We start from the raw sequence: 41,515 nt of genomic DNA, 5'->3' as shown, positions 1-41,515 counted from the left end.
CGAGCGGCTGGCGAAGAAATGGGCCCCGCGGCCTCGCAAACCCAAAACTACGATCTGAGTGACGCCAGCGACCGCGGCCTACGCCGGATGGTTACCAACGACCTAACGTCACCGGATTTTAATTTTGCCTTCAAGCAACCTCCTTTGAGCGAGATTGACTATTCACAACTCTATCCGAGCAAATCAATCCGGATGCCTCTTGTTTCATTGTTCGCCGACTTATCGGGCTACACAAAATTCATCGATGAGGCAGTGTCCAAAGGAAGTATTCAGGATGCCGTACGCGCGCTATTTGTCATACGCCAAGAGTTTCAAAACGTGGCAGAAGCCGACTTTGGCGGTCGCAAAGTTCGGTTCATCGGTGACTGTATCCATGCTTTGGTTGCAGAAGGCAGCGGCAAATCAACTGACGAAGCTAAGAGTGTCGCCACAGCCACACAGTGCGCAGCGGGATTTCATGCTTCCTTCGACCTTTGCAAATCCATGCTTGAGGGGATCGAAAGCCTAGAGCTTGCCGTAGGTCTAGAGCTCGGCCCGACTCCGATCTCCAGGATTGGTATTCGCGGGGAGCGATCCGTACGAGTTGCATCATCAAAAGCAACGTCTGAGTCGGAGAAAATGCAGCGAGAGTGTAACGGGGGCGGTGTAAAGATCGGACCAGACGCACTTCGCGTCGCCCCCAAGGGCCTGATCGATGTCCTCGGTGATCAGGGGTACGCGAGAGACATCGACTACGACGATGTTTCCGCAAGTATTCTTGCGACGCCGACTGAATTGTCTCAACCGTTGTACGCCCGCGCTCACGTACCCGCAGAGCCGAGCCAACCGCGCGCGCATCTCGCGAAGAAATGAACTCTCTTAGGCTGCTACTGAAACACACGCCTTCGTGGGTCCAACTAGTAAATGATAGACAAGTATCGGCTCAGGTATCCTGTGCTCCCCCAAAGGCCAGCGGGCTGATCGCAGGACACTACTTTTTGAAGCTCTCTCTCTTGCGAGGAGGTGGCGTGAGCGTGGCTGAGGACAAAGAGGTCAGCAGTTTCCCTAAATCCTGCCCAGAGAGGCACATAAATCCTGACGCCACTTTTTGTATCTCCTACGGATCAACTGAACCGCTTATTGAGGCACATGGGGCGATAGCATGGTGGGAATACCTACGTATGTTCCTCCTTCATCAGGCATATGCCCAGAAGTACGGAGTGTGGCCTCTTGAAGGAGGCCTTTCTCACGGAGACGCAGCGCGGATTCAGGAAAAAATGGAAGAGTTGGCTGCACCATTGGGTTGGAAGGAAGAAATCCTAGTCGGCATGTTTCGCAGTAAGGGCTGGCTGGCCAACAGCTTGCCCAAGGCGTCTCCGCGCTTGGACCGATTGCTCAATTCTAGAACTCCGTGCCCGAGAGGTTGTACGCATCAGGCTGACAGCGACCGTTCGATTGTTTGCCGTCCTGCAGATACCGATCTTGAGGCAACAGATGGGAAGCCGATCCTCAGGGCAGAGTGTCCAAACAGATCCGCACTAGAGCGCATTGCTTTGCTGGAGCACAGGCGTCGCAAAGCGCAGTACGACTTTATCCAAGATATTTGCAAGGATGCGCCGAAGTGTTGCGGGACGATGAAATACTGCCCACTGGCGAATTCGAGTTCGTGACCGGTACCCGTTACCGCCGCCCCAACCTTGCCAACCGAGCCAGTTGCGCCAGCATTTGAGACCCGGCCCCCGGTGACCCAGTGCCGCTTGCCTGACCTGTCTGTCCCATGCCTTGCCGCACTGGCATCTGCTGTAACCCGAAGAACTGCCGCGCTCTAAGGGCGGTATATTCCGCCCCACTTGCCCCGCCGATCAAGTAGCGATTGTACGCCTGCTGGCTGCCCATGGCGGCGCGGGCAAAGCTATATCCGCCACCGAGGCCGCCGGAGAGCGCTGGCATCATGATGTTGCCGGAGATCGCGCGGACGATGAAGGGCGTGGCAATGATGAAGCCCTTGGCCATGAGGACCATCATGAAGAAGGGGATGAGCGCGCCTATGTTTGAAGCCCCTTCCGGGTCGCCGAGTTCGCCGATGAGCGCGGAGGAGACGCCCGTGATTGTCGCGAACACGCCGGCCACGACGATGGGGTAGAGCGCGAAGGAAACCAGCGCCGACAGCCAGCGCGCAAAATAGTCTTTGGTCACTTCGAAGAGGGTCAGGAATATCATCACCGGTGCGATCCCGATCAGAAGCGCGATCATCAGGCGGGAGGCAACGAGGATGAAGGCGGCCAGCCCGCCGAGGATCGAGAGCAGAAGCACACCGACGATGTCGAGCATGGCACCGGCCATCCAGTTCAGCTCGGACCCGGCAGCGTTCAGATAGTCGCCCAGTTCAGCGATCAGGCGGTCGAATTCTTCGGCGAAAGTTCCAGAAGGCCCCGGGGTGCCGCCACCAACCGAAGCAACCAGCGCGCCGGCGATGCTGTCGATCCCGGCCAGGATGGCGGAGGACAGCGCGTTGAACTGCATCCAGTTGGTTGCAAATATTCCGATCAACCCGATCTTGACCGCGAGCCAGAAGGCCGTGCGCCCGTCCATCGCCTTGTACTGGTAGATCATGTTCAGGAAGACGAGGATCACCACGAGCGTTGTTCCCAGGACGAGAAGCGTGCCGACCGTTGCCGCGACCGACCCGAACTGGGTTTCTGCGGCGGTGTCGAGGTAGCCTTGGGAGGTTTCAACGAAGTAGGTGACGACGCTCATAACGGGGCTGCCTTACCGATTGCCCGCGGCTTCGCAGATGGCCTTGGCGGCAGGGCGGGCAGCGTTTGCGCGGCGGTTGTAGGCGTCCGAGGCTTGCAGCATCTCCCATCGTTCGTCACTCGCGTACCTTTCCCGAAACACCGCTTCGGCAGCGTCCCAAGACGGGAACTGGATTTCGCAGGCGCAGCTGCCGGTCTCGACAATCCGCTCGAGGTTTTGGGCGCGGTAGATGTCTTGAACCAACACGCGCTGATAGGCTTGGCGCAGGGGGATTTCCTGCATCCACATGGGTTCAGCGGGCCGGTCTGGACAGACGTCGAAACTGCGCTCGAGGGTCGGCACCAGATTGCGCTCAGCGAAGGCGGGTGCCGACGTTAGGCCCATGACCAGCGCAGTCAGTACGAGGGTACAGCCCGCCTGCCTCATGCCGCGGCTCTGGCGGGTGTGGTCTCGCGCTTCAGGAAGACAGTGTGTCCCACGTTGGCGAATTCCGAGGAGCTGATCGACACGACCTCCCAGCCTTCTGCACCTTTGGCATTCAGGCTGGCCTGCATGTCAGCGAGACTAGTCTTACGGGTCATGGGGAAACTGAGGATTTCATATTCAAGGGTCTTCATTGGGAAGCTCCGATCTGATTTGCGCCGGGGAGGTAGAATTCGGTGATGCCGCGCCTGCCGTCATGACGCCCGGCCTGGATGATCACGTCGATGGAGTTCTCGATGTACTGGATCATGTCAGCATAGGTCATCGGGATCTCGGTCTTGAGCGCTGCGATCGCGAGCCGCTGCACGGCGAGTTGCGGGGTTTCGGCGTGAAGCGTGGTCATGGACCCACCATGGCCGGTGTTGATCGCTTCGAGGAAGGTCATGGCCTCCTTGCCGCGCACCTCGCCCAGGATGATCCGGTCGGGGCGCATGCGCAGCGTGGCGGTGAGAAGCACATCGGCGGTCTGGAATTCCGCGTCGCGATTGGCGATGAGGGTTACAGCATTTGGTTGGGTCGGCAGAAGCTCGGCGGCTTCCTCAATGGTGACGATGCGTTCCTCTGATGGCACATGAGAGAGGATTTTCCGTGCGGCGACGGTCTTGCCGGTGGAGGTGCCACCCGAGACGATCATGTTAAGCTTGTTGTCGACGCAGAAGGTCAGGGCATCGTCGATCACACCCGCGGCCACGACCTCGCGCAGCTCCCGGGTTTTCTCGAGGCGGAGTTCTTCCAGTTTGCGCTCCTTGCCATAGAGGAAATCAAGCGCAATCCCGTCAAGCGGCAGGCTTGAAAAGAACCGAAGGCTGATCGACATGGCCGAGAGCACGGCAGGCGGGGTGATGACCTGTGCGCGGATCGGACGGCCCTTGTAGGTGATCGAGACCGAGACGATGGGGCGGTCCTTGCTCATCGTGGTGTTGGCAGAGGAGGCGATCTGGTTGCCGAGGTCTTTGACTTCTGTCGCGGTCAGCGTCTGGTCCAGTTTTCTCATGAAGTGATCGCCCTGGAACTCGCCCCAGCAGGTTCCGTCTGGGTTGATGCAAATCTCGATGACATCGTCACGGGCGGCAGCGTCGATCCGGTCGAGGGAGGTCTGGAGATAGCTCAGCGACATGGGCTCAGAATATCTCCAGATCGCGGTCGACCATCACCGTGACGCGCGCGCCCTGGTCGACATAGATGACGGGGCCGATGGAGAGATAGTCGCCAATCACGCTGTCCGTGGCATCCGCTAGATCATCGCCCACGTCTTCGAGCACGTCCGCGGCTGTTTCGTCCTGGACATGTGCGGCGGCGGCGCTTGGTGCGGCGGAGATCAGTGAAATCAGCGCTGCCGAGCCAAAGCGCTCATCAAAGCGCGTATCGACAAAGCCAGTCACACCTGAACGCCCCAACTCATCACCCCCGAAGGAGCTGATCTGGATCGTCTGGTTGTCGGGCAGGATGATCCGGTCCCAGGCGATGGTGACCCGGCGCTGCGCGATATCGACGCCCGAACGATAGCGCCCGATCAGGCGGGACCCACGCGGGATCAGAAGGCGGGAGCCATCGAAACTGAACACGTCTTCGGAAACAACGGCCCGGGTCTGGCCGGGCAGAGAGCTGTCGAGGGCGGTTTCCATGACGGCCTGGATCATCGTGCCCTGGATGATCGTGTTGGAGGGGTTGGCGATGACCTCAGCTTGCGTCACCGAAGTAGGTAGCGCGCCATTCAGCACGAAATCCGTCACCTCGCCGAAGGTGCGTTCGGTCAGTGCCGTTTCATTCGCACCGGATGTGCCACCAAAGGCGATAGTGGGCGAGGCGATGCGGCGTTCCTGAAACGCACGCTCTTCGGCCGCGCGGCGTTCGAGTTCCGCGAGCCGTCTTGCTTCCTCCTCGCGGCGGAGCCGTTCTTCTTCGCGCGCTCGCAACTCGTCCTCGGTGGGCCCGATGGGTGCGGGGGCAGGGCGGTTGGCCTCAAGCTGCGCGAGTTCGAGGTCCATGCGGAGTTGCTCCAACTCGCGGTCGCGCGCTGTGAGCTCATCGCGAAACTGCTGCTGCGCGGCTTCCGAGGCGGACTGCAGGGCGGCGATTTGCGCTGTCAGCGCATCAATGGCTTCGGCGGCTGCGGTATCTTCTTCAACCACCGGCTCGGGCGCGTTGCGCAATTCCTCGATCTGGGCCTGCAGGGCTGCGAGCTGTGCGAGAAGTTCTGCATTTGGTTCGGCCGGTTCCGGCGCGACCAGAACCACCTCAGGCTCGGGTGGGGGCAGGGTTTCGATGGCGCCGAAGCCGTCGCCTTCGTTCTGGAACACGTCCGGCGTGGCCGTGGGCAGGGCCTCCTCTTCCTCGGGTTGGGACATGAGATAGAGCAAGGCACCGCCCGCGCCGATCACAAGGACGACGACCAAAGCGAGCAGCGGTGAGCGCCGTGGGGTAGGGGGCGAGCTCGCGCCCTTGCCTTGCTCGAGAGCAGCGAGGCGTTTCTCGAGGTCCACGTTTCCGGTGTCGCTCATGATCCGACTCCCGCAGGCGGTGTGGCCTCGATACAGACCACCTCGTCACCGATCCGCAGCACCCATTGCCGGGTCACACCCGATACCCGGATCACGCCATCCTCGGTGGCTTGCGTGTTGACCGTCCGTTCCCGGCCATTGGCGTAGCGGAAGATCGCGGGCACCGGCGCATTCCGTGGGAATTCGAAATACGTAAACGTCCCGTCATCCCAGACGCGGGTTGGGGTGAACTCGGTCCGCGCGCTGGCACCGTAATTGTAGTTCGGCGCTTGGGCCGCGATGGCACGTGTGGGCCGCGTATTGTCTTCGGGGTAGCGGAACTGGACCACGTAAAAGGTCGGACTGCGGGTCTCCTGGACGTTGAAGTAATAACTGCGCCTGTTCGTGTAGACGGTCACATTGGTATGCACCCCGCGCGCCACCGGCTTGATTGCGAAGGCCTGCCCGCCCGGCACGCCATCGATCTCGAAGCCTTCCGTGTCGCCTGCGATGATCGAGCGGATGCTTTCTCCCTCGCCGAACTCGACGGTGGTCACATGGGTCAGCGAGACATTAAGACGATAGACCTGGCCTTCTTGGTAGGTGGCCAAGCGGACGCGACTGTCATTGGGGCCACCGCGCGGGATGGCTTCGGCGGAGGCAAGGCCGGGCAACAGGGCAATGACATAAACAAGCGATCTTGTGAAAAACAACGTCAGTTCTCCAATCTGTCGGAGCGGACGGAATATTCGAGGACCGTGAAGCCGAAGGGGTTGGTCCAGACCTCATCGATGGAGCGGCGGGTCTCGGGGCGGAACTCGAAGAGCAGCGTGGCAGTGAAGAGGCCTGTCTGAACGCCATTAATAGAAGTCAGGCGCTTGCGCAGGCGGACCGTGGCGCGGTTGGTTCCGATCCGGTTGATGCTGAGGATCTCCACGTCGAGCCGGGCATTGGGGCCATAGACGGTCGGCGGGTAATTCTCGTTGGCGCTGTTCCAGATTTGGCGCAGCCCGCTCTCGGCGGCCCCGTCCGAGCGGCGCAGAACGCTGCGTATGCGCAGATCGTTGTCGAGCTGGTTATAGACCTCCCGATCGGTCACATAGCGGAAGACTTCCGCCTCGATGATCGCTTGGTTGGCGGTCACCGAGGAGGCGCCCACCGAGGCTTCGGGGAGTGCAAAGCCGGTGGCGGGATCATAGGGCACGACCACAGGCGGCGGATCGACATCAAGGATGGCAACAGCCGCCGCGCTCAGGCATCCGAGGATGCCGAAGATGAGGCCCATGAGCCCAAGACGTTGCCAGAGCCGTTCGCGGCGCAGGGCACCGTAGACAAGTTCTTCCTCGATGATTTCTTGTTCGCTCGCCACCATTCATGCCCCACGATTACTCGGCCCGAAGGTCCGGCAAGGTGAAATCCATGAAGCGCTGTTCTTCGGCGATTGTGGCGGCATCGATCACACCGCCTGTGCCGTCACCCACGGTTTGCACGGCCTCAAGCTGCCACATGGCTACGAGGGCAATTGCCAGCTCCGCCGTCACCCGCGTGTTGAGGTCGATGCTTTCCTTCAGTTCGTCCATGTCATCGATCAGCCCGACCAGCCTGTCGACGCGTTCCAGCGATTGGCCTGCGTCTTCATAGCTGTTCTGGGCAGCGGCCGAGACGAGTGCGCCGGTCGTGGCCTGGGTTGCGACACGGTTCGCGCCCGGATTGCCGCTGGTGGCCATTTCCGAGAGGGTGTCGTCGTCAAAGCCGAGATCGGCCAGCACCCGGTCCATCTGGGTTTCAATCTCGCCCGCTCCGGAACCGGACAGACCGGAGAAATCGCCCGTCTTGATGGCCTCAATCGTCGCAAGGATGTCGCCGAACTCCTGATCGAGCAGGCCGTTCAGCTCGTCCTCCATCTCGGTGCGGATAATCTCGGGAAGTTCGGCAAGGCGGGTAAGTGCTTCATAGGTTCTTTGCAGCTCCGCGAGTTGGTCCGTGAGTGTGGCAAGCTGTTCGCGGAGCTGCGTCAGCTGCTCGTTTTGCAGAATCTCGTCTTCGATCATCTGCCGAAGCTGCTGGATGTTTTGCGTGATGTTCTGGGTGTCGACGACGGGTACGCCCTGCGCCATGGCAGGGGACAGGGTGCCGAAATGCAGGCAAGCCCCAAGCGTTGTGGCCAAGGCCGTTCTCAGAAACATCCGTCCCATCATTCAATCTCCCTGATCGTGAATTCCATGAATGCGCCCTCGGCCATGCGGGCGCTGGCCTGCGCCAATTCTTCTGCGCTCAGGACACGGGTCCGCGCCGCCTGAAGCCGGATGCGGGCGGCGACGAGGCGTACGAGTTCGGCGCGGGCATAGGTGTTGAGCGCGATGCTTTCCTGAACATCTTCCGTTTCGGAAATCCGCTCGACGATGTCTTGGATGCGCAACGCTGCCTGTCGGATCGCGGCGGGCGCGTTGTTGCCATAGAAAGCCGCGCCGTGCCCGGTGATCGAGAGGTTCGCATTGGCGAGAAGCGCCGGATCGATCGTGCCGAGCGCTTCGATCCCACCGATGCGGCTTAGGTAGAGATTGTAGCGTTCGGGGATGACCTGGACGTAGTGCTGGGTTTCGGCGAAGGGTGGAACGCCGCCATATTCGAACACGCGACCGGGTCCGGCGTTGTAGGCCGCGAGCGCGTTGATGATATTGCCGTCGAAGGTGTTCAGTTGCGTTGCGAGATAGCGCGCGCCGCCATGCACCTGCAGGTAAGGGCTGTCGTAGTATTCCGGGTTGATGCCGAGATCGCTGGCCGTACCGGGCATGATCTGGGTGAGGCCAAAAGCGCCGACCGGCGAGCGGGCGCCGATGGTGAAGCGGCTTTCCTGCCAGATGAGCGCCTGTAGGAGTGCGCGCCATTGGACCGGGGAGAGGCCCGCGCGGCCCACGCCGGCGAAGCCGCTGGTTTCCTGGGCGACGCGGATGATGAGCTGCTCGATGGTCTCGGACGCATCCCCGAACATCTGTGCGCCGCCGGGATTGGGGTCGATGTCGGCATTGCCGTAGACCGCTTCGACGGAACGGGCTGGATCGCCGCTTCCGTTTTCCAGCCCTGAAATCATCGCGGGCAGGCCCTGACCGCCGAAGCTGGTTTGGGCATCGAGGATGCGTTGAAGTATGGCCAATTGCTCGCGTTCGATCTCGGCAACGAGTTCGCGCACGGACAGCTTGTCCGCCTGGATCGCAAGGTCGGTCTCGCGATCTCCGGTCTCGACGATATCGCGCGCGGTCAGCCCGCTGTCATTGGTCGGCACGCCTTGGGAAAGGGCGATGCCGGGCAGCAGGCAAAGCACGAAGATATGGGGCAGTTTAGACTTCAATGTCGCCCTCCGGCGCGCCAAGGGGCATGAAGGTGCAATCAGGTGCTGTGGGTGCCGTCGAGGCCAGGAAGGTGAAGCAATTGGCCTGCGGCTCCTGGTACTGGGCGCAGGAGGCCAGCGCACCGAGCGCCGTCACAGCTAGAAGAATACGGATCATGAAAGCCTCCAAAAGTCTGGGCGGTCGCGGTAGTCGGCACCGACGAGCGCTTCGCCTTTTTCCATGCCGCCGAGGATGGTGAGATTGGCTCCGAGGGCGCTGAGATCGGCATCGACGACGATGGAGCCCTGGTCGTCACGGATGAGGGCGAGACGGCTGTCGCTGCCGGTGTTGAGCAGTACGTCCAGCTCCTTCTCATAAAGGTTCAGCATCGCGTAGTCGGACGCATGGGCGCGGATGTTCGGAAGCAGGATCTGCGTCGGTACCGCCTCGACGATGGTCTTGCCGGTCCGAGTGCGCTCGAGCTGGCTGGCGTATTGCGTCATCATCACCGCGACGGTGTTCTGCTTGCGTGCGGTCACCAGCCAGTTCGAGAGCCGCTCGGCAAAATACGCATTGTCCAGCGCCTTCCAGGCCTCATCGATCACGATGATCGTGGGGCGGCGGTCCTCGATCTCGCGCTCGACCCGGCGGAAGAGATAGGAGAGGACCGCCATGCGTTCTTTCTCGGCCTCGCTGTCGAGAATGTCAGTGAGATCGAAGCCCACGACATCGCCTTCGAGCGAGAAGGTGTCTTCCAACGTCTGGCCGAATATCCAGCCGTAGCGGCCTTCTTCCGTCCATTCGAGCAGGCGCTGGTGAAGATCGCCGCCATCATCGGTGGACACAAAGAGCGATGCAAAATCCCGCCAGTTCCGCAGGGCCGGATTGGAGGCCTGCGCGTTCTGACGCACGACCTCCTGGATGCGGTTGGTCTGTGCCGGCGTCAGCGGCTTGTCTGCGCGATAGAGCAGGGTGGCGAGCCAGTCCGAGAGCCAGGCCGTGCCGCGGGCATCGGTTTCGGTCCAGAGTGGGTTGAGGCCGGTGGCCTGTCCCGCTTTCAAAGACGCATAGCGCCCGCCATTGGCGCGGACCGCCATCTCCATACCGAGACGGTAGTCGAAGACGAAGATCCGCGCCCTCGCCCTGTGGGCTTGCGTCATGAGAAAGGCGGACAGCACCGATTTGCCCGAGCCGGGCCGTCCCATGATCAGGGTATGCCCGCTGGTCGGTTCTTTGTCGGGCGATCCCCGCTCGTGATAGGAAAACCGGTAGGCGCTCTTCTCGGGCGTGGGCAGATAGGTGATGACTTTGCCCCAGGGGGTTTTCGCAGCCGGTTTGCCGAGCTGGGTCCGATGAAACGCCGCGAAATCCGCGAAGTTGCGATTGGTGATGGCACTGGCGCGCACGCGCTTGGGCTGATTGCCGGGATGTTGACTGAGGTAATGCGCCTTGGCCGCGACCCGCTCACCGATCATCTTCACGCCCTCGGCGGCGGCGGCGTTCACGATCTCGGCGCTGAGCGTCTGCAGCTCATCGATTGTATCGCAGAAGATCGTCACGATCATGTGGTGCTCGCCAAAGCTCTGGCGCTTGGCCTCGAGATCATCTGCGGCGATGTCGAGTGCTTCCATCAGCGAGAGCGCCGCATCTTGGCTGGCCTGCATCTGACGCTTTTGCCGCTTGATGCGGCCCGCCATGAGGTTCGAATTGATCGGCGTGAAGGAATGCGTGACGATCATGTCGACCGGCAGGTTGAGCATGTCGAACATGGTGCAGGAGGTGCCTTCGGAGTATTCCCCGATGGTGAAGCTCTTCCCAAAACGATGCCCGGCGACGCCCTCCGAGAGCTCGAAATGGTCTCCGTGAAACGTCACACGGGTATTGGCGACGTTGAAGGACAGGAAGCCGTAGGTGTTTGCCGGGTAGAGCGGCAGCTCGGTGCCTGTGTTCAACGCCCCCAGAAAACCAATCAACTCGCCCGACTTGGCCGAGAGCACATGCGGGTTCAGCTCCGCAAGGCCAGAGAGAAACACGTTCACTGCTTCGCCCAGGCGGTGCAGGCGCTTCTCGGTTGCTTGTTTGAGACGATCCGGGGCGCTGCGGTTCAGGAACGGCAGGACGCTTTTGGGAGGTGGGCGATGGATGACCGTGAGCGTCAGGGTCTTGTCGCGCAGCCCGCTGCTCTTGAGTTTCTTGCGCCAGAGACGGTCAACTTCTCCTGCAAAACTGTCCTCGCGCATGGGCTCGAGGTCCGGTGTGATCGCCTTCGATACCTTATGGACGTAGTAGCTGAACTCCGGTCCCAGCTGCGCGATAATCCGGGCAAAGAGCGCGGTAACCTTGTCGAGATAGGCATCATCCGTCGTGTAGCTGTTGACCCCATCGAGCCGGATGCACTGGAAAAGCTCGTTGACCCGCGTACGCACGGTGCGGTCATCGACCAGACTGACGTAAGGCAGCATATGCGCGAGGCGGGTTTCGCGGGCATACCAGTTCGGCGTCATTGTGCGGAGATCGAGGCCTTCATCCCCGGCTGTATTAGGGCGCATAGCTGTCCCCGCCATGGATGGAGCGGTTCCGCGTTGGCGGCGTTTCCTGCAGCGCCGTCATCATCACGTCGATGAAGCGCGGATCCCAATCGGCGGCCTTCCAAAGCAAAGGATAGAGCAGGGCGGCCACGCCCAGCACCGCGATGTGCTGCACCCAGACGAACAAGAGCACCGAGCCGAAGAGCCAGACCATCGCATACATGATGGGCAGGCCCAGAAGCTTGGGCGGGCGTACGAGGCCGAGAAAGAGGGGCGAGCGCTCAGCCACCGGCAAAGACCGCGGCAACGATGGTGGGAGCGGCGGCGACACCGGCGATGCCGACAAGCACCCAGAGGGCCTGGCGCAGGTCGATGATGTTGAAGAACCAGCTCAGGAAGACGCCCAGCACGGCCAGCGTCGCGATGACAACGCCAAGCGGACCGGTCAGCGCATCGACAATGCCCTGCAACAAGCTCTGGATCGGGGAGAGATCGATGCTTTGAGCAAGCGCAGGCTCTGCGACGAGCAGGAAGAGCGCGAGCGACGCAATAAACAGGTTAGAAATCCAACTTGTTTGGAAAAAGCGGTATCGCCAATGCACTGCCGCGCTTCGCGCTCTCGTGACATTGCCGATGAGTGTTTTGAGGAATGATTTCCAAAAAGGTTGGGACATCATGAATTTGATCCTTCCAATCGGGCCACGACGGCCATGACACGGGCCACGTGGTTCTGGGTTTCTCTGTAGGGGGGAATGCCGCCGTACTGGCGGACCGCATCCGGTCCGGCGTTGTAGGCTGCGAGCGCGAGCCGCGGATCGCCGAATGCCTCCAGCATCATCGCGAGGTAGCGGGCGGACCCGTCGAGGTTCTGAAGGGGATCACGCGGGTCGACGCCGAGGTCGCGCGCCGTCGCTGGCATCAATTGACCAAGGCCAATGGCGCCTGCACTCGAGACCGCATCCTGCCGGTAGGCGCTCTCCACCTCGATATTGGCCCGGTAGAGGGTTAGCCAATCGCGAACCGAGAGCTCCGCGCCGCGTAGCCCGGGATGCCTGGCATAGCGAAAGGCGGTGGCCTCGATGGCCGTGAGGATATCGGCGCGGGGTAGGGGCGCAGGCTGTGAGAGGGCTGCCAATTGGATGTCGTCTGGCTCACCATCCCGTTCGCCAAAGATTGCCAGATCATCGGCCGCTGAACCTTGTCCAATGCCGTCATTGTAATTGCGGGCAAAGCTGTCCTGGGAGCGGGATGGGGTCAGAGAGCCGTCGCTCTCCATGACCAGCACCATCTGTGCGGAGGCGGGACCCGCGAGATACCAGAAAAGAAGAAGGCTACTTGCTGCCGCCCTTGTCGGTTGCAGCCAGCTTGTGCGTCGTTCGCTGGCCTTCCTCGAGCGGGACATCGGCATGGGAGAAACCGATCCCAATAAGGAAGGACACCACGCCCGTGATGGTCTTGAACTCGCGAATCTTGATGTCGTTATAGGTCGTTCGGGTACGGGCCGTGACCAGCAGCTTCTCCACGCCTTCGTCAGAGACGACACGCATGATCCAGACCCCGTAATAACTCGGGCCCTTCTTGTGTGCCGACTCCTGGCACAGGATTTCAGCGCTATAGCCGCTTTCCACGAGTTCGCGGAAACGTGCTTCCGTAACCACATTTGGTGCTTCGATGTCCCAGTTCATGGCCCGGCTCACGCTTTCTTCAAACGCGCAACGCCCGGGCATTCCCACTTGAAGCCCAGAGTTACGATAGTATACTATTAACCGCAAGATATAATGCGGCAGATACGGCTGTATCTCGGTTACTCAAACTCTAGGCACGGCCATTGGCGTCTATCAAGGAAAATAGGGGTTTCAGAAACCTGCGGTTGAGCCGATGGGTGGGCATGCAGTCTGTGGCCTTCCTGATGCTCGCACCAGTGGCAAGCCAAGCAGAATCCTGTCTCGCTCCGGTCCGGCCCTTCATGCCAAGCGATTCGCAAGCGGCCAGGGATTATGCCGACATCATCCGGCGGGACTTTGAGGTCTACATCACCGACATTCAGGACTACTTCCGCTGCCTCGAGCAGGAGCGTGCACGCGCTTTCGAGGAAGCCCGCGAAGTCAGTCAGGACTACGGTCGGTTTCTGGAACTGGTGGGGGATTGATGGGCGATTGGGCGTGCACCAGACTTGCAGCCCTTGGAAACCAGACGCCGATAACACCCTCAAATATCTACTTTTTAGATAACAGATTTCATCCGCTAGCGACGTCACAAAAGGTATGTGACGCGTGGCGAAAACAATCAGAACAAATGGCCAGTTGGCGCTCGTCCGTGCGTTGGTTGATGCACGTCAGAATGCGGGTCTCAGCCAGCAGCAGTTGGCGGCCAAGCTCAAACGCCACCAGTCATTTGTGGCGCGTCTCGAAAGCGGCGAGCGTCGTATCGACGTCGTGGAGTTCACGGTTCTGGCGAGGGTCATTGGCTTTGACAAAAATGAAGTCCTGGCGATCGTCGAAGCCGCCACGGAGCCCGACCACAAGATTTGAAAGCAAAGAAATTTTTGGACGCGCCGCTTCGTGCGTCCCCATGTGAAGTGAGCTCCTCAAGGAAGAGCAGTTAGCCAACATCTAACATTTGCGGCCTGCGGCGCGAGTAAGCGCCTTACGACACCATGCCGCAAATTCAGCGCCACAGTGCAGAAAGTCAGTAAACAGTGAACGATGATAAAGGTGAGGGCGTCGCGATCGCCAATCTGATCGGGACCGATGGGTACAGCATTGTTGGGTGGGTGTATCGCTGGACCACAGGCGCGCATGCGGTGATGTGGGACGTCGGCGGGCCTCAGCCGGTATTGGAAACCCGGCCAGATCTGAGTACGGAACAGAAACTAGAAATTAACTTCGACGCGCTCACGCGGATCGGACGAGGCGGCGGCGGGTAGGCTTCTCAGGTAGTCGCCAGCTCATATTGATGGAGAAGGTCAGCCAGCATACCGGATATTGGAGCTGATGGCAGCGAAGGTCTCGAAGGGGGCCAAGAGTGACGGATGCTGCAGAATGCACCAAGATCTGATAACCTTGAAGCAGCGGCCATTCGAAGACGCTCTTAGCGGTGGTCCAGTGATGAATGGTGGTGATGTTGTCAGAAATTCAATCGCTTGAGAGGGTTCGTGTGCGATTCACATTCTGATCGTGCGATTTCGTGTCCCGTCGCACTCTTTCGCAATCTGCGGTCGTAAGCCGGTCTCGCCAAAAAGCTTGGCCCGCCAGCGAACGGATTGGCTTCTCCTTCGCGCTCGCTCCTAACGTGTCTACGTAAACGGCAAGCCGTGGGGTGGATTGGGCGCGACCAGGTGCGGACTTGCCCAAGCACAGGGACACTTAGCCCGCGTCGATGAGCACGGGCCTTCCATCTTCGCGCCACTCCGGCAGTCCCCCGTCGAGCCGGCGGGCGTTGAGACCATACCGGCGCAAGGTGGCGACGGCCTGATGGGCATAGACGCAGTAGGGGCCGCGGCAATAGGCGACGATCTCGGCGTCCGGTGCGAGCGTGGGGAGGATCTGCTCCAGTTGCGCCAGGGTCGCGTTTAGCGCGCCTGGAATATGGCCCGCGGCGAATTCGTCTGCCGGCCTCACGTCGAGCACGGTGACGGAGCCTTCGGCAAGCCGCGCGGCGAGGTCCGTTCGACTCACGGGTTCGGGGGCGTCCTCGCCGCCCGAGAGGCCACGGAGGATGCGCTCGACCTGCGCCAGGTTGCGCTCGGCGACGATACGCAGAAGGTCCATGAGGTCCAGCGTCTTTGCGTCGGTCAGCCGGTAGATCACCGCCTTGCCCTCGCGCCGGCTTGTGACCAGACCAGCGCGGCGCAGCTGCTGGAGATGCTGCGAGCAGTTGGCGATGGTGAGGCCCGTCTTTTCCGCCAGCGCCTCCACGCCACGCTCCCCCTGCGCGAGCTGCTCGAGGATCATGAGCCGTGCGGGCGCCGAGAGGGCGCGCGCAACGAGGGCATATTCTTCGAGCAGGGCCAGTTTCGGGCTGATTGACAAGGACGCGCTCCAGACGATAGATCATTCAAGTGATTGATTGAATGATAGCGATTCCATCGCGCCCCACAAGTCCGAAGTCCAGATCCCATGTCCGAGACCATCCTCGCCGCTGAACCAACCATTCGCCTTGCCACCTTTCTCGGCATCCTGGTGGCCATGGCGCTGTGGGAGGTGGCGGCGCCGCGCCGACGGCGCGAGATCCCGCGCGTCATCCGCTGGACGAACAACATCGCGCTCGTGGTGCTCGACACGGTTATCCTGCGGCTCAGCTTCCCGATCCTCGCAGTCGGACTCGCCACGATGGCGGAGGAGCGCGGCTGGGGGTTGTTCAACAACATCGACGCCCCGGTCTGGCTCGCCATCGTCGCCTCGATGCTGTTGCTCGATCTCGCGATCTATCTCCAGCACGTCATGTTCCATGCTGTGCCGGGGCTCTGGCGGATGCACCGGATGCATCATGCGGATCTCGACTTCGACGCGACGACGGGCTTGCGGTTCCATCCCGTGGAGATCCTGATCTCGATGGGGATCAAGCTTGCGGTGGTCGCGGCACTGGGTCCGCCAGCCGTCGCGGTCCTGCTGTTCGAGGTAATCCTAAACGCGACCGCGCTGTTCAACCACGCCAACATCGACCTTCCGCGCCCGGTCGATCGCTGGCTGCGGCTCTTCGTGGTCACGCCGGATATGCACCGCGTCCACCACTCCGTCGATCCGCGCGAGACCAATTCGAACTACGGTTTCAACCTGCCATGGTGGGACCGGCTGCTCGGCACCTATGTCGCCCAGCCCGCGAAGGGCCATGAAGGGATGCAGATCGGGATCGAACAGTTCCGCACGCGGCGCGATCTCTGGATCGACCGCATGCTGATCCAGCCGCTGCGTGGGCCTGCGAGTGGCCATGCACTCGACCCGCGCGGCACCACCAGGGATTCCACCGAATGACGGTCGTCAGCCTCCAAAGCGGCATCCGCGAGAACCGGGGCCAGGTCGCCCACCAACTGATCCAGGTGACGCTGGTGGGGTTTGCCATCGGCATGACGCGGACGGTCGTCCCGGCTCTGGCGGAAAGCGAGTTCGGGCTGGAGCATGGCTCGTTTCTTCTGCTGGCCTCCTTCGTCGTGGCCTTCGGCGCGGTGAAGGCGGTCATGAACTTCGTCGCCGGTCGCTGGTCCGAGCGGATCGGCCGCAAGCGCGTGTTGTTCTGGGGCTGGGTCGTGGCGCTTCCTATCCCGGTGATGATCTGGGCCGCGCCCGATTGGAGCTGGATCGTGGCCGCCACCGTTCTCCTCGGGGTGAACCAGGGGCTCTGCTGGTCGATGACTCAGACCGCGAAACTCGACATCACGCGCGCCGAGGAACGCGGTCTCACCATGGGGCTGAACGAGTTCTCGGGCTATGTCGGGGTCGCGCTCGCCGGTATCCTGACCGCCTATGCCGCCGAAGCCTTGGGCGCGCGGACGGGTCTCCTGGTCTTCGGCATGGCGGTGGTCCTGCTGGCGCTCGTCCTGACGGTTGTCTGGGTCAAGGACACGCTGCCATGGGCGAAGGCAGAAACTGCCGCGCACAAGGCCGCGCCCCCGAAATCACTGCCGCGTTACCCGCGCGGCGTATCAGAGCACCCCACGACGGGCGAGATCTTTGCGCTGATGAGCTGGCGGGACCGGCGGTTGTTCGCAATCTCGCAGGCCGGGCTCGTCGAGAAGTTCGTCGACGCGCTGGTCTGGGCGCTCTTCCCTGTCTTCCTCGTGAGCCGCGGCACCAGCCTTACCGAGGTCGGATGGATCGTCGGCACCTACGGCTTCGTCTGGGGCGGCTCGCAACTGGTCACCGGGCGGCTCTCGGACAAGGTCGGCCGGTTCTGGCCCAACGTGCTCGGCATGTGGATCTGCGGCGCAGGCGTGGCGATGGTGGTCATGGGCACTGGCGCGCTCTGGTGGTCGGTCTCGGCGGGCGTGGCAGGCTTCGGCATGGCGCTGCTCTACCCGAACCTCTCGGCGGCGGTGGCCGATATCACGCCGCCTGCATGGCGTGGCTCGGCCATCGGCATCTACCGCTTCTGGCGTGACCTTGGCTATGCGATCGGTGCGCTCGGGCTGGGCCTTGCCGCCACCCTGACTGGCGCGGCGGACGCCGCGTTCTGGTTCGTGGCCGTCTCAATGCTCATCTCCGGCGGTCTGCTATTCTGGTTCTCCGAGGAAACCCACCCGCGGCTGAACCCCGCCGATCCATCGGAGCCAACTCATGTCTGACACGCTTGCTCGCCGCCTGGGCTTTCTTTCCATCCTGCTGGGGCTTGCCTCCCTTGCGCTTCTGGCAATCGCGGTCTGGGGGTTCCGCACCGCCGACTGGCCCTGGCCGCAAGCCTACGACCTGGCCGGTTGGGGCGCCTGGACGGCGGGCGCAGGGATCGTTGTGGCCCTGATTGGACTGGTGGCCTGGCTCCGACGCCGGCGTGGCGGTGTCGCTGCCGTTCTCGTCGCGCTGATCCTGTCGCTGCCCGTCGCGGGCCTTGGCGCGGCCTTTGAGATCGCCGCGCGGACCACGCCGCCGATCAACGACATCTCGACCGACACTGAGGATCCGCCGGTGTTCTGGTTCACCGCGACGCCCAGCGACTACCCGGCGCAGAACGCCGAGCCGCAACGCGCTGCCTATCCGGATGTCCGCTCGCTGGATCTGTCTCTCGCCCCGGACGAAGCCTTCGCGGCGGCACTCGGCCTCGTGGAAGAGCGCGGCTGGGAGGTTCTGTCGGCGGACCCCGCCGAAAGCCAGATCGAGGCCATCGCCCGGAGCCGTCTCTTCGGCTTCGAGGACGAGGTGGCGATCCGGGTGACGGAAACCGACACCGGGACCCGCGTCGACATGCGCTCTCGTTCGCGCCTCGGCCAGATCGACCGCGGTGCCAACGCCCGGCGTATCGAAGCCTTCCTCACCGACCTGCAGAAACGCGCCCGGACCTGAGAACTCACGATGAAACACCTGATCCTGCTCAACGACCCACCCTACGGCACCGAGCGCAGCTACAACGGTCTGCGCATGGCCCACGCGCTCGAGCGGAATGATCCCGAGGCGGAAGTGACCGTCTTTCTGATGGCGGACGCGGTGCTCTGCGCCAAGGCGGGGCAGAAGACGCCCGAGGGCTACTACAACATCGAGCGCATGCTCCGCCGGGTTCTGACGGCAAAGGGACGCGTCCTGATGTGCGGCACCTGCATGGACGCGCGCGGCCTGACGGAGGCCGATGTGATCGAGGGGGCGAGCCGATCCACCATGGACGAGCTCGCGCAGGCGACACTCGCCGCCGACAAGGTGCTGGTGTTCTGAGGCCGGCCAACGAACAGAAATCCGAAAAGGAGGAAACCCCGGATGACCCTGAAACACCTTGTGGCGGCTGCGACCGTCGCGCTCGCCGTCCAGACGGCGCCGGTGCTGGCGCAGGACGCCGCCATCGACGCCATGCAGGAATACATGATGTTCTCGGAGTATGAAGCCGGCATCATCCTGCCCCAGCAGATCGACCAGACCGTCTTCGAGACGGCGCTCTTCGTGGACACCCGCGATGCGGGCCAGTTCGAGGAAGGCACCATCCCGCGCGCCGTCAACATCGAATGGCGCGAAGTGCTCGACCGGATCGATGAGATCCCCGAGGACCGCATGACGATCCTGTTCTGCAACACCGGCAGCCTGTCGGCCCAGGCCGCCTTCGCGCTGCGCGTGGCGGGGCGCTCGAACGTCGTCGTCATGCAGTCGGGTTTCACCGGCTGGCAGCAGGATGCCGCCTACCGGCCCTGAGCGATCGCTTCGGCATCACCCATTCCAGCCTAGAATTCGAACACGAGGAGAACGCCCACGCGAATGCAGCCCTTTACGGTCACGAGAGCACTGGTCGCTCATGAAGCCAGCGAAGAATTTGGGAGCGAGCTTCGCGCGACATGAGCCTCAAGCGGTTTGGCCAAGGTCGAAGTCTGCATGGCCAGTTGCGAAGGCAGAATGAAGGCCGACCGCCTCCTACCCCCCAGTCAAGTAACCTATCTAGCGAATAACATCATTCTTTGGAGGACTGGACGCTCTCCGGACCTTGCCACCGACATCGCGAACGGAAGGTATTTGAATAACCGAGCATGCTAAAACTTCCGCATTATGACGGCACCGCTGTCATTGTCAGCGCTAGTAGTTCACCTGTTCGAAGCCGTAGTTGCCCTCATAGTCGCGCCAATCGACGAAGACAGATCGGTGATAGATACCCGGGCAATTCTGGCCCCAACGTTCAAGTCCTACATGAGCCTCGGGCAGGGCAGTTATGGAAGATCGTTGCCATGAGAAATCGCCTTGGGTCCCGTAAGTGCCCAAGACCACGGTCGCGCTGCGATTGCAGTCACCGTCACGACCGGATTCATGCTGCCGCGCATAACGAACATCAAAGACCCGGATAGACCGGACGAAGTTGAACTCAGGTCCGCTGATATCGATGTCCGCGCGATCCTGAACGAGCCGGAGTGCCTGGTCGGCGGGAACAAGGTAGTCTGGGGCTTCTGTGCTGCGCCAAGCAGCTGCAATTGGGTCAGCGGTATCGCGCGCTGGAAAAGATTGTCGCGGCGCTGTGCTTTCGTTTTGGAACAACGCTTCAAAGATGCGGTCTGCACTGTTTGATGAAGGAGAGGTCTCATAGGACGCGCCCATGGGACAGCGCCAGATCTGCAGCGGCGGTTCCACTGGCCAAGGCGTAATCCGCCGGATGAATTCGGCGCGCGCTCGTGCGCAAGGGACGGAAGCAGGCCAGCCGCCAGACAGGCACAGGAGGATCGCGCAATCGATCGGGTATGTCTGCGCGCGGGCGGGTGCCGGAAGCGAAAGACCTGTCACAGCCAAAGCGACTGCGATCGAGGGGAGGAGCTTCTTGACTGAATGGCGCATGCTGAGGGACCTCCGTGACAGGATTTCAGCATACATACGATAATATACTATCGCAACACTAAGTATAAAGTCGCATAATGAAGTTTATGTTAACCAACTGGCGCCCTGAGCCGCTAAAACATTACGATTTGATAATGCCCCGGCAAGGGCAGTGCCACCGTACCAAAGTTACTCCTTTGCGAAAGGAGCGACCATGTTCAGAACTTTCGGATTGCTCTTGGGTCTCGCAACTGCTGTAGTTCTTTTGTTTATGGTTTCGAACAGATGCTGTCTTCTGCGAAGGCATCTGATTGAAAGCTACTCTACCTTTCACTTGCCCAGGCGATTGCCGCCTTCATTTCCGCCGGGTCGAACTAACGGAGTTCTGCCGTGGTCAGCACGTCGGCGAACCTGGTTCCCCACTCCAACAAAGCCCCTTCGCCCACCACAGAGACGCGGCGGAAGTCATTCCTATGGGCTGTGTCGATTTTCAGATCTTCGAGCAGAGCGGACGGCCCATCGTAGCCTTCGAACCTCGTGAGATCGAGAACCAGGCCGGGCTTACTTGTCTCTTGCAGGCGCTCATGAAGCAGGGCGTGCATCCGTTTCAGGTCGCTTTCGCTGAGCTTGCCCTCGCAGGCGAGGCCAATCGTGTCGTCATGAGCTGTCAGTGTCTCGGTGAACATGGTTTTCCTCCTCTTTTTCCGGTTTGCCGTGACCGTAAAGGTCAGCGTTTTCGTGTGCGCGGTCTTCGTGCTCAAATTCCAGACTCGAATGACCGATGCTGAAATCGTCCTTCAGCCGGTCCTTGATCGCGGCCTTGATCTTTTCGATTTGACCCCAGCCGTCCGCTGTCAGCACGACGTGGCAGTCCAGAGCCGCCTCGTGCTCCTGCATCTGCCACAGATGCACGTGATGAACGTCCGCGACACCATCCACACCCCGCATCGCCTGAACGACGGTTTCATTATCGATGTCCGGTGGACTGCCGAGCATCAGCGTCCGAATCGGACCGCCGATCTCGGTAAATGCGAGGTAGAGGATGTAGAGAGCGATGCCGATGGTGATCGCCGGGTCGACCCACCGCATGTTGTAGAGGAGGATGAGCGAGCCGCCGATGATGACCGCCACGGAGGCCAAAGCGTCCGATAGGTTGTGCAGGAAGAGCGCACGGATGTTCACGCTGCCTTTCTGCATCGAATAGGTGAGCAGCGCCGTCAACGTGTCGACGACCAGTGCCACACCGCCCAGGATCACCACCGTCCAGCCCTGTACCTCTGGTGGGTCGATCATGCGCATACCACCCTCGTAGATCAGGTAGAAGCCGATCAGGATAAGTGTCGTGTAGTTGATGAGCGCTGCGACGATTTCTACCCGCCCATAGCCGAAGGTCATGCGCTTGTCCGCCGGGCGGCGAGCGATCTTACGCGCGAAGAAGGCGATCACCAGCGACGCCATGTCCGAGAAATTGTGGAGGGCATCCGCGATCAGCGCGAGGCTGCCGGAAAGGATCCCGCCGACGATCTGCGCGACCGTCAGGAGGCCGTTGGCCCAGATGGCGATGGAGACGCGACGATCACCGGATTGAGGATCGATGTGGGCGTGGCCGTGATCATGCGGCACGGTTCGTCTCCTCATGGCGGCGGTTCGGCCGATCGAATCCGGGGACCGGCGGCAAGATTCCGCGGCGGATGCGGCGAACCCTGGCATTCATCCAGTGACGGATGACGTGGCGATAGAGCAAGTCGCGCACAAATCCGAAGTTCTGGCGGTGATTGACCCATCCGTCGCCCAAGTCCACCTCTACCCAGGAGTGGAGGATTTCGGACGGCGCGAGGGGATAGACGAGTTCCGGAACGACGCCTCTCTGAAGCGCCTTGTGGATTGTGAACCCGTGCAGTCGGCAGCGAACTCCCACGCCACGCAGCAGGGCCATGAGGAGCGTGCCCTTGGTGTTGCACTGCCCGTGGCCATCTGCGAGGACCTCGGACGCCGGAATGTCGTCGGCGCGGTTGTAGCCGAAGGTAATCTCGTTCCTGACGAAATCGTAGATGGCCCCAATTCGGTCGTCGCTGGGAAGGTCTGCCCAGCCGCGCTCCTCGATCAGTTTTGCAATTGAGGTCGCGTCAAAATCCAGCAGCCGGGTTTTGGCCAAATGAGGGTCGGCGGGGTTCACGGGATACCTCCTCGAATCGTTCACGAGAATATGTAGTTGCTACAGTCACTGTAGCTTCAAGCCCCGATTTCAGGCCGAGTCCTTGGTTACCTGATCGTCATTGTGCACCGCCTTGTGGTGTTCACCATGCGCGTCTCTCAGGATTCCGACGCCACCCCAGGCCGCGATGCCGGCGACAATCACGCCCACGACAAGGTCCGGCCAATTCGTTCCGAGCCAGGCTACGAGCCCGCCTGCGACGACGATTCCGAGATTGGCCGCGAAGTCGTTCCAGCTGAACGTATTCGCCGCTCGGATGTTTACGTCTGGATCGCGAAGCCGTGCCAGCAGCCAGACGCAAAGTGCGTTGATGGCCGCCGCTACCAGCGCCATGACAATCATGATCGTGCCAAGAGGATCCGATCCGCCGACGTAGCGGCGCCACGCGTCATACAGGATTCCAAGGGCGAAGAGGATCAGCAGGCCGCCCGAAACGTTCGCCGCTCCGCGCTTCCACTTGGCGGAGCGGGACAGCGCGAAGAGGCTGATCGCGTAGACGAAACTGTCCGACAGATTGTCGAGGCCATTGGCGATAAGCGCGCTTGACTCGCCGAATGCGCCCGAGGCGAAGAAAGCGACTGCCAGCCCGATGTTGAGACCCAGCACGATCCAGAGTGTGCGTCTTTCCGTTGCGTTTCTCTGCTCCGCCATGCCGGGTATCCAAATTAGTGAATTGCCAATGAGTAACTAACACCGGGCTTTTTGCGTTCCGATCAAAGGTCGTCGAAATTGCTCAGGCGCCGATCTCTTCATGGTCGGTCAGGCATTCGGAATGGTCGCGCAGTACCTCGAGCACACGGCAATCAGAAGTCTGTCCGCCGCTGCACTCATGCACCATCCGCTTCAATTCCGTCCGCAGCGCCTCGAGCCGCGCCAATCGTTGCTCGACCTGTTTGAGTTGCCGACGGGCTATTGCATCCGCCTCAGCGCAGGACTTTCCCGGATGATCGCTGAGATCGAGGAGCTCACGGATCGCGTCCAACGAGAACCCCAGTTGCCGTGCGTGCCGGACGAATGACAAGCGGTCGAGTTCGGCGTCGCCATAGCGTCGTTGGCCCCCCTCGGTCCTGCCGGGCTCAGGCATAAGTCCGATCTGCTCGTAATACCGGATGGTCTGCACCTTTGTTCCGGTCTTCTTCGCCAGCGTCCCAATCGTCAGCATTTCCGCTCCCCACATTACCTACAGTGGGTGTAGCTTTATGCGGTGCGCATCACAAGCTTCACCCGAGTTTCACAGATCGGTGATTGTTGGCCGATCGATGACAATCACGCTTGAACCTACAGTAGCTAGAGGATGTAAACGCACACAAAATATAGAATCAGGTTCGGGCGGAGCGGCGTGAGGCTTTCAGGTCTTCAGAAGGTATTGTGGGTGTTGGCGGGCGCGGCGGCGTTCGTTTTCATCTGGCTGTTGCTATGGTCCGACTACCGTGCCGATCTTGCCCGCACCGAGAGTGAACCACCGTTTCTTGCTGATTTCGAACTGACCGATCATCGCGGCATGGTCCAAACGGACGAAGATTTCGCAGGGCGCTGGATGCTGGTCTTCTTTGGCTTCACCAATTGCCCCGACGTCTGTCCGACAACACTGTCCGAAGTCGCGGCCGTGATGGAGGGCCTGGGCGATGAGGCAGCAATGGTTCAGCCGATTTTCATAACGATTGATCCGGAGCGGGATACGCCGACTGCACTTGCCGAGTATGTGCCCCTGTTCGACGCAGGGATCATCGGGCTGACCGGTACACCAGAGCAGATCGCCGCGACATCCGAAACCTTTCCGATATTCTTTGAGCGGATCGAGCAGGCGACTGCGCCGGGCGGATACACGATGGGTCACACGTCGCATCTTTTCCTTTTCGACACGCAAGCAGGCTTCGCGGACTCCTGGCCCTACGGCACGCCCGCCGAAGAGATCCTCGCCGATCTGAGACAGAGGATCTGATCGTCATGACCCGACTTTCCGGAGAGACGGCCCTTGGCCTGGCCTGGATCATCGCGCTCACCGCGTCGCTTGCCGTGCTCTTCATCGGCGAGGTTCTGGGGCAGACACCTTGCGTGCTCTGCTGGTTCCAGCGTGCCTTCATGTTCCCCTTGGCCATCATCCTCGGGCTTGGGCTGTGGTGGCAGGATCGGCGCGTGGGTCGCTACGGGATCGCGCTGGCTTTGGGCGGTGCCGCCGTCGCGCTTTGGCACTTGGGCCTCTATGTCGGCGTTATCCCCGAGCGTATCCAGCCCTGCACGGCGACCGGCCCATCCTGTACCGACGACAATCAACTGGTCTTCGGCATTCCGATTCCTTTGATGGCGCTCGTCGCCTTCGCGATGATCGGTCTGCTGTCGGCTCTCTCACTGAAGGAAACACAAAAATGAAACGACGCGGCCTCATCCTGTCCGTTCTCGCGCTCGGGGTCGCCGGTTTCGGCGGTGCCGCCTGGTATGCCACCCGCCCCGACCCGATTGCCGCGTCCGATCCCATCGACCCTGAAATGGCCGACGCGCTGATCCGACCCTATTCCCCGATCCTCGGGCCCGAGGATGCGCCCGTAACCATCGTTGAATTCTTCGACCCGGCCTGCGAGGCATGCCGCGCTTTCTATCCGGTCGTCGAGGATATCATGGCGGAGCACGGAGACGCGGTGCGCGTTGTAATCCGCTATACGCCTTTTCACGGCGAGGCGTCGGTAGAAGCGATCCGTGTGCTCGAGGCGGCGCGCATGCAGGACGTGTTTGAACCTGTGCTCGAGGCAGTCTTGCGAGAGCAGCCCAGATGGGCGTCTCACGGGACCCCGGCACCCGGATTGATCCTTGAGATTGCAGCAAGCGGAGGTCTGGATGTCGAAGCTGCCCGGACACAGATGCTGGCCCCCGGTGTTGTGGCGGTGCTCAACCAGGACCGCGCCGATGTCGAGACAGTCGGGGTCCGCCAAACGCCCACGTTCTTCGTGAACGGCAAGCCTCTCGATCCGTTCGGTGAGGCCGAATTGCAGAGGCTGGTGGCAGTGGAAGTTGCGGCAAGCCAAAGCTGATTTGCGGAGGCAGGAGAAACGAGTGGTGAAGAAGTTGAGATATACCAATGCATTGGCCGTGCTTTTGACGGTTGCAGGGCTGTCGGCCCCCGCACTGGCCGGTTCGGAGGATGTCGTGGTCGAGAATGCGTGGTCCCGCGCCTCGATCGGCGTCAACAGGCCAGGTGCCGCCTATATGACCGTGCGCAACACGGGTGAAGACGCCGTTACGCTGACCGGACTTGCGACACCGCTGGCAATGATGCCCGAGATCCATGAGTCGAAAACCAACTCCGATGGCGTCAGTTCCATGGCGCCTGCAGGCGAGATCACGATTGAGCCCGGCCAAAGCGTGGCATTGGAGCCGGGCGGGTTGCACGCCATGCTCATGAAGCTGCAAGAGCCGATGACCGAAGGCGAGAATTTCCCGCTGACACTGACCTTCTCGGATGGCGGCAAGGTGACGGTCGAGGTCCCAATCCTCGGAATCGCCGCGCGTGGACCGGAGGGCTGATGCAACGTCGGCAGCTCCTTCTATACGGCGCAGCCGGTGCCGGCGTTCTTGGCCTGACGCTCTTCGTGGGCTGGTGGCGGGTGGACGGGCCCGGTGCGCCTGAACCAAAAGGGCAGCGGCCCCTGCCCCTATCGGCGATGGAGTTCCGGCTGACCGACCACGAGGAAAATGAGGTAGGGCCTGGCAACCTGATCGGTCGTCCCACAATGGTGTTTTTCGGGTTCACCTACTGCCCGGACGTCTGCCCGACGACCCTATCGGATATTTCCGGCTGGCTTGAGGAACTGGGCGACGAAGCATCAGAGATGAACGTGGTCTTCATCACGGTCGACCCGGAGCGGGACACGGTCGAGGCCATGGCCGAATATGTCGGCTATTTTCATCCGGTCATTCGTGGCTGGACGGGGCCGGAAGACCAAATTGCCCGCGCTGCAGAAGGGTTTCGTGCCTCATTTGAGCGCGTCCCGACTGAGGGCGGCGGCTATACGATGAACCATACGGCAAGCGTATTCTTGTTCGATGCCGAGGGTGAGCTCGTCACCATGATCGACTATCACGAGCAAAGAGAATTCGCGGTGCCGAAGATCCAGCGCGCACTGACAGAAGACGTAGAGGGGGCAACATGAAGATAAGAACTGTCTTGGCGGCCGTTGCGGTCGCAGGCGCATTTTCGGTGACCGCCATCGCCATCTCTGGCGTTCTGTCCAAAGAACCGGTGCCCCCTGCGATTGCTGAAGCGACCCTCTGGACTCCCAATCCGCTTGCGCCGCCTCGGATTACCGAAACCAATTCGGTCCGCCCTACACTCGCCCAGGCGGATATCGCATTCGAGTTCAGACCCCGGCCGCTCCTGACCGTTTCCCCCGCTGATACCTCCTTGCCATCTATCGAGCCCCCGCTGGTCACCTGGTCGCGGGAGATTGCGTCCGGCGAGACGCTTGATGCGGTCCTTTCCGATGCGGGGCTGGATGCTTCGGATCGCGCCGAAATCGCCTTGGCGATTGGCACGGAATACGATCTGCGCCGTCTGCGTCCGGGTCACATCATTACGGTGGTTTCCACAACGGACGACAACCCGCGTCGTGTAGAGCTCGCCGTCGAAGACGGTGTCCGGATAGAGGCGGTCTTCGGCGAACAGCTTGCCGCCCGCGTGTTGGACCCGGATCCCGAATTGGTGACTTTCGCCGGCGAGGCGGTGATCGAGAGCTCGATTTTCGCCGCCCTGAACACGGCAGACATCCCCGCCCGTTTTGCGGTGGACCTGGCGCAGATGCTGGGCGGCACCGTGGATTTCCGTCGTGATCTTGCGGGTGGCGAGACGATGCGCCTCCTTTGGCGCGAGGCCCGAGACGGGAACAAGAGGATTGGTCAGCCCGAGCTTGCCTTTGCCGCACTGGATATCGATGGCTCGGTCTATGAAATCGTCTGGCCGAACGACGGCAGCGGCCAAGCGACGATCTATGTCGACGGAGAAGTCCTGCGCGTGTTTGCGCAACCGGTCGAAGGTGCACGGCTGAGTTCTGTGTTCGGGCGCCGCACCCATCCGGTCTACGGCAATGTACGGATGCACACAGGAGTCGACTTCGCGGCGGCGCGCGGCACGCCGGTACAGGCGACGGCGCCGGGCCGCGTTAGCTTCATCGGCCGACGCGGTGGGTATGGCCGGGTCGTCGAGATCGCTCATGGCTCCGACACCCTGACGCGCTATGCGCATCTGAGCGCCGTACCGGACGGGCTCACACAAGGGCAACGCGTGATGGCCGGAGATATGATCGGGCGGGTCGGTGCGACGGGTACCGCGACAGGCCCCAACCTACATTACGAAGTGCTGGTGGACGGTCGCCCAACCGACCCTCTCTCTGACGACCGATTGGCAGAGGCGGCCGAGCGTGAAGCGGACGACACGGCCGCGCTTGAGCGACTGCGTGAGGCGCGTTCACTTCTTGCTGAGAGGCTCGCCAGCGAATTTGCACAGACGACAACCGAAAGGCTTTGATCCATGAAACGATTTACTCCCGCTCTTGCCATCGCATTTGCCTTGCTTCCTGCGGCGCAGGCCGTCGCAGAGGCGATTCAGATCGACGTCCGGAAGACAAACGGCTGCGGCTGTTGCCTGTCCTGGATGAAGCACCTCGAGGAGAATGGCTTCGCGCCGATGGGCGAGGACATGTTCGGAGGATCTCTTGTGCGCTTCAAACTCGACAATGGCGTGCCGCAGCGCATGGTCTCCTGCCATACGGCTTTGGTCGACGGCTATGTGATCGAGGGCCACGTGCCGGCGGCTGACATCCAACGCCTGCTGGAGGACCGGCCAGACGCGGTAGGCCTGGCGGTGCCGGGAATGCCCTACGGGTCGCCCGGCATGGGACCGGAGGACGACCGGGAGGCTTACGATGTCTTCCTGATCCACGAAGACGGATCGACCGAGGTCTACACCAGCTACTCGGCTCCTGACTGAACTCGCGGCAGAACCTTAACAATTGGAACCCCTCTCCCCCATAGCGCTTGGCTTTCTTGGAAGCCTGGCCGCCGGATCGCTGACCGCGGTCGGGGCGGTCCCCGTTCTTTTTGGGCGCATCCCGTCCCGGGCCACGCGCGATCTGCTGCTTGGCTTCGCGGCGGGTGTCATGCTCGCGGCTTCGTTCTTCTCGCTGATCATCCCGGCTCTCGACGCAGCTGAAGGACAGTTCGACAACGGTGCTCTCCCGGCGGCCATCGTATGTGTTGCGATCCTGCTTGGCATGGGCGCGATCGCTCTGATGAACGAACGGCTACCGCATGAACATTTCAAGACGGGGCGGGAAGGTCCCGACGCCGCATCGCTGCGGCGCGTCTGGCTTTTCATCATCGCGATCACTATCCACAATTTTCCCGAAGGGCTTGCCGTCGGCGTCGGGTTCGGGGCTGACGGTTTGTCGGGCGGGTTGCCACTTGCGATCGGTATTGGATTACAGAATGCCCCCGAAGGTCTGGCGGTGGCGGTTTCGTTGCTCGGCGAGGGCTATTCCAGGCTTCGCGCCTGGGGCATCGCCGCTCTGACCGGTCTCGTCGAGCCCGTCGGTGGACTTCTCGGCGCAGGGATTATCAGTCTTTCGCAACCGCTGCTGCCCTGGGGTCTCGCCTTCGCAGCAGGTGCGATGCTCTACGTCATCAGCCACGAGATCATTCCGGAAACCCACCGATCCGGCCATCAGAACAGGGCGACGCTCGGCCTCGCCGTTGGTCTTGTGATCATGTTGTTCCTCGACGTCTGGCTGGGATAAGCTGATGAGAACTTGCCTCTTCGTCGGTCTGCTTGCTGCGCTGATCGCCTTTCTTGTCGATCAGGCAACGAAGGCAATCGTTGTGTCCAATGCGACTGTTCTTAGTTCCGGCGTATCGGTCTTTCCCGGCTTCAATCTCATCTACCTGCGCAATGACGGAGTGACCTTCGGGCTTCTCGGCGGCGCGCCGTGGTGGAGCCTTGTCTTACTGGCGCTTGGCATCTGCGTCTGGCTGGCGTTCATGCTGGTCCGTACCAGCAGCCGGGTCGAGGCCATTGCCTATGGTGCGATCATCGGCGGTGCACTCGGCAATATTCTGGACCGCCTGCGCTATCGTGCGGTGACGGATTTCCTCGATTTCTACATCGGGACGGCGCACTGGCCTGCCTTCAACATGGCCGATGTTTTTGTGGTTGGCGGCGTGATGCTGCTGCTCATTGCGCCGTGGGTTGGCGCTCGACTTCAGACCGATTCATGAAGCCGGGATTGCCGCAGTTCGTTAGTGAGGACCTGAACCTGTTCCAGCGCATGGGTCTTGCCCTTGCTGCCGGCGGATTGACGGTTTTGACTCTTCCGCCGTTTTCTTGGCTCATCGCGGTCCCTGTCGCCTTCTCCGTGCTCTTTATCGTTCTCCGGAACATCTCAACCTCGCGCGCTTTCCTTGTCGGTTGGGCTTTCGGACTGGGCCAATTCGGGATTGGAATTTCCTGGATCGCCGAGAGCTTTTACGTCGATGCCGAACGTTTCGGCGCACTGGCGATTCCGGCGGTCGCGGGTCTGTCCGCCGGACTTGCCATCTTCCCGGGCATGGCGGCGATGCTTTTTGCCGCCATCATGCAGCGCCGAGCTGTCGGCGGCATTGCGGCGGGCCTGCTGTTTGCAACCTGCTGGGTGGCCACGGAATGGCTGCGGGGTCATGTCCTGACAGGGTTTCCCTGGAACCTTGCCGCTTATGCCCTTGTCGACTATGCCGCCCTGCGCCAACCCGCCGCCTGGGTCGGAAGCTACGGTTTGGGCTTTCTCACGGTCTTCATCGGCATATTGCCAGGTGTGTTGACTGTGGCGGCGCCAAAGAGACGCGCGCCTGTTCTCGTGCTCTTCGCCGTTGCTGCGGCGGGTTTCTGGGTTGGCGGTGCGCTTCGGTCAGGGCAGGACGTGCCGCCGACAGACGTTGCTTTGCGCATCGTCCAAGGCAATGTGCCACAAGTCGAGAAGTGGGTACCGGGCAGCCGCCAGCGAACCTTGGAAAAATACCTGGGCTTGTCCGCGCAACCCGGACGTTTCGATTTGCTGCTTTGGCCGGAAACGGCCTTCCCCGGCTTTCTGGACGAAGATGCTGCGGCACGCGCGCGGATATCTGCAGCTTTGCCAGACGGCAGGATCCTACTGACAGGTGCGCCTGACCGAGTGGAGGGCGATGGGGGAACCAGATATTTCAACACGGTTCAGGCCTATGACGGCAGCGGCGAGGTTCTGACGGGGTATGCAAAACATCATCTTGTTCCGTTCGGGGAATATGTGCCCCTGAAAGGCTGGCTGCCCATCGAGCGGCTGACCGAAGGGTTGGGCGATTTCACGCCGGGACCAGGGCCGCGCACGCTGGCGATCCCTGGCGCGCCTCTGGTCGCGGTGGCGATCTGTTACGAGATCATCTTTCCGGGCCACGTGGTCGATGACCTTTTCCGCCCCGACTGGATATTCAACGCCACAAATGATGCCTGGTTCGGAACCAGCATCGGACCCGAGCAGCACCTCGCCTCCGCGCGGATGCGCGCGGTCGAGGAGGGACTTCCCGTGGTCCGGGCGGCCAACACTGGGATATCCGCGATCATCGACGCCAATGGAAATGTCGTCGCGCGTCTTGATACCGGGGAAACAGGCACCATTGATGCCGGCCTGCCGGGCGCGCGTACTCCAACGCCCTATGCGCGGTTCGGCGACTGGACCTTGTTGGTTCTTGTTTTTGGGTGCTGGGTCTTCGGCTGGCTGGCCAGTTTGCTCGGACGAGATCCCGATGCGCGGCATTTTGGAACGGAGGTATCCTGATGCTTGTGATCGTGAGCGCTATCGGAGGCGCGATCTGGGGTGGCTATCTGGCACGACGGAGGAGGGGGAATCACCTGGATATCCTCCAATATGCGGTAGCGTCTGCGATCGCCTTCGGACTTGTCGCCCCGTTTGCAACCATCGTGCTGTCGCGGGTTCTCGGCTAGCGAGCTTCGAAATTGCGCAAACGTGTCAGCGGCTTGAAGACCTGATAGCTCGAGGTCCCGATAGAGAATCGCGCGAATGTGCATCTAGGCGAGCTCATTTCTGATTGAGCCGTCGCTCGAACGCCTCCAATGTCGTCCCGCTGACGTGATGCTCGATCCCTTCCGCATCGCGTTCCGCGGTCTCTTCGTCGATTCCCAGGCTCAGAAGAAAGGCGACGACGACCCTGTGGCGGCGTCGACAGATCTCCGCGAGGTCCTGCCCGGCATCGGTGAGGAATATCGCGCGGTATGGCTCCCGCCGGACCAGACCAGCAGCCTTGAGCCGCGAGATGTTCTTGGTCACGGTCGGCGGCTTCACGCCAAGCCGCTCGGCGATCTCGACCGGTCTGGCCTCCCCGCGCGTCTCGATCAGTTCCGCGATCAGTTCGACGTAATCCTCCGCCATCTCGCTTTCATGTGCCTGACGCACGGTCGCAAAGCCATCGGCCTGCGCCTCGGGAGCCCGGTCGACCGCTTCGAATGGCTCACGCCCTTGTGATTGTAGCTTTGTCATACTCGGGACTTTGCAGCGAAACAGCGGGATTGACAACTTGTTTGCTTCGGGTAGATAAGTTAGCCATGTCTAACTTTTTACTTTGGAGGCCGTGGTGATGCGAAATATTATGAGAGTGCTGCTCGCCACACTCGCAAGTGCGCTCCTCCTGTCCGGACCTGTCGCCGCGACGCCGGCCAAGGAGGCGCCTTGGCTTCCCGAGGCAGCGGCCTACCGTCTGACGCTCTTTCTTGGAAATCTCGAGCCTCTGCCCTGGGACGACATCGAGACCGCCTGGACGGAACCCTACCGGGGTTCGGAATTCTCTGTCGGGGCGCTGGCGTGGCTGGACCGCAAAAGCGATATCGAGCTACCGAAACCGCCGGATCAATGACCGTGCGCCAGTGCTCCTTTCGCCATCTGCTCGCCCACCGGTTCTCCGCCTGAAGGCCCGGCCTCAACCTGATGGCCGTTCAGGAGCCGAAGTGCGTTGGCGACCACCAGCAGAGACACGCCTACATCCGCAGCAATGGCGCCCCACATTGAGGCCATACCGAACGCGGTCAGCCCGACGAACAGCGCCTTGGTCGCCAGCGATATGCCGATATTCTGGTGGATGATCGTCATGGCACGGCGCGAATGGCCGATAAGCCAGGGTACCTTGCCGATGTCGTCGGTCATCAGCGCGATGTCGGCCGTCTCGATCGCGGCATCCGATCCGACAGCGCCCATGGCGATGGCATAATGCGCCCGCGCCATGGCCGGTGCGTCATTCACACCGTCGCCGATCATCGCCACCATGTCGTGGCTTTCGACGAGTTCCTCAATGGCCGTCACCTTGTCTTCTGGCAAAAGTTCGGCGCGCACCTCGTCGATGCCGACTTCGGCTGCCACCGCGCGCGCGGTGCGTTCGTTGTCGCCCGTCAACATCACGATGGTCTTCACACCCTGCGCATGCAGACGCGCAACGATCCCCTTTGCATCTGGGCGGATGCGGTCGCGAAGCTCCAGTACGCCGGTCACGCCGGTCTCGTCACCCACGGCAACGAGGGTGCTCCCTGCCCCTTCGATCCGATCCCGCAGATCCGCCGGAATGGCATTGCCGAACCCCTTCTCTTCGGCGAAGCGATCCGAGCCGAGCCAGATAGCGCGCCCGTCGGCGCGTCCTTCCAGACCGCGCCCGGGCACGGTACGGGTGTCCTCTGCGGCAGACACGGAAACACCATCGGCTTCGGCGCGCGAGAGGATGGCGCGTGCCAGCGGGTGTGAAGACCGCGCCTCCAGGCTTGCTGCCAGCGCCATGAGATCGCGTGCGGAAACGCCGACCAGTGGGTGAACCGCCGCCACCTCAGGCTCGCCCATGGTGATCGTCCCGGTCTTGTCCATCGCCAGTGCCGTGGTCCGCCCCGGCGCCTCGACATAGGCGCCGCCCTTGATGAGCACCCCCGCCCGTGCCGACGCGGTCAGCGCTGCCACGATGGAGACCGGCGTAGAAATGACCAGCGCGCAAGGACATGCGATGACCAGAAGGACCAGAGCATTGTAGAACCAGTAGTCCCAGGCGCCGCCGAGCAGCAGTGGCGGCACCAGCGCGATGGCGATCGCCAAAGCCATCACGATGGGTGTGTAGATGCGCGCGAACTTGGCCACCCACTGTTCGACCGGCGCGCGGCGGGCATGGGCATCGCCCACCATGCGAATGATTTTCGCGAGCACCGTGTCCGAGGCGGCCTTCGTCGCCCGCACCGTCAGTGTGCCCTCGCCGTTGATCGTGCCGGCATAGACCTCGTCGCCTGGTTCCTTGGGCACTAGCGCGCTTTCCCCAGTAATTGGGGCCTGATCGACGGCCCCTGCCCCGTCCACGACCTCACCGTCGAGGGGGATCCGGTCGCCGCCGCGCACGATAAACCTTGCATTGACTGCCACGGCCGCGGCCGGAACGTCGGATTCAGATCCGTCGTCGTAAAGAACCCGCGCCGTTGGCGGCGCCAGATCGAGGAGCGCGGAAACCGCATTACGCGCCCGCCCCACGCTCCAGCTCTCAAGATAAAGCGAAAGCGAGAAGAAGAAGGCGACCGTCGCGGCCTCAAAAAACTCGCCGAGGCCGATGGCGCCCGCGACGGCCACCACCATGAGCAGGTTCATGTCGGGGCTAAGCCTCCGCGCCGAAGACCAGGCCTTGGGCGCGACAAGCCAGACGCCAAAAAGAATCGCGACGGCGAAGATCCCTGCTTCCACCATAGGCATAGGCACCTCGCCATGGCCCGCAAAGAGCCCGAGCGCGCCGCCCATGCCGGTCTCGACAATGTGAAAAAGGAATCCCGCCGCCCAGAAGCCGCCGCTCAACGAGGTAAAGCGCTTCTGACGTGCCAGATGCGCCGCCTGGTCCTCTGCTGCGTTGTCGGCATCCCATGGCTTGGCGCTCATGCCGGTCGTTGCGACCAACTGCGTGACTTCGTCGTCTGGTATCCTCTCGGCGCTATCGAGGATGGTCATTCGCCCGTTGATCACGTCGAATGCCAGGTGTTCGGTTCCGCCCACTTTCGGCCCGACAACCCGGTTCAGGATCGCCACCTCTTCGGCGCAATCGAGCCCGGAGACCTGAAAGCTCCTTCCGCCAGACGGCGCTGGCGCCGTGGACGCGACGTCCTTGCTGGCGTCGCAACAGGAGTTGCCTCTTGGGTCAGAATGCTCTTGATCACCCGGATGACCGTGATCGTTGCGGTTGCCGTCGGAAGACATGGATTGACCTCAGGATTCATTGATTCCACATTGACATAGCCCCTACAGTAACTAGAGCTTCAAGGGCAACAAGTGGATATTCGTCCAGCAAGAAAGGCGCCCTGCGGAGGCTTGAAGCTAGCCGCCCCCTTGAAACGACGCGGTTGGAGCAACGCTTGCCGGTACGAAGCGATCAGAATGAGTGAGGTAGACATGCAGAAACGAAACGCGCCGATTATCGCAGCGACATTGGTGCTTGCTGGCTGCGCGGTGCCAACGCTGGACGACGGCGGCGCTCGCAACGAAGTGGGAAGTGTTCCCGAGGCCGTCATTGCCCTTGCTGCGCCTGGTCAGGATCTCACCACGGCGCGGCTTCGTCCCGAGGATGGCTGTTATTGGTATGAACACAGCGGTCCGGTGGAAAACACCTTGGTTCCGCTACGCTCGGCAGGTGGCAACCCCATCTGCACTTCGCGCCAGTCCTGATCAGCCCATAGATGCGTCAAGCCCACGCGTAACACATGATGCGCCAGTCAACTTCTCGGGGTGACGCTGTCTTCCGCCGAGTACAGGAATGCCGTCGAGCCAATCTCGACGTTGGGATAGAGATCATTGATGTGTGCCATGACCATTCGGACGCAGCCGGAACTCGCACGGCCGCCAATGCTTCTTGGATACGGTGTCCCGTGAATCCTTAGATAGGTGTCTCGGTCGCCGACGAAGAGATAGAGGGCTCGCGATCCGAGCGCGTTTTCAGGTCCGGGTTCCATACCGTCAGCGATATCGGCGTAGAGCTCTGGGTCGCGGTCGATCATGTTTTGTGTCGGCTGCCAATGCGGCCACCTGACCTTGCGCTTGATCGTATAGGTGCCCGGTTCGTAAAGTTTACCGCGCGCGATCGCCACGCCATAGCGCATCGCCGTGCCGCCTTCTTCGATGTGGTAGAGATAGCGCGCAACAGCATCGACATGGATATCACCGGGTACAAGTCCGTCCTTCGCGAGGACCCGCTGTGGCAGGAAGCGAGGGTGAAGGCCCCAAGGGTTGGACGTGGCCGGGTCGTAGCCGGGAGGTGTAACCTGTGCGTCCCAAGCTGCCTTCTGCGCATCGGTAGGCCACGTGTCTGCAAGGAGCGGGCTGGATATCGATGCCGAAAACAGCGCGGTGGTCGTCTGGATGAAATGTCGTCTTGTCAGCATATAGATTGCTCCGTTCACGCATTGGACGGCAAACCGAACCTTACCCCGAACGCAGTGTTGTTCGCCCGGGAAGGAGTGAGGCGTTATTGGCAACTTGCTCCATGGTGCCGTTCTTTGTCGGTGGCTTAACTCCTAAAGCTACTAGAGGTTCAAGAAAATTTTCTGTTATCAATAGACGCTGCTACTAATGGAGCTATCCGATCCGTCCCAGAACCGGAAATACGTCGAGCATCCAGTATGACAGCGCGCTCAACTGCCCTGTCATCATCGCCAGCCCCATCAAGATCATCACTATGCCCGCAAGCTGGTGGAGGCGGCGGCCAACCCGGCCGATGGCCCGCAACCGTCCCGCGATCTGGTCGGTGAATCCGGCCACGATCAGAAACGGTATTCCAAGGCCGGCGGAATAGACGGCAAGCAGCATGATACCTTCGCCCATCGTGGCACTCGCCGCACTGGCTGTCAGGATCGCGCCGAGGATCGGGCCGATGCACGGAGTCCAGCCGAAACCGAAGGCAAGACCGAGGACATAGGACGCAGCGGGTTGGCCCCCGGGGATGTTGAGATTGAATCGGAAGTCGCGTTCCATGACCGAAACACGCGCGGCTCCTATCATGAAGAGCCCGAAGAAAATGATGATGCCGCCCCCAACGAGGTTGAGTTCATACCGCCACCGAAGCAGGGCCTGACCCATTGCAGTCGCGGATGCGCCAAGTCCCATGAAGATGGTGGAGAAGCCGAGGACAAAACACAGGCTCAGCCAGACCGCGCGCGACGGCGAAGCGCCGACCACCCCGCCCTCAGCGGCTGTGCGCCCGGTTACGTAGGAGACATAACCTGGCACAAGAGGTAGCACGCAGGGGGACAGAAATGATATCGTGCCGGCTAGGAGGGCGGCGGTGAGGGCGCGCGCCAAGTGATGTCTTCGTCGACCCAGATCAGCAGGGACCCCCGCTTGCGCAGCGATGCGTTGTAGCTGGACCAGTTGGTCGTACGATAGCGGGCGGGAGATGGGTTGCTCATGGAATGCGGCTAACAGCATGGGTTCGCGAAGGGAATCCTGAGGCGTCAGACTTGTGCAACAACGCCCCGTATCATCGACCTAGTGGTGCCCACATGGCAGGCTATTTCAATGGATAGATTTTTCTCTATCAGTATGCCCGCGGCTCAGTTTGTTAGAAATGTCCTGCTGTTCAGCTTCGCTGCATTACTGCCGGTCCTGTTGTTCTACGTCTTACTGGCTCCGGGCTTTGCTCCGGCTCTTGCTGCCGGCGGACCGGCACTCATGCGCTTACTAAGGCAGGTTGCGACCAACGGTTTGCCCGTGGTTTTTGCCGTCAACTATGTCAGTTTTTTCCTTTTCGCTATGACAAAGCAACCAAAGGCGGGCTCAAGAGACACGGCGTTTTTCGTGCTGGTCGATGTCTTGCTCAGAGCCCTTCTCTTTCCAGGTCTCCACGTGCTGATATACGTTCTATCTGCCGACTGGTTCGGGTCATTCGGCGGCAATCGTTCAACCGCTTTGGCGGTTGTATCCCCGACTCTTGCGCGTTCGGCGTTTTTCGAGAACATCTCCGGCGTTTACCTCTATGCGACTATGATAAGCGCGTTGCCGCTCTACGTCTCGGCTTTCGGGCGGTCGGAATTTCTTGGACCGGTTGTACGTCGCTTGCCCATGAACACGGGCGTGATGCTGCTTGCCCTGGCTGCGTTTGCCTTGTCGGTCGGGCTGATCACGATCGGCGCACAAGGCATCGCATCTCTTCAGGCCAGGTGATGGCAGGCTAATCACCGTGGGCGTGGGCGGGGGCGGGGGCGACTTGCGGTGCCACCCATTGCGACAAGTAAACGCGCTCGAAGGCGAACACAGCGATCATCCCGACAGCGGCGTAGAGAACGATCATCGGGTCGCTTTGAAGCTTCATCACGGTGAAAGCTGCCAGTACTATCGCATCGAGCGCCAGGGCAGTCAAAAGCACGATACCGAAGGCGCCGACGTCTGCTCGACGATAGCGGAACACGCCCCAATGTATGATCATGTCCATGACGAGGTAAAAGAAAGCACCGAGGGATGCGATCCGGCCTAAATCAAAGAGCACGGCCAACGTCGCGGCGATGACGACAGTATAGACCAGGGTGTGGCGTTGGATGGGACCTGGCATACCGAAGTGGCTGTGCGGGATCATTTCCATGTCGGTCAGCATCGCCAGCATACGCGACACCGCGAAGACGCTGGCCAGAACGCCGGACGCCGTTGCGACAGCGGCCAGGATCACCGTGAGTATGAAGCCGGTTTGTCCAAGGGCGGGCTGCGCCGCTTGTGCCAGCGAATAGTCACGCGCTGAGATGATCTCCTCGATCGTGAGACTCGAACCGACCCCGTAGGCGACCAACAGGTAGACGACGACGCAGATTCCGATAGAGAACATGATCGCTCGGCCAACATTGCGATTTGGTTCAGTGATCTCGGCTCCGCTGTTGGTGATCGTGGTGAATCCCTTGAACGCAAGGATGGCCAGCGCCGTAGAGGCGATGAACCCCGTGAGCCCGTAGGATTGTGAGGTCTCGGACGCCGCGGCGAACGCAAAACCACTGGACCACAGGGCCGCGATGCCAAACAGAGCTATGCCTCCGATCTTGATCGCGGCCATGATCAACGAGAACAGCCCGACCGAGCGGTTTCCGGCCATGTTCACCAAAAAGGCGAAAACGATCACGGCCACAGCCAGAGCGGGGACCAATGGGCCACCTTCGATATCGAAAGGGCGCAGGACATAGGTGGCGAAGGTTCGCGCGACGAGGCTTTCCGCGATCACCATGCTGAGCGCCATCAGCAGTGCGGCCCCGCCCGCGATGGCTCCGGGGCCATAGCATTTCTGCAGGATCATGGCGATGCCACCCGAGGACGGCCATTTGTTCGACATCCTGATGTAGCTGTAGGCGCTGAAGCTTGTGACGACCGCGCCGGCGATGAATGCAAGCGGGAAAAGCGGGCCGGCGAGCTGCGCGATTTGCCCCGTCAACGCAAAGATTCCAGCGCCGATCATCACGCCTGTCCCCATCGCAACGGCTCCGCCCAGACTGATGGAATTTTCGCGGTACGTTTCTTTTTCGCTCTGCATAAATGGCCCCCTTTTAATTTTGGTTCATCCGAACGCTGTTGCGCGCTTCTAGATACGAACGCCGCGAAGGCGCAGCGAATTGAGCACCACCGAGATTGACGACGCGCTCATGGCGAAGGCAGCAAACATCGGACTGATGAGGATGCCAAAGAAGGGAAACAGAACTCCCGCCGCGACCGGCACGCCGGAGGCGTTGTAGATCAGCGCGAAGAACAGGTTCTGGCGGATGTTGCGCATCGTGGCCCGGGCGAGCCGCCGCGCACGCACGATACCATCAAGGTTGCCCTTGACCAGCGTGACGCCCGCGCTTTCGATGGCCACATCGGCGCCGGTGCCCATGGCGATGCCGACATCGGCCTGCGCGAGCGCGGGGGCGTCGTTGACGCCATCCCCGGCCATGGCGACCTTGTGGCCCGCCTCTTGCAACTCAAGGATGATCCGCGCCTTGTCCTCCGGCAGCACGTCGGCCCGGATCTCATCGATTCCGAGCCGCGTGCCGATGGCCTTGGCCGTGCGTTCGTTGTCGCCGGTCGCCATGATGACGCGGAACCCCAGTTCATGCAGATCCTCGATGGCTTCTGGCGTGGTCTCCTTCACTGGGTCGGCGACAGCAACTAGACCGGCGATCTCGCCATCCAGCACAACGAACATGACCGTCTCGCCTTCGTCGCGGCGGGCATTGGCCTTGGCGGTCAACGCGCCCGCCTCGAGCCCCAATTCGCGGATCATCGCCAAATTGCCGAGCGCGACCGCTTTGCCGTCAACGACCCCCTTGACGCCCTTGCCAGTGACCGCCTCGAAGTCCCGTGCCTCGTCCATTTTGACATCTCGCTCCTCCGCACCCCTGACGATCGCTTCGGCCAAGGGGTGCTCCGATCCGCGCTCAAGCGATGCGGCGAGACGCAAGACCTCGGCTTCGTCGTGGCCGGGTTGCGGGAGTACGTCGACAAGCCGCGGCTTGCCTTCGGTCAACGTGCCGGTCTTGTCGACGATCAGGGTATCGACTTTCTCGAACCGCTCCAGCGCCTCGGCGTTCTTGATCAGCACCCCTGCCTGAGCGCCCCGTCCTGTCGCTGTCATGATCGACATCGGTGTCGCCAGGCCAAGCGCACAAGGACAGGCGATGATCAGAACCGCCACCGCCGAAATCAATGCGTAGGAAAGCGCAGGCGCGGGCCCCCAGATCGCCCAGGCGATGAAGGACAGGACCGCGATACCGATGACGGCCGGAACGAAATATCCCGCCACCTTGTCGGCGTATTTCTGGATCGGGGCGCGCGAGCGCTGCGCGTTCGACACCATCTCGACAATTTGAGCCAGCATCGTGTCGGACCCGACACGCGTCGTCTCCATCACCAGACTGCCGGTGCCATTGATCGTCGCGCCGGTCAGCGGGTCGCCCTCGGTCTTCTCGACCGGCACGGGTTCACCGGAGATCATGCTTTCGTCGACCGAGGACCGGCCGTCCAGAACCACGCCATCGACCGGCACCTTGTCACCGGGCCGCACGCGCAGCCGGTCCCCGACTTGCACGTCCTCCAGCGGGATTTCCTCCTCGGATCCGTCGTCCCGGATGACCCGCGCGGTCTTTGCCGCCATGTCGAGAAGCGCGCGGATCGCCTTGCCGGTCCCCTCGCGGGCGCGTAGTTCCATCACCTGGCCGAGCAGCACCAGCGTCACGATCACCGCCGCCGCCTCGAAATAGACGCCGACATGGCCTTCGGAGTCTCGGAACCCATCAGGGAATATGTCCGGTGCGAGAACGGCAACGACGCTGAAGAGCCAGGCGGCAAGAACGCCCATGCCGATCAGGGAGAACATGTTGAGGTTCAATGTGCGGAACGAAATCCATCCGCGTTCCAGAAACGGCCAGCCGCACCACAAGACCACTGGCGTTGCCAGGATCAATTCGATCCATTGTGTGGTGCTTTCGCCAAAAAAAGTCCGGACTGCGGGGAAACCGACGAATGGCCCCATCGTGAGGACAAGGAGCGGGATCGTCAGGACTGTGCCGACCCAGAACCGCCGTGTGAAATCCACCAGTTCGGGATTTGGACCTTCATCGCCCGGCACACCGGATTCCAGTTCCAATCCCATACCACAGATCGGACACGCGCCCGGATCAGGCTGCCGCACCTGAGGGTGCATCGGGCAGGTGAAAATGGGACCATCATGTCCTGTAGGAACCAGATCATATCGGCCATCGGCCGGCGTGGCACCCGCGTGGTGTTCGTGATGATCATGTGCTGAA

The 41,515-nt window shown here is 61.4% G+C and carries 50 protein-coding genes and 2 pseudogenes (1 of these 52 running past the window's edge); 23 read left to right on the top strand and 29 right to left on the bottom strand.

Features of this window, described 5'->3' with window-relative positions; genetic code table 11:
• Both F3H87_RS19185 and F3H87_RS19180 read left to right on the top strand, forming a co-directional pair.
• A pseudogene (locus F3H87_RS19185) lies at nucleotides 1–852 on the top strand (hypothetical protein); the annotation flags it as partial.
• On the top strand, nucleotides 849–1,649 hold the full coding sequence (locus F3H87_RS19180) for an E2 domain-containing protein (protein ID WP_317511659.1): 801 nt from the start codon (nucleotides 849–851) through the stop codon (nucleotides 1,647–1,649). The pseudogene F3H87_RS19185 and the gene F3H87_RS19180, both read left to right, overlap by 4 nt.
• A gap of 10 nt (nucleotides 1,650–1,659) precedes the next feature.
• Here the strand turns inward: F3H87_RS19180 and F3H87_RS19175 are convergent, their stop codons facing one another.
• From F3H87_RS19175 to F3H87_RS19110, 15 genes are all read right to left on the bottom strand, one after another.
• Nucleotides 1,660–2,736 carry a type IV secretion system protein gene (locus F3H87_RS19175; protein WP_149789510.1) on the bottom strand — a complete coding sequence of 359 codons (1,077 nt, stop codon included), beginning with the start codon at nucleotides 2,734–2,736 and terminating at the stop codon, nucleotides 1,660–1,662.
• 12 nt (nucleotides 2,737–2,748) lie between these two features.
• Nucleotides 2,749–3,162, bottom strand: a complete 414-nt coding sequence (locus F3H87_RS19170) for a hypothetical protein (protein WP_149789511.1) — start codon at nucleotides 3,160–3,162, stop codon at nucleotides 2,749–2,751.
• The gene (locus F3H87_RS19165; protein WP_149789512.1) at nucleotides 3,159–3,353 is read right to left on the bottom strand and encodes a hypothetical protein; all 195 of its coding nucleotides are present in this window, start codon (nucleotides 3,351–3,353) and stop codon (nucleotides 3,159–3,161) included. The genes F3H87_RS19170 and F3H87_RS19165 overlap by 4 nt, the downstream gene beginning before the upstream one ends.
• Nucleotides 3,350–4,336: an ATPase, T2SS/T4P/T4SS family gene (locus F3H87_RS19160; protein ID WP_149789513.1), complete on the bottom strand. Its 987-nt coding sequence runs from the start codon at nucleotides 4,334–4,336 to the stop codon at nucleotides 3,350–3,352. Before F3H87_RS19160 ends, F3H87_RS19165 begins: the two co-directional genes overlap by 4 nt.
• Nucleotides 4,337–4,340: 4 nt before the next feature.
• Nucleotides 4,341–5,720: a TrbI/VirB10 family protein gene (locus F3H87_RS19155; RefSeq protein ID WP_149789514.1), complete on the bottom strand. Its 1,380-nt coding sequence runs from the start codon at nucleotides 5,718–5,720 to the stop codon at nucleotides 4,341–4,343.
• Nucleotides 5,717–6,412 (bottom strand): TrbG/VirB9 family P-type conjugative transfer protein, encoded by a 696-nt coding sequence (locus F3H87_RS19150; RefSeq protein WP_149789515.1) that lies wholly within the window; start codon nucleotides 6,410–6,412, stop codon nucleotides 5,717–5,719. Before F3H87_RS19150 ends, F3H87_RS19155 begins: the two co-directional genes overlap by 4 nt.
• A gap of 2 nt (nucleotides 6,413–6,414) precedes the next feature.
• Complete coding sequence (locus F3H87_RS19145; RefSeq protein WP_149789516.1) at nucleotides 6,415–7,071, bottom strand: virB8 family protein; 657 nt, start codon at nucleotides 7,069–7,071, stop codon at nucleotides 6,415–6,417.
• A gap of 13 nt (nucleotides 7,072–7,084) precedes the next feature.
• Nucleotides 7,085–7,894 carry a type IV secretion system protein gene (locus F3H87_RS19140; protein ID WP_149789545.1) on the bottom strand — a complete coding sequence of 270 codons (810 nt, stop codon included), beginning with the start codon at nucleotides 7,892–7,894 and terminating at the stop codon, nucleotides 7,085–7,087.
• Entirely contained in the window at nucleotides 7,894–9,048 is a 1,155-nt protein-coding gene (locus tag F3H87_RS19135; protein WP_188129275.1) for a lytic transglycosylase domain-containing protein, read from the bottom strand. Before F3H87_RS19135 ends, F3H87_RS19140 begins: the two co-directional genes overlap by 1 nt.
• Complete coding sequence (locus F3H87_RS21880; protein WP_188129276.1) at nucleotides 9,038–9,205, bottom strand: hypothetical protein; 168 nt, start codon at nucleotides 9,203–9,205, stop codon at nucleotides 9,038–9,040. The genes F3H87_RS19135 and F3H87_RS21880 overlap by 11 nt, the downstream gene beginning before the upstream one ends.
• The gene (locus F3H87_RS19130; RefSeq protein ID WP_149789517.1) at nucleotides 9,202–11,577 is read right to left on the bottom strand and encodes a VirB4 family type IV secretion/conjugal transfer ATPase; all 2,376 of its coding nucleotides are present in this window, start codon (nucleotides 11,575–11,577) and stop codon (nucleotides 9,202–9,204) included. The genes F3H87_RS21880 and F3H87_RS19130 overlap by 4 nt, the downstream gene beginning before the upstream one ends.
• Nucleotides 11,567–11,845 carry a type IV secretion system protein VirB3 gene (locus tag F3H87_RS19125; RefSeq protein WP_058314084.1) on the bottom strand — a complete coding sequence of 93 codons (279 nt, stop codon included), beginning with the start codon at nucleotides 11,843–11,845 and terminating at the stop codon, nucleotides 11,567–11,569. Before F3H87_RS19125 ends, F3H87_RS19130 begins: the two co-directional genes overlap by 11 nt.
• Nucleotides 11,838–12,122 (bottom strand): TrbC/VirB2 family protein, encoded by a 285-nt coding sequence (locus F3H87_RS19120; protein WP_149789547.1) that lies wholly within the window; start codon nucleotides 12,120–12,122, stop codon nucleotides 11,838–11,840. Before F3H87_RS19120 ends, F3H87_RS19125 begins: the two co-directional genes overlap by 8 nt.
• Nucleotides 12,123–12,229: 107 nt before the next feature.
• Nucleotides 12,230–12,844 carry a lytic transglycosylase domain-containing protein gene (locus F3H87_RS19115; protein ID WP_149789518.1) on the bottom strand — a complete coding sequence of 205 codons (615 nt, stop codon included), beginning with the start codon at nucleotides 12,842–12,844 and terminating at the stop codon, nucleotides 12,230–12,232.
• Nucleotides 12,845–12,887: 43 nt separating this feature from the next.
• A complete protein-coding gene (locus F3H87_RS19110) occupies nucleotides 12,888–13,241 on the bottom strand; it encodes a hypothetical protein (RefSeq protein ID WP_012187165.1) in 354 nt (117 codons plus the stop codon).
• Between the two features lie 203 nt (nucleotides 13,242–13,444).
• Here F3H87_RS19110 and F3H87_RS19105 point away from each other — a divergent pair, with 203 nt between their 5' ends.
• From F3H87_RS19105 to F3H87_RS19095, 3 genes are all read left to right on the top strand, one after another.
• Nucleotides 13,445–13,705: a hypothetical protein gene (locus F3H87_RS19105; protein ID WP_149789519.1), complete on the top strand. Its 261-nt coding sequence runs from the start codon at nucleotides 13,445–13,447 to the stop codon at nucleotides 13,703–13,705.
• Between the two features lie 124 nt (nucleotides 13,706–13,829).
• Nucleotides 13,830–14,087, top strand: coding sequence for a helix-turn-helix domain-containing protein (locus tag F3H87_RS19100; protein ID WP_037911010.1), 258 nt, complete (start codon nucleotides 13,830–13,832; stop codon nucleotides 14,085–14,087).
• A gap of 167 nt (nucleotides 14,088–14,254) precedes the next feature.
• A complete protein-coding gene (locus F3H87_RS19095) occupies nucleotides 14,255–14,482 on the top strand; it encodes a hypothetical protein (protein WP_149789520.1) in 228 nt (75 codons plus the stop codon).
• A 439-nt stretch (nucleotides 14,483–14,921) separates the two neighbouring features.
• Here the strand turns inward: F3H87_RS19095 and F3H87_RS19090 are convergent, their stop codons facing one another.
• On the bottom strand, nucleotides 14,922–15,587 hold the full coding sequence (locus F3H87_RS19090) for an ArsR/SmtB family transcription factor (protein WP_149789521.1): 666 nt from the start codon (nucleotides 15,585–15,587) through the stop codon (nucleotides 14,922–14,924).
• An 87-nt stretch (nucleotides 15,588–15,674) separates the two neighbouring features.
• Between F3H87_RS19090 and F3H87_RS19085 the strand changes: the two genes are divergently transcribed.
• Genes F3H87_RS19085 through F3H87_RS19065 form a run of 5 tightly spaced genes read left to right on the top strand, consistent with a single transcriptional unit; the run spans nucleotide 15,675 to nucleotide 19,379 of the window.
• Nucleotides 15,675–16,529: a sterol desaturase family protein gene (locus F3H87_RS19085; RefSeq protein WP_149789522.1), complete on the top strand. Its 855-nt coding sequence runs from the start codon at nucleotides 15,675–15,677 to the stop codon at nucleotides 16,527–16,529.
• Nucleotides 16,526–17,836, top strand: a complete 1,311-nt coding sequence (locus F3H87_RS19080; protein WP_149789523.1) for an MFS transporter — start codon at nucleotides 16,526–16,528, stop codon at nucleotides 17,834–17,836. The genes F3H87_RS19085 and F3H87_RS19080 overlap by 4 nt, the downstream gene beginning before the upstream one ends.
• Nucleotides 17,829–18,548, top strand: coding sequence for a DUF1499 domain-containing protein (locus F3H87_RS19075; protein WP_149789524.1), 720 nt, complete (start codon nucleotides 17,829–17,831; stop codon nucleotides 18,546–18,548). The genes F3H87_RS19080 and F3H87_RS19075 overlap by 8 nt, the downstream gene beginning before the upstream one ends.
• A gap of 9 nt (nucleotides 18,549–18,557) precedes the next feature.
• Nucleotides 18,558–18,911 (top strand): DsrE/DsrF/TusD sulfur relay family protein, encoded by a 354-nt coding sequence (locus tag F3H87_RS19070; RefSeq protein ID WP_149789525.1) that lies wholly within the window; start codon nucleotides 18,558–18,560, stop codon nucleotides 18,909–18,911.
• Between the two features lie 42 nt (nucleotides 18,912–18,953).
• Nucleotides 18,954–19,379 (top strand): rhodanese-like domain-containing protein, encoded by a 426-nt coding sequence (locus tag F3H87_RS19065; RefSeq protein WP_149789526.1) that lies wholly within the window; start codon nucleotides 18,954–18,956, stop codon nucleotides 19,377–19,379.
• 375 nt (nucleotides 19,380–19,754) lie between these two features.
• Here the strand turns inward: F3H87_RS19065 and F3H87_RS19055 are convergent, their stop codons facing one another.
• From F3H87_RS19055 to F3H87_RS19030, 6 genes are all read right to left on the bottom strand, one after another.
• Nucleotides 19,755–20,501: a hypothetical protein gene (locus F3H87_RS19055; RefSeq protein ID WP_223228135.1), complete on the bottom strand. Its 747-nt coding sequence runs from the start codon at nucleotides 20,499–20,501 to the stop codon at nucleotides 19,755–19,757.
• Nucleotides 20,502–20,854: 353 nt separating this feature from the next.
• Entirely contained in the window at nucleotides 20,855–21,166 is a 312-nt protein-coding gene (locus tag F3H87_RS19050; RefSeq protein ID WP_127657308.1) for a SpoIIAA family protein, read from the bottom strand.
• Nucleotides 21,138–22,103 carry a cation diffusion facilitator family transporter gene (locus F3H87_RS19045; protein WP_007803480.1) on the bottom strand — a complete coding sequence of 322 codons (966 nt, stop codon included), beginning with the start codon at nucleotides 22,101–22,103 and terminating at the stop codon, nucleotides 21,138–21,140. Before F3H87_RS19045 ends, F3H87_RS19050 begins: the two co-directional genes overlap by 29 nt.
• Nucleotides 22,093–22,656 (bottom strand): transglutaminase-like domain-containing protein, encoded by a 564-nt coding sequence (locus F3H87_RS19040; protein WP_127657309.1) that lies wholly within the window; start codon nucleotides 22,654–22,656, stop codon nucleotides 22,093–22,095. The genes F3H87_RS19045 and F3H87_RS19040 overlap by 11 nt, the downstream gene beginning before the upstream one ends.
• A 69-nt stretch (nucleotides 22,657–22,725) precedes the next feature.
• Nucleotides 22,726–23,346: a cation transporter gene (locus F3H87_RS19035; RefSeq protein ID WP_008327361.1), complete on the bottom strand. Its 621-nt coding sequence runs from the start codon at nucleotides 23,344–23,346 to the stop codon at nucleotides 22,726–22,728.
• A gap of 82 nt (nucleotides 23,347–23,428) precedes the next feature.
• On the bottom strand, nucleotides 23,429–23,857 hold the full coding sequence (locus F3H87_RS19030; RefSeq protein ID WP_007803476.1) for a MerR family transcriptional regulator: 429 nt from the start codon (nucleotides 23,855–23,857) through the stop codon (nucleotides 23,429–23,431).
• Nucleotides 23,858–24,070: 213 nt separating this feature from the next.
• On the opposite strand from F3H87_RS19030, the gene F3H87_RS19025 reads away from it, so the two are divergent.
• Genes F3H87_RS19025 through lnt form a run of 10 tightly spaced genes read left to right on the top strand, consistent with a single transcriptional unit; the run spans nucleotide 24,071 to nucleotide 31,523 of the window.
• Complete coding sequence (locus F3H87_RS19025; protein ID WP_007803475.1) at nucleotides 24,071–24,637, top strand: SCO family protein; 567 nt, start codon at nucleotides 24,071–24,073, stop codon at nucleotides 24,635–24,637.
• Nucleotides 24,638–24,642: 5 nt separating this feature from the next.
• Nucleotides 24,643–25,065: a disulfide bond formation protein B gene (locus F3H87_RS19020; RefSeq protein WP_007803474.1), complete on the top strand. Its 423-nt coding sequence runs from the start codon at nucleotides 24,643–24,645 to the stop codon at nucleotides 25,063–25,065.
• Nucleotides 25,062–25,721, top strand: coding sequence for a DsbA family protein (locus F3H87_RS19015; protein ID WP_007803472.1), 660 nt, complete (start codon nucleotides 25,062–25,064; stop codon nucleotides 25,719–25,721). Before F3H87_RS19020 ends, F3H87_RS19015 begins: the two co-directional genes overlap by 4 nt.
• 22 nt (nucleotides 25,722–25,743) lie before the next feature.
• Entirely contained in the window at nucleotides 25,744–26,214 is a 471-nt protein-coding gene (locus F3H87_RS19010) for a copper chaperone PCu(A)C (RefSeq protein ID WP_008327335.1), read from the top strand.
• Nucleotides 26,214–26,840, top strand: a complete 627-nt coding sequence (locus F3H87_RS19005; protein ID WP_007803468.1) for an SCO family protein — start codon at nucleotides 26,214–26,216, stop codon at nucleotides 26,838–26,840. The genes F3H87_RS19010 and F3H87_RS19005 overlap by 1 nt, the downstream gene beginning before the upstream one ends.
• The gene (locus F3H87_RS19000) at nucleotides 26,837–28,210 is read left to right on the top strand and encodes a M23 family metallopeptidase (protein ID WP_007803467.1); all 1,374 of its coding nucleotides are present in this window, start codon (nucleotides 26,837–26,839) and stop codon (nucleotides 28,208–28,210) included. The genes F3H87_RS19005 and F3H87_RS19000 overlap by 4 nt, the downstream gene beginning before the upstream one ends.
• Before the next feature lie 3 nt (nucleotides 28,211–28,213).
• On the top strand, nucleotides 28,214–28,672 hold the full coding sequence (locus tag F3H87_RS18995; protein ID WP_007803465.1) for a DUF411 domain-containing protein: 459 nt from the start codon (nucleotides 28,214–28,216) through the stop codon (nucleotides 28,670–28,672).
• Between the two features lie 22 nt (nucleotides 28,673–28,694).
• Nucleotides 28,695–29,477 (top strand): ZIP family metal transporter, encoded by a 783-nt coding sequence (locus F3H87_RS18990; protein ID WP_007803463.1) that lies wholly within the window; start codon nucleotides 28,695–28,697, stop codon nucleotides 29,475–29,477.
• A gap of 4 nt (nucleotides 29,478–29,481) precedes the next feature.
• Nucleotides 29,482–29,955 (top strand): signal peptidase II, encoded by a 474-nt coding sequence (lspA, locus tag F3H87_RS18985; protein WP_007803461.1) that lies wholly within the window; start codon nucleotides 29,482–29,484, stop codon nucleotides 29,953–29,955.
• Nucleotides 29,952–31,523: an apolipoprotein N-acyltransferase gene (gene lnt, locus F3H87_RS18980; RefSeq protein WP_149789527.1), complete on the top strand. Its 1,572-nt coding sequence runs from the start codon at nucleotides 29,952–29,954 to the stop codon at nucleotides 31,521–31,523. The genes lspA and lnt overlap by 4 nt, the downstream gene beginning before the upstream one ends.
• 261 nt (nucleotides 31,524–31,784) lie before the next feature.
• Here the strand turns inward: lnt and mntR are convergent, their stop codons facing one another.
• Nucleotides 31,785–32,243 carry a manganese-binding transcriptional regulator MntR gene (mntR, locus tag F3H87_RS18970; protein ID WP_008327326.1) on the bottom strand — a complete coding sequence of 153 codons (459 nt, stop codon included), beginning with the start codon at nucleotides 32,241–32,243 and terminating at the stop codon, nucleotides 31,785–31,787.
• A 97-nt stretch (nucleotides 32,244–32,340) separates the two neighbouring features.
• On the opposite strand from mntR, the gene F3H87_RS18965 reads away from it, so the two are divergent.
• Nucleotides 32,341–32,616 carry a hypothetical protein gene (locus F3H87_RS18965; protein ID WP_012187175.1) on the top strand — a complete coding sequence of 92 codons (276 nt, stop codon included), beginning with the start codon at nucleotides 32,341–32,343 and terminating at the stop codon, nucleotides 32,614–32,616.
• Here the strand turns inward: F3H87_RS18965 and F3H87_RS18960 are convergent.
• Entirely contained in the window at nucleotides 32,610–34,964 is a 2,355-nt protein-coding gene (locus F3H87_RS18960; protein WP_207287124.1) for a heavy metal translocating P-type ATPase, read from the bottom strand. The genes F3H87_RS18965 and F3H87_RS18960 overlap by 7 nt on opposite strands.
• 177 nt (nucleotides 34,965–35,141) lie before the next feature.
• Between F3H87_RS18960 and F3H87_RS18950 the strand changes: the two genes are divergently transcribed.
• Nucleotides 35,142–35,429 (top strand): hypothetical protein, encoded by a 288-nt coding sequence (locus F3H87_RS18950; protein WP_369817429.1) that lies wholly within the window; start codon nucleotides 35,142–35,144, stop codon nucleotides 35,427–35,429.
• Between the two features lie 47 nt (nucleotides 35,430–35,476).
• Here F3H87_RS18950 and F3H87_RS18945 read toward each other — a convergent pair whose 3' ends face one another.
• The 3 genes and pseudogenes from F3H87_RS18945 to F3H87_RS18935 form a co-directional block, all read right to left on the bottom strand.
• Nucleotides 35,477–36,142, bottom strand: coding sequence for a L,D-transpeptidase (locus F3H87_RS18945; protein ID WP_007803448.1), 666 nt, complete (start codon nucleotides 36,140–36,142; stop codon nucleotides 35,477–35,479).
• Nucleotides 36,143–36,335: 193 nt separating this feature from the next.
• Nucleotides 36,336–37,058, bottom strand: a complete 723-nt coding sequence (locus tag F3H87_RS18940; RefSeq protein ID WP_007803446.1) for a cytochrome c biogenesis CcdA family protein — start codon at nucleotides 37,056–37,058, stop codon at nucleotides 36,336–36,338.
• Nucleotides 37,046–37,165 (bottom strand): annotated as a pseudogene (locus F3H87_RS18935) (IS5/IS1182 family transposase); the annotation flags it as partial. The pseudogene F3H87_RS18935 and the gene F3H87_RS18940, both read right to left, overlap by 13 nt.
• Nucleotides 37,166–37,274: 109 nt before the next feature.
• Here F3H87_RS18935 and F3H87_RS18930 point away from each other — a divergent pair.
• A complete protein-coding gene (locus F3H87_RS18930; RefSeq protein WP_007803445.1) occupies nucleotides 37,275–37,919 on the top strand; it encodes a hypothetical protein in 645 nt (214 codons plus the stop codon).
• 7 nt (nucleotides 37,920–37,926) lie between these two features.
• On the opposite strand, the gene F3H87_RS18925 is transcribed toward F3H87_RS18930, so the two are convergent.
• Both F3H87_RS18925 and F3H87_RS18920 read right to left on the bottom strand, forming a co-directional pair.
• Nucleotides 37,927–39,264, bottom strand: coding sequence for an APC family permease (locus F3H87_RS18925; RefSeq protein WP_007803442.1), 1,338 nt, complete (start codon nucleotides 39,262–39,264; stop codon nucleotides 37,927–37,929).
• Nucleotides 39,265–39,312: 48 nt separating this feature from the next.
• On the bottom strand, nucleotides 39,313–41,515 hold the 3' portion of the coding sequence (locus F3H87_RS18920) for a copper-transporting P-type ATPase (protein WP_188129277.1). 143 nt of this gene lie beyond the right edge of the window; 2,203 of the gene's 2,346 nt are visible here — the last part of the coding sequence; the start codon falls outside the window, past its right edge — the gene reads right to left on this strand; the stop codon is at nucleotides 39,313–39,315.

Source organism: Lutimaribacter pacificus, assembly GCF_900142185.1.
In the GTDB taxonomy this organism is placed as follows: Bacteria; Pseudomonadota; Alphaproteobacteria; order Rhodobacterales; family Rhodobacteraceae; genus Lutimaribacter; species Lutimaribacter pacificus.
This window is presented reverse-complemented; position numbering and strand designations above follow the sequence as displayed.

Excerpts from the sequence above, each read along its gene's own strand:
- F3H87_RS19180 (WP_317511659.1), top strand. The coding sequence starts at position 849 with ATGAACTCTCTTAGGCTGCTACTGAAACACACGCCTTCGTGGGTCCAA.
- F3H87_RS19175 (WP_149789510.1), bottom strand. The coding sequence starts at position 2,736 with ATGAGCGTCGTCACCTACTTCGTTGAAACCTCCCAAGGCTACCTCGAC.
- F3H87_RS19170 (WP_149789511.1), bottom strand. The coding sequence starts at position 3,162 with ATGAGGCAGGCGGGCTGTACCCTCGTACTGACTGCGCTGGTCATGGGC.
- F3H87_RS19165 (WP_149789512.1), bottom strand. The coding sequence starts at position 3,353 with ATGAAGACCCTTGAATATGAAATCCTCAGTTTCCCCATGACCCGTAAG.
- F3H87_RS19160 (WP_149789513.1), bottom strand. The coding sequence starts at position 4,336 with ATGTCGCTGAGCTATCTCCAGACCTCCCTCGACCGGATCGACGCTGCC.
- F3H87_RS19155 (WP_149789514.1), bottom strand. The coding sequence starts at position 5,720 with ATGAGCGACACCGGAAACGTGGACCTCGAGAAACGCCTCGCTGCTCTC.
- F3H87_RS19145 (WP_149789516.1), bottom strand. The coding sequence starts at position 7,071 with ATGGTGGCGAGCGAACAAGAAATCATCGAGGAAGAACTTGTCTACGGT.
- F3H87_RS19140 (WP_149789545.1), bottom strand. The coding sequence starts at position 7,894 with ATGGGACGGATGTTTCTGAGAACGGCCTTGGCCACAACGCTTGGGGCT.
- F3H87_RS21880 (WP_188129276.1), bottom strand. The coding sequence starts at position 9,205 with ATGATCCGTATTCTTCTAGCTGTGACGGCGCTCGGTGCGCTGGCCTCC.
- F3H87_RS19130 (WP_149789517.1), bottom strand. The coding sequence starts at position 11,577 with ATGCGCCCTAATACAGCCGGGGATGAAGGCCTCGATCTCCGCACAATG.
- F3H87_RS19115 (WP_149789518.1), bottom strand. The coding sequence starts at position 12,844 with ATGGTGCTGGTCATGGAGAGCGACGGCTCTCTGACCCCATCCCGCTCC.
- F3H87_RS19110 (WP_012187165.1), bottom strand. The coding sequence starts at position 13,241 with ATGAACTGGGACATCGAAGCACCAAATGTGGTTACGGAAGCACGTTTC.
- F3H87_RS19105 (WP_149789519.1), top strand. The coding sequence starts at position 13,445 with ATGCAGTCTGTGGCCTTCCTGATGCTCGCACCAGTGGCAAGCCAAGCA.
- F3H87_RS19085 (WP_149789522.1), top strand. The coding sequence starts at position 15,675 with ATGTCCGAGACCATCCTCGCCGCTGAACCAACCATTCGCCTTGCCACC.
- F3H87_RS19080 (WP_149789523.1), top strand. The coding sequence starts at position 16,526 with ATGACGGTCGTCAGCCTCCAAAGCGGCATCCGCGAGAACCGGGGCCAG.
- F3H87_RS19075 (WP_149789524.1), top strand. The coding sequence starts at position 17,829 with ATGTCTGACACGCTTGCTCGCCGCCTGGGCTTTCTTTCCATCCTGCTG.
- F3H87_RS19070 (WP_149789525.1), top strand. The coding sequence starts at position 18,558 with ATGAAACACCTGATCCTGCTCAACGACCCACCCTACGGCACCGAGCGC.
- F3H87_RS19065 (WP_149789526.1), top strand. The coding sequence starts at position 18,954 with ATGACCCTGAAACACCTTGTGGCGGCTGCGACCGTCGCGCTCGCCGTC.
- F3H87_RS19055 (WP_223228135.1), bottom strand. The coding sequence starts at position 20,501 with ATGCGCCATTCAGTCAAGAAGCTCCTCCCCTCGATCGCAGTCGCTTTG.
- F3H87_RS19050 (WP_127657308.1), bottom strand. The coding sequence starts at position 21,166 with ATGTTCACCGAGACACTGACAGCTCATGACGACACGATTGGCCTCGCC.
- F3H87_RS19035 (WP_008327361.1), bottom strand. The coding sequence starts at position 23,346 with ATGGCGGAGCAGAGAAACGCAACGGAAAGACGCACACTCTGGATCGTG.
- F3H87_RS19030 (WP_007803476.1), bottom strand. The coding sequence starts at position 23,857 with ATGCTGACGATTGGGACGCTGGCGAAGAAGACCGGAACAAAGGTGCAG.
- F3H87_RS19020 (WP_007803474.1), top strand. The coding sequence starts at position 24,643 with ATGACCCGACTTTCCGGAGAGACGGCCCTTGGCCTGGCCTGGATCATC.
- F3H87_RS19015 (WP_007803472.1), top strand. The coding sequence starts at position 25,062 with ATGAAACGACGCGGCCTCATCCTGTCCGTTCTCGCGCTCGGGGTCGCC.
- F3H87_RS19005 (WP_007803468.1), top strand. The coding sequence starts at position 26,214 with ATGCAACGTCGGCAGCTCCTTCTATACGGCGCAGCCGGTGCCGGCGTT.
- F3H87_RS19000 (WP_007803467.1), top strand. The coding sequence starts at position 26,837 with ATGAAGATAAGAACTGTCTTGGCGGCCGTTGCGGTCGCAGGCGCATTT.
- F3H87_RS18995 (WP_007803465.1), top strand. The coding sequence starts at position 28,214 with ATGAAACGATTTACTCCCGCTCTTGCCATCGCATTTGCCTTGCTTCCT.
- lspA (WP_007803461.1), top strand. The coding sequence starts at position 29,482 with ATGAGAACTTGCCTCTTCGTCGGTCTGCTTGCTGCGCTGATCGCCTTT.
- lnt (WP_149789527.1), top strand. The coding sequence starts at position 29,952 with ATGAAGCCGGGATTGCCGCAGTTCGTTAGTGAGGACCTGAACCTGTTC.
- mntR (WP_008327326.1), bottom strand. The coding sequence starts at position 32,243 with ATGACAAAGCTACAATCACAAGGGCGTGAGCCATTCGAAGCGGTCGAC.
- F3H87_RS18965 (WP_012187175.1), top strand. The coding sequence starts at position 32,341 with ATGCGAAATATTATGAGAGTGCTGCTCGCCACACTCGCAAGTGCGCTC.
- F3H87_RS18960 (WP_207287124.1), bottom strand. The coding sequence starts at position 34,964 with ATGTCTTCCGACGGCAACCGCAACGATCACGGTCATCCGGGTGATCAA.
- F3H87_RS18950 (WP_369817429.1), top strand. The coding sequence starts at position 35,142 with ATGAGTGAGGTAGACATGCAGAAACGAAACGCGCCGATTATCGCAGCG.
- F3H87_RS18945 (WP_007803448.1), bottom strand. The coding sequence starts at position 36,142 with ATGCTGACAAGACGACATTTCATCCAGACGACCACCGCGCTGTTTTCG.
- F3H87_RS18930 (WP_007803445.1), top strand. The coding sequence starts at position 37,275 with ATGGATAGATTTTTCTCTATCAGTATGCCCGCGGCTCAGTTTGTTAGA.
- F3H87_RS18925 (WP_007803442.1), bottom strand. The coding sequence starts at position 39,264 with ATGCAGAGCGAAAAAGAAACGTACCGCGAAAATTCCATCAGTCTGGGC.